Origin of the sequence: Chitinophaga sp. S165 (assembly GCF_003182155.1) — a bacterium.
Taxonomy (GTDB): domain Bacteria; phylum Bacteroidota; class Bacteroidia; order Chitinophagales; family Chitinophagaceae; genus Chitinophaga.
In genome coordinates, this window is the sequence record NZ_QGTG01000002.1 from 1 (window position 1) to 57,671 (window position 57,671).

Consider the following 57,671-nt stretch of genomic DNA (forward strand, 5'->3'; position numbering starts at 1 on the left):
TTTTGGCTTGGCGGTAATAATCTGCATGGTGAGGTTTTGCCCAAAATTCTGATTATTTCAGCGCATTTCTGGAACGCTCAAGACCGAATCATTACTTAGCGGAGAAGAAAAAGACCAATAAAGAATTGGCGGCTTACCTTGGGAAGTCAGAACAGATGATCTCTAAATGGGCGACTAATAGTGCGCAGCCGTCTGTTGAGACATTGTATAGTATTGCGAAATTCCTGAAAGTGGGTGTTTGCGAGCTATTAGTTAGTACAGATATTTATAAGGAAAAAAATAAAGCTGATTATTAAATTTCAGAAGCAGACAGATAGATGCGCGTATATAATTCAAATTAATGTTAAAAATTAACTTTGAATTTCATAAGATCACTAAGAGATAATACTTTAGCGCAAACTCCTCTCGATATTGCTTTTAGCGACTGCTGACCTTCAGTTGATGCTAAACAATTAAAAACCATTTCTCTGTATTTGGGAGCTACTCTTATTCTGTATATGCAATCAGAGAGTAATGCATTTCCGCCCCTCACCATTGATACCTTTCCAATACACCCCTTACCGACCCTAGCCAAAAGAATATCGCCAGGCTCAGCATATAAAGATGATTTTAATATCTTCTGAGGTATTTTTCCTTTTATAACCAACCCGGGGTTTCCATGCTCAAGACTAGTGGTATGGATATAAGGATATGCTTGAGCCTTTAGGTATTTATTCTCAAGACGACCACGTTTGATTTCGCATCCTATACTTTCTAAAGTGGTCGAATTGGTATCGACAGTGCGTCTATTCAGGTGAAAAGAATGAAAATTAAAATCCATTCGGTCAATTAACTTTTCACCACTGACCAAAGTTAAATCGATACATTTTCCGAATCTATCTGCCTTATAAAGCTCCACATTTTGAAAAAGGTCGCCATTTCCCTTTTCTAAGAATAATATGTGAGTTTTTGCCTCTGTCTTAGGAAAGATATTGGTTGGCAGTTCAATAATGCTTTTTATCGTATGGTTCTCTACAAGAGATTCCCTCAAAATTTTAAATTCCTGCCCGGTAATTAAGGTATCAGGAACTATTATCCCCATTTGCCCCCCTTCCTTTAAGAAGGAAAGATTTTGTGCAAGAAATACCGCGTCAGATGTCAAAATCCTAAGTTCTCTACACTTAGACAATTTTGCTTTGGAAAATATTTTGTCGTGATATGCTGTCCGAGTGATATTAAGATATGGAGGATTACATATTGCAACATCAATATTTCCCACGTATAATTTTAAACGCTCTGAAATACTAGAACTCAAAGAATTAACCTGTACTATTTTGACTTCTGGAAATTCATGTTTTATTTTTTCAACGCTCCTCAAATCAATATCCGCAGCAACAAAATTTGCATCTACCCATTTAGATTTAGCAGCTCTCAATAACGAACCTCTTCCAACTCCGAGTTCCAATACCGTATCTGGGTTATTGTAAGTTATTTGACTTATTAATAGGTCCGAAAAAAGTGATTGAGTATAATATCTGCCTAAATGGTCCATTTATGATAGACTTTTATATTTCATTTTGTATTCATCATATGCACTTTTCATAGTAATTACCAAACCTTTAGATTGTGCATTTTGTGAGGCAAAAATATCAAAATATTTCTTAAACCGTTTTCTATCTGAGTTAAAATTCCATTTCCAGGGTATTTCAGTGTCTAATTTTTTCCAAGAATCCCCACTTTGAATTGGATCTGCCAATTGTCTCATCATTATAACGGACCACAAAAAATGATTCAGTTCTTTTACAGTATTTGTACATGCAACACCTATTAACTGTAACGCATTATAATCTAATCTTATGGGTTTGTCAATGTATTTTTTATGGTTGCCCAATCCCAGATGCAACGCATTACTGGCACCAAGCTTTCCGAATCTATGAACAATACAATGTCTAAGATGACATATTTTTTCAAAATCAGTCAAAACGCGATTGACATTATCAGGAAACTTGATCCCTTTTAATCCTAAATAATCTTTTATTACATCCTTAATAGTATCCTTCTTTGTAAAAGATGTGGATTCTAAAAGTGTTTCAGGTAAGACCTCGACATCAGCATGTATTGCAGCTCCGTAGAGAATTTCTTTATGTTCACATGCTTGCATACTCTTCTCATCAAAATGAATAAGCTTACTTATGATTTCTCTTAAATAACTCTCAATTGCCGAAATAAATCCTAGGAGCACTAAGTTTATCATAACTGGGTTCACAGTGCTGACATTATTAATCGTCCCCTTAATTTTTTCTTTTATTTCGACAGAAATAAGTGCCTGCTGCTCCAATGAACTTATCAGCGACAAGACATCCCTCGGATCCAGGATAAGCCTATTTAGCTCAGTAACCTTTGTTAAAAATTTATCGATGGGAGAATTGGAAATCTCCGAATGCGTAATATCAAAAAAATTCTCAGTTTTAAATGGGCTTGTTATTGAGAACTCATTTACCTGAAAACTATATGCAGTTATATTTTTAGGTTTAGCCATTTTATGATAAAAATTCGTCAACAGTTGTTCTTACCGAATCAATAATTTGCTCGGAGCGTTTTGTCCCTATATATTTAACTGATTGCAATTCAGACTTCGGATGTTGTAATGCGATTATATCCTTTAAATAATGAATTGAAAGCTCCTTTTTTAGCCGTTGTTGTATCTTAGGCGAAATTGATAATACGTTAATCGGAAGAACCATACAAGCTTCAAAGGCGGATGGCTTCACGAGCTGTGTTCCACAAACATGACAAAATTTTTGCTCTTCAGTTAATCTAATAGATCGGCAAGACTGACATGGAGGAAGATCAAGACGCAAATTGGTCAACTCATTGTTAGACAGTAGTGTTTGAAGCGTCCGCCTCAATGGATGCTTCTTTTCACGCTGGTTTAATTTGTCTAAAATTTCCTGCGGATTAAACCCTCGAGAGGTACTGAATGCTCGTTCTTTAATAAGGAAAATAATATGAGGAATATATCTCCTGTAGTTACGAGAGTCCCCATCCTCTACATTGCCATGTTTCACTATACCTATAGAATATAGTAATCCTGCTTCAGTAAGAAAGCGAAGCATTCTTTCCGACATCCTGTTTACACTCAAACTCCTATCGTCTATACCGATAACAATGGATTTATGATTCGCCTGCTCTTTATTATCAGCTACTAAATCTGTAATAATTTTTCTAAAAAACAGATATCCAGTTTCAATTATTAATTTAAACTGTGGAATTTTTTGCTCCAACGAATGGTATTCGGAATCAATATATTGTATATGTGCTTCAATAGATTTATTGAACTTTGCCTGTGATGAGGATTCAGTACTATCCTTATATCGTCTTAATAAGGAAATAAATGCGCGTGGAATGCCGAAAGATGCATATTTGTATATTTCCAGGATTGTATTAGGAATTGTTACTTTATATTGATTGAACCTTTTATCAATCAGACTATCCATAAATTCGCCATAAGCACTATCATTTATGCTCAACCAACAATTAACAAGTTCAGCGTCCTGCCCGACATGGAATCTTGGACCGTATTCTGTCGTACCAGGATAAACGGATGCTTTAGGTGAGATTATCTTTGATTTTAAACTCCGATATATATCGAAAAATTCCACCAAATAATCTGGCGTAAAAGTGAGGGCCGCATCATCTAAAAGCAATACGACACGTGTCTTATCCAATCGCATAGCAACGAATTCCAATATTCGCGTTACATAACTTATTGATGTTTTTCTAAGTACTGTATGTGTATTCAATTCGGAATATCTTGCAAGTTCCGCACCGGCAATAAAATCATCCAATTCTTCAGCAGTGACATATTCATTTTGTATCTCCGTTAACAAATCCGATTTGTTAATTGCTGCGAGATACTCATAACACCCTTTCAAAATTTTCGCAAGTACCCAAGCATGAAAAATAGAAAAAGCATTTGAGGCCTTTCCTAACATTGGTTCTAAATAATAATATCGACCAAAGGTTGCAAAAATTGCCACCGGTTTACTACTTTGTTCAAAGTCATTTACACACGTACTGTAGGTCAACCGCATTTGGTGCGTTTTACCTGTACCTCTCGGTCCCGCTAAAAGTTTAGCACCGGCACCCATAAGTTTCCTCTGAATACTCTGAAAATGACCATTTTCAATGTTCCAAATTTCTAAATCATCATCTTTTATATTATCAGACCGCTCTTCAAATTCCTTTTCATTATTACCATCAAGAATATCCTGCATAACTTAGTTTTTTATAGAAAATCCCTGGTTTGTTAATTTAGGGACACGAATACCAATTAACCTACATACGTAATTAAGCTAACTGTCCTTTTCACTACCTTGATAATGCCTGGACCAACGCCACTTCTTAACCTCATGCCTATTATAGTGCCAAAACCGATGTAAAAGTTTATCCTTTATTGCACAACTTGAATGAAAATATCCTATTAGTTCAAAAAAAGCATTGGATGAATAGCCTTTCAGTACATGAAGTATTGAGGATGGGTATTCAGTGATTCCGACCCCAATTATCGTATTTCTCGTATCAAAAATGCCAACAACAACCCCTGCAGGAAAATCACCTATAACATCAATAATACCAACTGGTAGCAAATTCCTTTTTAAACGCTTAATTGCATTAGCTGCGCCAGGATCTATTATTATCTTACCGTAATATTTAAATTCAGAAAACAAGATCTTTTTGTAAAGGATCTGGCCTATTTCTTCTGAACCTGATTTTTCTACATATTTTTGAAGATTATATAATTCAACTTGAATCGCTGCATTGTTCTCAAATAATTTATAATAATAGACTCTGCCAGGCTTTTCAATCCCGAGGAAGATTCTTTTTATTATAGATAAATCGTGCGCAGTTGTGAAAACTTTAATGCTAGTGGGATCAATACGATGGGAGAGTGATAGTATTTGTAGCAATTTATTGGGCTGGAAAACATATCTCGTATTAGAGAGAATTCGATAAAAATCTATTTTGTTGATTGCTGAAGAATCAAATCCCTGTGGAGAGTTATTCATGTATCTAAGTACCAATTCTAACTTATTTATTAAATCTTTCTCCTGATGATCAATAGAATTAATATTATTAATTAAATCACCTAATGGGTAGTACTCAGTTGCCAGGAAAAAGAAATCCGCAATATTAGTTTCATAATAAACAGCTATTAATTTTTTGCTTAATAACACCTTTAAATAGTCATCTTTAATTTGACGATCTTCTTCTAGTAAGTGTCGAAAAAGAGAAAGCGACATCTCGGGATATTTAGCAACCAGCTTATTTAATGTGATGTAAGCGCTTTTAGGGTCAATTACTGAAAATTCTTTAATTATAGCTTTTGATATTAACTCACAGTGTTTATCAGAAGAAAATAAAATAGCTAATGCTTCCTCATAAACTGGGTGTGAAAATCTATAAGCTGTCTTTATTTGACCCAACTGTTCTATTCGATAACCGATCTGAGATCTAATTTCAAGATTTAATGAGAAACTATGGACTGCAAAATTCAATGACACCAGGTGTTTTGACACTCTCTCAAATAACTCTGAAACTAATAACTTCCCTTTTAAACCACAGAAAAATGTCAGGTACAATATGATCTTAGTGGTTAATCCAGTCGCTAATATTTCAAGGGCAAAAACTTTTACAATTTCATTTTCCCGTTTTTCAATTAGTTCATTAAGTTCCTCAATGGTAGTGATCGATCTAGAAACAAAAACCAAGTCTCTTATTGATAAGGGTGTTGTAATTTTTTTCTCTGTTATGGCTAGGTGTACAATATCCCGAAATTCCGAATCATCATACCACGGACACACAAGAGCTGCAAGCTTATTGAAAATAGATATTAGGCCGTCATCATCATAAGATGGATTCCTTACATTCAATTCTCTCTTTAAGAGAATGACGTCTTTTTCTAATAGGCTCTCTTTGCTAAAATCCTCAAAAACTTCCTTTCGAGATGTTATTATTATTTTGCTCTTATATTCCGCTAATTTATCAACAAGTGGGCTAAAAACTTGCAGTAGGGATTCCCGTTTCTCAAATACGGTTCGGCCAAAAGGGTCTTCAAAATACACTACCTGTTTTTCCGTCGGGGTAAAATCCCTCAAGGCTTTACTTTGCATGTCTCGATCTTCTTTTTCCAAGCCGGAAAACCAAATAGGCTCGAATCCTTTATTAAAGTAATCCTTCATGATTCTAACAGCTGTGTAGGTTTTACCTATTCCAGGGTCACCAATAATGATAACCAAATTGCTCTTTTCCAGTGTATGATATATATCCTCATATTCTTTAGGAGGAACATATAGCTCCTCTATTCTCTGGTATCTCTCATCATCATTTGCTATTTTCTGAATAAATAGTAAATCTTTACTTACAGTTGAAGAACTAGCAGATACTAACATCACATTGGGGTTAGTTTCGATACTTCTGTTTATGAACGGCCGTTTTTCCTCTAAACTGAATTCATGAATTACATACTCTGTCTCTTTTCTAAATTCAAATAATTTTGTCTTAGGTTGTAAATCTGTAAAGCCTCTTTCTTTTAACTTATCCGTAAATAATCTATCCATTAATCCAAAAAAAGCAGATCTGCCATCTCCATTCTTGCCATCGTAAAAGTTAGAATAAACAATATATAGCCCTGTTTGAGAATTGCTACACTCAATATCCATCCTTGAGTAATATAAGTCCGATTCTTTTTGAAAAGACGGCACAAATAAACAATCTAGTGAATTCAAATTCAGTCGCTTCTTCAAGTCATCATCAAGATAGTCAGAACAAATCAACACTGAAAAGTTGCCAATGGACGAATTAACAAATTTCAATACTCTCGTGCCCTTAACAATCCCATCACCTTCAATCGGAGACTTTTCAATTGGTGCTGGATTTAGTTTTTCACTAAAATACACAACCCCACTTATTATTATCGGACATCTAGAAATATATCCATTTGCAGTCTTGTAGTAGTGAGAGCCACAAATAACAATTGTACCATGTTGATTAGACCACTCTTGCAAAAGCCCTATAAGACTTTCAGGTACAGATAATTCTGGAAATACCAAAACATCAATAGTATATTGTTTTGCAATTTTTAAGAACTCTCTAATTTTCACCGTGAGCTTTTCGCTCTTCTGTAAAAAATAAAGCCCACTCTCCTTTTGCCATTGAAATTCATTGGCATTTACCTGGCAGTTCATGACCCTGCAACATGATTGTTTGTTCTTCCCTAAGTCGATTATTTCAATAGTATTCATTAATAAATTAAATATTTGGAGTAAACGGACATTTTTAAAGATCTCTTACCTAATTGTCTATCAAGATTTAAGATCATTTTTTAAACTAATCAAAAACAATCACATACACATTTATTGATTATCAATAAATATATTAACTATACCTCAATTAAGTAATTTACAAATATTTATTTGTTCAATATACCTTTTGTAGCGAATAGGTTACAAAAATCGATACCCCAATAGTTCGACACTTGTCCGGCCCGTTGTACCAACGAGGAAAAAGGGAACATCGGATGATGTTCCTTTTTTTGTTTCCATATCTAGTATCTTTCTCTTTAAGAAATATTCGACCTTTGTGACATCTGATCTACCTTAGTATAAAGGCTATTTTTAAAATACTAAAAAAATTAGTATTTTACATTAAATTGATTGACTCGCATTATTAATATGACTCATAATCAAAACAATAGCATACATCAATACACTCCGGACCAAATTGATAAGATCGGTGATACCGTTATTTATCTTTCGGATAAGATTAAGCCATTGTATAAAACTAAACTATTAAAGCTCCTCTATTTTCTGGATGAGTTTTCTGTAAAAAAACATGGAATCCCCTTTCTAAACCTTGATTACGAGGTATGGCAAGCAGGTCCGGTTTGCAGCGACATTTATCAGGAGGTGAATGAAGCACCCAACATGCTGGCAGACTACATAGAACTTACAAATGATAGCAATGGAACGAAAGTTTCAGGTCGCAAACCGTTTTGTGATGATGAGTTTTCGAAGAATGAAATTGAATTAATGGATTACCTCATTAGTACTTTTAAATATTCCGGTGCTCAGGAATTGGTTGACTTTACTCACAGAACAACTTCTCCATGGTATAAAGTCGCACATCAATATGGGCTGATCGAACTTTTTGAGTCAAAAAGAGCCAATACATCAAACTATCGGTTAGATCTTGGTGAGCTTGTGGCTGGAGACCCCATTAAGGAAAAACTTTACAACGATTTTCAGGAATATTATAAAACTGTCAAATCACTCAAATTGTGATGTTCCCACCTGGTACAATTTTGTATTTCACGCCCTTCTACTTCAAGGATAATAAGACTCCTGCAAAAAACAAGTATTTTATAAGCTAAGGTCAGAAGGATAATAATCTATTGCTAGCCACATTGCCGTCAAGTCAGGATTATGTGCCTGCGTACGCGTCAAAACAGCATGGGTGTATAAATATTGCCGATGCAAATTTTAATTGCTATTATTTTGAAGCAGAGAAAATAATAACTACAAATGGATGGGCTTTTCCGAAACCCACTTATTCATATGCAAATTGGATTGATGAATTTAACCAAATATCCTTTGAAGACCAATACGCCTTTGAAGGAATCGACTATGAGCAAATAGGTAGATTGACGGAAATTGAATTTCTCAACTTGGTTAAATGTTTTGTCACTGCACCTAATATAAAAAATAAGTATAAAAGGATTTTGGAAAGAATTACCTACTGATATTCATTTCCAAAGTTTAATAATAAATATCAGGTTCATAAAATCCGACACAAAATAGTTCGACACCTGTCCACCCCGTTGTACCAACACGGACGGAGATAGTACAAAAGTATTATCTCCGTTTTTATGTTGGGGCAGATTCGCCGCCTATTAGGCTATGTCGGGGAAGACTTCATTTACCGGATCAAGTTGAAACCCAGGGGATTCGTGTGATTAAATCACGGCTACGCCTATCCACTTTTAGTGCGGAATATCACATATCAAAATAATCCAAGCCGACTGTCAAATTAATGCGCACTGGGGAATGATCCCCAATCAGAAAGAGGCCATTCGTACAGTGAGGAGGTCTTTATGTAAGCAGCAATTCCTTCACCGTTTGAATCCCTGGTAAACTTTTCGCTATCACAATGACTTTACCGCCCGAAGGCAACGCCGAAGTTTTAAAATGCCAATCTACTCCATTCCGGTCCAAAAATGCACGCCCTCTCTCGGTAATAACCCCGTCGGCGTCTATTACCTTTACCTCCACTTCTGCCACCCGGAACTCATTTTGGGCAGTCACTACCACTTTCTCCTTTTCTAACCTGATATTCTGGACTTCAGGACTGCGGTAAGCATCCTTCACTGCTATATTATAAGCATTTTGACCCGGCCCTGCCAGCGACTGATAATAAGCCTTTATCTGCGGATCTTCCAGCATCAGCTGCGCACGCATCGAAGCAATAGTCATCTTATGCCTTGCCTCCAGCTGCTTTTGTGTAGGCTTTTTCTTTGAAGGGCCGCGTTTCTTCGCCATAATGATCTGCCCATTCCGTTCGTAGATCGTGATTTGCTTGCCGAGAGAGCCCCGTACAAGTTGCATGAGGATATTGTCTTTAACAATGGCCATAAAAAGGTCGTTTTGAGGTTAGTAATACAAGTTTTCTATATCGTTTCTCTAAGGTACGTATAAGTATATTAAATTGTCATTAAAACATCATTTAAAGGTCACTTCAATATCGATTTGATATATAAATGCCCTTTTGATATCCTTTTGGTGACCTTACAGTAACCTTATATGAAGCCGATAGGAGCCCTATCCGAACACTTCAGAAGGATTAACTCTACTAGCGGAGGCTATTATCAAGGAATTTCCAGATTGTCAAAACCATTCGGTTCGACACTGCAAAGCGAGGAGTAACTGATATACAAACATTGTTTGCGGTCTTATAGAAACGATGAACATCGCTTCCCATAATCTACCTTCACCTATTAAAAATAATGGGGTAAGTTAATGATTAATAAGCAGCGGCCTACCATCTTCATCTGCACGCTGTATTCCATATTCCTTTTGTATTCGGGGGGAAATCTTTACTTACTGACACCGGATGCGCTATGCACCCCTTCCTCATAACTAGTTTCGAACTTATATCCTTTGCCGCGTATAACGACAATATTGATATTCGGATCGAATTCCAATTTCTTTCTAAGTTTTGATATGAACATATCCAGACTACGCCCTACAATAACCCCTTCATCCTCCCATATCTCTTTTTGCAGCCGGCTTCTCTCTATCGTCTCGTTAGGGGATTGTGCGAAGATGAGCAGTAAACGGGTTTCAGTCCTGGTCAGGTCCATAGGTTTTTTATCTATTATCAGCTGCCGTTTTTCCGCATCAAACAAGACCGGGCCAAAAGTGAATTTCTGGGTATTTTGACCAACCGGAGCAGGTTCCTCAACATCTATCGGTACAAGTTCATTACCGCTCTGACCAACCGGGGGCATACCAGGGATGTTAGTTGAAAACCTGCGTGACTTAACAAATTCCCAAAAAACAAAGCCGGCAAATGCCAAAAATGATAGGCCACCCAGCAGATATCCTATCATCGCTTTATTCGTCCCCAGGGGTTTAAATTTAATGTTAACCATGTAACATCCTCTAGGCTGCACTCTTTTTGAACATGTCACAATGTTATCTTTTTCATTTCCCGATATCGCGTATCCATAGGCCACACTGCCGTTACCGCAGTTCAGAACGTTAACAACGTAATCACCTGTGAGCGGGTCTTTAGCCAGCAAATGCCGGGTAATCTTCACCAGAGAGTCAGGTTGAAAAGTGAGCGCTTTCTCAAAACTGATCTGATATTCATTTTCCGCGATCTTTTTCACCGGGAGCACCCTTGATGTACTGTCTCCCGCCTGTAAGAGTAGCTCATGTCCGATCTTGCGGAGCAAAACTTCCTTTCTGCTGATATAAAAATCGTCACTGCCTACCATATTGAAAGTCAGGCAGACTGCAAAAATCAACAAGAATAAAATCAGCCCGTATAGGTACTTGCGATTTCCAGAGAAGAGGTTTCGGCCACTATGCATAGTCTTAGGATATTTACAAAGTTTACACTTTTAATTTGAAACCCGGATTTCTCAGATTAAAAGGTATTAAAGAATTTCACTGGGACCAACGTTGATATCATATGAAAAATAAAAGAGATTTTCTCTTAACAACTCTCCTCCTGCATCCTGGGACCTTTGGCCGATGAGATCTCTGTGATCCTAGAGTTGATGTATAATAAGGAATGATAGTAACGTAAAAAAGAAAAATGAAGAAGTACGCACGTATTTCCTTCCGGCCCTCCAAAATAAAATCGTTTATGAGCGACGACACCGATTTTCCACTTTCAAAATGTTAGTGGCGGAAAGACGGACCTGATCCGGAATGATCTTCCGGTAATAACTACAGATGGGGTTAGAAAGAATATTCGCCTGCCGCTACCCTTGTTTGATAAGTGATGATAATTTCTCCCTGTTCTTAATAATGATCGTTTTCCCTGAAAGCTCAAGAATACGATCAGCCGAGAACTCGTTCATTACTTTAAATATTGTTTCATAGGTTGTGCCGGCATAAGATGCAACATCTTGCCTGGTCAGGGTGCCTTTAATGGTCCCGTCTTCATCACAGCCAAACACTTCGGCAATTTTCAGCAGCGTATCTGCAATACGGCTTTTTACATCCATATGAACCATATTCCGCATACCCTTTTCGGCCTCCTGCAGGTCCCTGGCATAATATAGCATGAGCTGATACGTAAGTTCAGGATTGATCCTGAGCGTTGTTTTGAGAAATGCTGTGGTAATAAAGCAAACGGATGCATCTTCTATAGCAGTTGCAGAGACCGGATAATACTGCTCTGCAGCGATCCCCCTATGCCCAAGCACGTCGCCTTCCTTCGCTAATTTGATGATAAGTTCCTTATCGTCACCCCATTTCTTATGTATTTTAACCTTCCCTTCGTGTAAAAAATAAAATCCTGTTACAGGCTCATCTTCCCGGAATATGGCTTGTCCTTTCTTGAAACTCAACAACTTAGAGTTATTATCAATAGCGGCTTCCCATTCAGGTAACGAATACTTCTTCAGGAAGCAATTAGTGTGATGCTGCATAGTCAAAGTTACAAAAACATTGTTTAGGCAATGTTTTATAAGCTAATTTTAATAAATAAATTTAATAAAATGTTGTTTTAGCAATACTTTTGCACAATAAACAACAATTTTATGCGCAATAAAGATATTGACGAATCTATTTCAATAGCGCCGTCCCTAGACCTAAATATCAACAGGGAACAGGAAGAGAACCGGCCTCTGATGTCCAAAAGAGTCCTATACTTAAGCATTCAGGTAATATTTAACGCTATTGTAATAGGTTTTGTCGCTAAGGCACTGGTTGCATTGATCAGCCTTATTACTAATCTTTCATTTTACGGAGAATTCTCAATTGAAGAAAGCAGCCCGGCTGGCAATCATCTCGGCTGGTGGGTAGTTATTATACCGGTGATAGGCGGCCTGCTGGTGGGCATTATGGCACGTATCGGTTCGTCTGCTATACGCGGGCATGGAATACCGGAAGCGATGGAGCAGGTGCTTACAAATAAAAGCCGTATAAAGCCGATCATTACGTTATTAAAACCACTATCCGCCGCAATATCTATAGGTACCGGCGGTCCATTTGGTGCTGAAGGACCTATCATTTCTACCGGTGGTGCATTTGGTTCGCTTGCCGGACAGATCATGCATATTTCGCCCAATGAGCGTAAGATCATGTTGACTGCGGGCGCTACGGCTGGTATGGCTGCCATTTTTGGTACCCCTGTAGCGGCGGTATTACTTGCTATTGAGTTGCTGTTATTTGAATTTTCTCCCCGTTCAATTATACCTGTGGCATTAGCCTGTGCAACCGGCGCCGCTATGCACTATGCTCTTTTCAGCAATGCCCCTGTATTTTCAATGCCTGATATTCCAGCCGCAGGAACTGAAGCAATGATCTGCTATGTTGCTATGGGTGCAGTTATAGGCATGATCGCAGCTGTTGTTACCAAAAGCGTCTATTTCATTGAAGACATGTTTGAAAAACTGCCTATTCACTGGATGTGGTGGCCGGCAATAGGGTCCCTGGCAGTAGGTATAACAGGTTATTTCGCTCCATATACTATGGGTGTTGGATATAGCAATATTTCTCAGCTGCTGAGTGGGAACATCAGCGTTCAACTTATACTGGGATTGTGTTTTCTTAAGTTTATTTCCTGGTCCATTTCTTTAGGAAGCGGCACTTCAGGAGGAACACTTGCACCGTTATTAACGATCGGAGGAGCTACCGGGCTGGGACTTGGTGTTATTATAACAACCTTGTTCCCCCAGATCGGCATCAGTCTGCCTACCTGTGCACTTATAGGCATGGCGGCCATGTTTGCCGGTTCAGCAAGAGCGCTGTTAACTTCGATAGTTTTTGCCTTTGAAACCACCTTACAACCACATGGGTTGTTACCGTTATTAGGCGCATGTACAGCATCCTACTGCGTCTCTTTCTTTATGATGAAAAGTTCTATAATGACGGAAAAGATCAACAGACGAGGTGTACCTACGCCTGATGCTTATGAACCGGACATCTTACGTGAACTTACAGTGGAAGAGGTGATGGATAAAAATATACCGGCTGTGTGGGAAAACGAAAGTATTAAAGAAGTATTGGAATCATCAGGATCAAAAATACAAAATGGATATGGTGCCATCATTTTTAATAGCGAGGACAAGCCATGCGGCGTGATGAATATAAAAGAGTTGTATGAAGGCCTGATAAAAGGGAATACAACTATGTCTGAGTTGAAATATGAACAGGTTTTTGTTTATCCTTCCAGCACTTTACTTACTGCCATTACCTTAATGGAAGAGCATAAACTGGATCTGCTACCTGTAGTTTCCAGGCAAGACAGGGAAAAAGTAACTGGTGTTATCACAAAACATCTGATACTTTCCACTTATCGCAAAAGGCGCGATGGCGACGATGAACACCAAAGAGAGATTTCATTAAGACGAAGCAGTTATCGGTTCCTGGCTAAAACAAAGATGTTGAGGAAGGAACAGCCTAAAAAATTTTCTAAGGGAGAATAATAAAGCTCAATCAAACTTAGAAGAAAAATAATCGCATAAAGACTTTCAAAATAACGGGAAGGTGTTTCAAAAAATTTGAGACACCTTTCTACTTTAAAGCAATCAATCTATTGGGGTAAGATCAATATTCATCATTGGCTAATGTGATATTGCCGTGGATAAAACTTTTTCTATTTCGGATAGTGAAGCGTCTTTCAACAGGATATTACCCTCAGGATCCAATAGGAATTTTACAGGGATAGCGGATACATTCAAGAGAATCGCAGCCTTATTATCATTACCTTTTAGATCGGAAAGATTTGACCAGTCAATTTTATGTTTGGCAATCGCTTCAGTCCACAGCTTTCGATTCGTGTCCATTGAAATACCCAGTATCTGAAACCCTTCCGACTTGTAAGTACTATCAAGTCTTTTCAATTCCGGCAACTCTTTCAGGCAAGGTATACACCAACTTGCCCAAAAATCAACCAATACATATTTCCCCCGGAATTCGGTAATGTTCCTAATTCGGCCTGAGGTATCGGGCATGGAAAAAAAAGGTACCGGCTTTTTCAGGCTAACTAATTCAGGATAGTCGAATAGCATATACCTCAGTTTTTTTCCCAGTGCAGTATTCGCCAACTCATCCGACAATTTCAAATAATACTTTTTAGCGGTGTCAGCTTTTATAAAATCTGCTATCCCGGATAATTCATATAAAGCTCCATAATTAGCCGGAGCTTGTTCAATAAACCTGCCTATGTTAGTTTCATTCTCTCTATTATATTGTGCAAGGTAAGTCTTCTCAAATGTTTTAACCTGTGTCGCATCGCTACGCTTCTTTAGGCTATCAATAACCCTGTAAAGCGCTCGTCTCCTTACAGATAATGGGTAAGAAACATCTTTCCTGTATGCCTCATATACTTCATTTTGTGTAGAGCCTGTTATTTTTGATCTATATAATGAATCCTTAACTCCTTTTATTTCTATTGTGGTGTTTTCAGCAATAAAACTAACCCAGCCATTAGCTATTCCAGGAACTTCAATTGAGTAAAATGTCAGTTCGTCAGCGTGGCCATTGAAAAAGAATTGATCATCCTTACTATAGCAGGAATCAAAATACCGTATTTCAAATCCGGGTCCATAACCATTTTTAGGTTTATTTCCCAAGAGTACTTTCGCATTGCCAATGCCTTTTATTTTTCCTAGAATCCTATACTCTTTTTTATCCTGGGCGATGCCTTTAATACTGAAAACAACAAGAAGCGCAAGTATTAAGTTTCTTAAATTCATAGCTGTTGGAGCTTAGAGAATACAAAAACGGTGTACCACCGGTAGCCATTTAAAATGGCATACCGGTGGTAGATAATCAAATATAGGTAATGAGTACTAACATTGATTCTTATATTCTTCATCTCCGCACTTAATCGAATGATCTTTTGTCTGGCATATTACATTGTAGCCGCAATCCACAGTTTTCTTTTCACCATTGGGACATGTAACACTGCACGATGCTGCACCTTCGGAGCCACCACCGTAAGAGCCGCCAAAAACATTTTTCAATTGAGCTCTGGTAAGAACTTCTTTCGCGCCTAAGTCCAGCACCGCTAATTTTAATTTCTTCATAATTTCTTTTTAAGAGTTAAAAAAGACCTAAAAGCATTTTATGGTTTTGGGTGTTCCATTTCCATTAGAGCATGTTACGGAATGTCCATCCCGACCATAGCAATAATCATATCCGTCACAGGTAATTGAGCGATCGCTGGAACACCAGGCAGTGGCAGAGCATGCTGTACCGGTACCACTACCGCTTCCATAGGGGTCTGATCCACCAAGAATGTTCTTAAGCTGACTTCTGGAAAGTACTTCCTTTGCACCGAGGTCTAGTGCCTTTAGTTTAAGCTTCTTCATTTTATTTCATTTTTCTTGAAAAATAAGCCAAAGCTCATTTGGCCCCTGAAAGACCTTCCGGGGTAGGCGCGCACTACCCTTTGTTCAGCCTTCAAGTAGTTTACGATTACATAGTATTAGATGTATGCATGAGAAAGGATGCTATGCAATCAGAACATCTCCGGCTTGCATAAGCCTATACGTTTAGTATCCTTTAATAAAAGAACAGGAAAATGCAATACAACCGTGCCGCTAATAGCCCTCGGGCTTTGAGTTGAACAAATCTCCAGAACATGGAACTAATAGGGATTTGAGTTAAAAAATATTCAATGGCGCAAGAGCAATATTCAGTTGGTTACAAACGATAGAATATTAGCTGTCACTTTTCTTTTAACGGGAATTCATTCTAGATTTTAAAGAATCTCTGCTCAAGATATGTTATGCGTTATACAAATCCAAACAATATTCACAAAAATTAATCACATCACAGTGCTGGCTTTTCTAGTAGACTCGCGAATAGAAAATCTAAAAAAAATTATACTTGCATTCCGCGAACTTTTATATATTTATCTTAATTCCACAGATATTAAAATTCTATTCTCAATTACCATTGAGTGTCAAAATGACCCAGAATTTGCCAACCCGATTTCTGAAAAAATGACCTCAAGATTAAACCCTGGCCTTTCATGAATATGAAAAATCCGTTGATAGCTGCTCATATATCCCACTACCCGGTGTCATGCTATTATATAACCCATGATCATTGTGAGTGTCATAGCATGTATTGTAAAAATTCCTCCAATTAATTTCAAGTTCTATAATGAGGTCGTTCCCTTTCTACAAACAGCTAAACGCTATGGATTGCGGGCCTACCTGCCTGAAAATGATTGCAAAGTATTATGGCAAACATTACAACACAGACAGTATCCGCCAAAAAGCAGGGCTAAGCAAACAGGGCGTTTCATTGCTTGGCATTAGTGAAACAGCGGAGAAGCTGGGCTTCATAACACGTGGTGTGCACATCGATTATTCGAAACTGCAACAGGCGCCGGTCCCTGCTATCCTTCACTGGAATCAGAATCATTTTGTTATTCTTATTGATATTAATAAGAAGGGCGCTAAAATAGCGGATCCTTCAAAGGGGGTAGTCACCTACACGCGAACCGATTTTCTTAGAAAATGGGGATCGAATAAAAAACAGGACCAGGAGAAAACGGGAACGGCCCTGCTACTTGAACCAACACCTGTTTTTTACGATGCAGCCGATGAAAAAGAACACAAGCTCAACTGGGGCATAATCATGAAATACCTGAAAAGCAGCCATTGGATGCTAACACAGGTATTCATTTCATTGATGGTGGGATTGTTGATACAACTTATTATGCCGTATCTCACACAAAGTATGGTGGATAATGGTATCAATACAGGTAATCTCAATTTTATTACCCTGATATTATGTGCACAGTTGATGCTGTCCGTCAGTACTGCTGTTATTAATTTCATAAGAAGCAGACTTCAGTTGAGAATATCCAGTACAGTCAACATTTCTATTCTTTCTGATTTCTGGATAAAACTTACCCGCCTGCCCTTGTCCTACTATGATGCACGGCATACGGGAGACACACTACAAAGGATTAGTGATAACGGTAAGATACAATCATTTCTTACCAGCCAGACGCTTACTACTATCTTTTCCATTTTCAGTTTTGGCGTTTATGCGGTGATACTTGTATGGTATAGCGTGACATTGTTCCTGATATTTATGGCAGGTAACCTTCTTTACCTCGCATGGATCCAATTGTTTTTCCGTATTCGCCGCCGGATCAATAATGATGTATTTGCATTGTCAGCTAAAGAAAAAGCTGCTACCCTGGAATTGATTCAAGGCATGCAGGATATCAGATTGAATAATGCGGAAAAAAGTAAACGCTGGCGTTGGGAAAATATCCAGGCACAACTGATAACGCTAAATTTTAAATCGCTCGACTACAATCAGTGGCAGTCTGCCGGGGCCTTGCTGATCACACAAGGAAAGGATATTCTGCTCAGTTTTATGGTAGCGAAGCTGGTAGTAGAAGGTCAGCTCACATTTGGTATGATGTTATCTGTTCAATATATCATCGGTTCCTTAAGCGGTCCTGTCCAGCAGTTTATTGGACTGGCACAGAACTTCCAGGATGCAAAGATCAGTATGGAACGGTTAAGCGAGATACATACGCTGACAGATGAAGAGCCTGGGGACAGGACCTTTAATACAAGGTTGCCTGAAAACAGGAGTCTCAGGATAAATCAGCTCAGTTTTTCCTATCCCGGATTAGCCAATAGTCCTGTTTTAAAAAACCTGGATCTTATCATTCCAAGTGGTAAGGTGACTGCAATAGTAGGGGTCAGTGGCAGCGGTAAGACAACGCTGCTAAAATTGCTGCTTAAGGTTTATGATGAATATCAGGGAGAGATCAAAATAGGAGAAAGTGATATGCGCACTATGAGCCATAGCTTCTGGCGGGCTAACTGTGGCGCGGTACTACAAGATGGATATATTTTCAACGATACAATTGCACGGAATATTGCAGTCGGAGATGAATATCTTGATTATGACAAACTTGTACAAAGCTGTCGTATTGCTAATATCCTGGAATTCATTGAAGCGCTTCCAAATGGATTTAATACCAAACTTGGCGCCGATGGATTGGGGATCAGCCAGGGACAACGGCAACGTTTGCTGATATCTCGGGCTGTTTATAAAAATCCGGAGTATTTGTTCTTTGACGAAGCGACCAATGCACTCGACGCTAATAATGAAAAAGCCATTGTAGAAAATATGGCGATTTTTTTTGAGGGAAGAACGGTAGTAATAGTTGCCCACCGCCTGAGTACCGTCAAAAATGCAGATAAGATAATTGTGCTGCATGAGGGACAAATAGCAGAAGAAGGTACTCATGAAGAGTTGACGCTCGCAAAAGGACGTTATTATGAACTGGTAAAAAATCAACTTGAACTCGGCAGGTAATGGATAACATTTCAAACTCAAGGGTAGTATCCCAGAATGGAATAAGCTCTTCATTGGAATTATCTGAAGAACTGATATCAAACCCTGGAATTAAACATGGGACTGAAATCATCGATCGTTCTGAAGTAGTGCAGGAAATCATTTCCAGGAAACCTGCGTTTGCAGAGAGATGGGCCTTATTCGTATTTCTCTCAATACTTTTTACTATCCTCCTGGTTGCATGGATGATAAAGTATCCTGATGTAATCGAGACCAACGGTAACCTAACGTCTACAAACTTCCCAAAAGAAATTATAATTGTCCAGGAGGGCAGATTAAAAAAATTATTTACTGTTAACGGCAGCTTTGTAAAAAAGGGAGAGGTTATAGGTTGGATGGAATCTACTGCAGATTATCAATCAATTGCTAAAATCAGGCAGCAAACAGACCATTGTATTGAAAATCTTCGCAAACTGCATGTACAGGAGGCGCTCCAAAGCTTTGATGACCGGACCCCTAACCTGGGTGAAATACAACGGAACTACCAGGAATTTATCAAAGCATTGCAACTATTTAAAAACTACACGTTTGACGGATACTATATAAGAAGGAAAAATATGCTAAAAGCAGATATTGAACATATCCGGCAAGAAAACGAGAATATACAACGTGAGAAACAACTGGAAGAACAGGATCTAAAAATTGCGGAAGAGACTTACAAGATGAATCGCCAGCTTTTTGAGCAGCATGTTATAGCTGAAGAAGAGTTCAGGAAAGCAAAAAGTGCCTACCTCGGAAAACAATTATCCTTTGAGCATTCCAATTCATCATTGTTATCAAATCAAGCGAAAATGAACGACAAACTAAAAGAAATAGACCAGCTTGCGTACGAGATCTCTCTGCAATCGGACATCTTTGAGCAGTCGCTACAAACCTTTTCAAGTGTTTTAGACGAATGGATGCTAAAATACTTATTGATATCTCCCTTAGACGGTAAGATCACTTTTGTATCTCCGGTGCAGGAGAACCAACAAATGCCACAAGGGAAACTTATCGGTTTTATCGCTCCGCAAGGAGATCCGCAAGTCTATATTGAAGCAAACTTACAACAGGATAACTTCGGCAAAATTGATACAGGGATGAAAGCCATTTTGCGGTTCGACGCTTATCCCTATCAGGAGTTCGGACAGGTAACAGGAACGGTGTCTTACATCTCCGATATACCCTCAGACAGTGGTTTTCTGGCGACAATAAGGCTGAGCCAGGGATTGATCACGAACATGCATACCCGTATACCTTATAAAGACAGGTTAAAGTTGCAGGTCAGGGTAATCACAAAAGATATGCGGTTGTTGGAGAGATTGTACCAGAATGTAGTCAAAACAGAATGACAAAACTATGTAATCACCCATCTCGGATAAATTTGACTTTTAACTAAATCTTCTATTGCTCCATGTTTTGGAAACTCACTGAACCCAAACCCAACGGCCCTTTAGCGGCGCAGCTATTTTTAGACATACTCGGTGTGAAACTGTCTGCCACAACCCTTCAGAACGAGGTGGAAGATCATCCGGACTATCCAAGTTTGCTTAGTATAAGCGATGTATTCAGCAGATATAATATTGAAAACATAACTGCAAGTTTCTCGCCGGACCAAATGGACAATATTCCACCACCTTATATTACTCAATTAAAAAAAGGGAAGGACGAGGTTGAATATTTTACTGTCATTAGTGATATTTCCGGAGAGAAGGCCAGGATGTTTAATCCTGAAGAAAGAAAATGGATATGGATCTCCCTAAAAGATCTTAAAAAAATAAGCACCGGCATCGTGTTACTGGCAGAACCCGCACCCGATGCCGGAGAGCCTGATTACAAACAAAAACATCGTGAAGAAACGATAAAACATATTAGCAGGCCTGCATTGGCCACTTTACTGCTACTCATTTTGGGTATTACGATTGGCAAGGCCTTCATATATGCGGGACCGGCTGCATTGTTGCCTGTGATCTACTTTCTAATCTCTGTAACAGGCGTCGGCCTTGGTATCCTACTGGTATGGTATGAGCTTGACCATTACAGCCCCGTAATCCGGCAAATCTGCAAGGCAACAAAAAAAGTGAATTGCAATGCCATTCTCCAATCAGATGCCGCAAAGATAGGAGGCATAAGCTGGAGCATGATTGGCCTTTCTTATTTTATTGGAACGGTATTGCTTTTCCAGTTAAATGGCCTGACTAATCCAGCTACACTCGCCCTTGCAGGATTATTTAGTATTCTTTCATTCCCTTTTACCATTTATTCTGTCTTTTACCAATGGCGTATTGCCAAACAATGGTGTATTCTTTGCCTGTACGTACAGGGCTTACTGGTATCACAAGCCGCCATTACGCTTGCCGGCGGATGGATGACACAGATTGTTTCCGGTGTTACCGACGCCTCCCTGATCTTTAGTGCAGTAACATCCTACATACTCCCCTTGCTCACTCTTCTGTTGTTTATCCCAGTGCTGAAGAAAGCAAAGAACACCAGGCATAGTAAACATCAGTTAAACCGTTTAAAATATGACCCCATTATATTTGACGCTTTGCTGAAAAAGCAAAAAGCCATCCGGAAAAGCGTTGAGGGTGTCGGTATTGTACTCGGCACGCCTGGCGCCCCTAATAAAATTATTAAGGTATGTAACCCTTATTGTGATCCCTGTGCACAAGCACATGTACCAATAGAAGAACTTATTCAGAACAATCCGGATGTGGAACTTCGGATCATTTTTACGGCGACAACGGAAGACTCAGATGTAAAGCGGCTTCCTGTAGGCCATTTCCTTTCCATAGCCGCACTGAAGGATGATACGCTGATGAAACAAGCCCTTGATGATTGGTATCTGGCAAGTGAAAAGAATTATGAGATTTTCGCAGCTAAATATCCCGTTTACGAGGACCTAACGATACATAACAGTAAAATTTCAGCTATGCGCACATGGTGCGATGTTGAAGAAATATCTGGGACACCCACAATCTTCATTAATGACCATGAACTTCCGCAATTATATAGTGCACACGATCTGAAGAATTTTTTCATTGCGTAATCTTCATAATATTCATTTTACAGTTATGAAAAATATTATCCCCACCCGCATCATAAATTTAAAGCATCGCACAGATCGTCGGGAGCATATCGAAAAGGAATTTGGCGGAAGAGCAGAGTTTTCTATTGAGGTAATAGAAGCCTGCGAACACCATATTGGAGCAATAGGTCTGTGGCAAAGTATCTGCAGGATCATAAGCACCGCAAGTCAGAAAGACTGGCCCTATGTACTGATTTGCGAAGATGATCATCAGTTCACTGAAGAATATTCTCCCGACTATCTAATGGATTGCATTGCAAAATGTGAAGCAGAAGGTGGAGATGTACTACTAGGTGCTGTAAGCTGGTTTGATTCCGCGCTACCTGTCAACGACAAATTACATTGGGTAGCTAAATTCACCGGTACGCAGTTTATGATCATCTACAGGAAATTCTACGAAAAGATCTTATCTGCGGATTTCGGCGTTGGAGATAATGCCGATTATAAGATTGCCTCACTCACTACCGGAAAGTATTTCACTAGTAAACCCGTTTCGACGCAAATATATTTTGGCTATTCAGATGTAACGGCACGAAATGCACAAGAAGGCAGACTTGAAGAACTTTTTGGCGATAGTGTGAATGGCATTGACATGCTCCGTATCGTTTCAAATTATTATCAGAAAGAAATCAATGATGTTCAAAAGAAGATACCAGACTACGACCTATCTCAAATCTGTTTACCCGTTTTTATTATAACACAGCCGGAAACATACCGAGATAGGATAATACAAGAATTCTCCCGAAAACCGGAGTTTGAAGTTTTTTTTATTGAAACCGGAAAAAACGGTGAGTGCACCAACATTGATAGATGGGAAGGGATCAGAGAGGCGGTACGAATGGGCAAAGAACGTGACGAAGATCTTATTATCATTTGCAATGATAACCACATTTTTACCGCAGACTATTCAAAAGAATATCTGTTTGATCACATTATCAAGGCGCATTACCAGGGAATTGATCTTTTATTGACCGGTTGCAGAAGTTTCTATCGTGCAATACCAGTGGCCCCGTCACGCTATTGGGTTGCCGGTGGCACTGCGGCTCCCTTCCTGGTAATATTCAAAAAGTTCTATGACAGGCTGCTGGAAGAATCATTTGACGAGAATGTGAAGCCCTCGGAATTGATCAATGAATTGACCTTTAACAAAATGCTGATCTATCCGTTTATTTCCAGTTCCGTAGATGATCAGCATATATTTGAAGAAACCCGTCTTAATTTTGCTGAGCTAGAAGAGGCTTCTACCAGGTATTTCTGGCCACAATTGCAGCATACAGTTGTTATCTGAATAGAATAAGGTATAGCACATGGCATTAGGAGACATTCCCTACAATCATTTTTTCCTGAGCGATAGCAAGCACATAATCAAAAAAACCGAACAGGAACTTCTGGTTAAATGCTCTTAAACGAAGGTTCTGTTTCATTAGCTTATTTAACAGGTTCAGTCCTTCAGTTAGCTCTTCTTTAGAGGAAAATGCCATTCTTTTCATCAATTGCAAATAAATCCGCTTCTCCTCATTGGACAGCTCGAAATTGTGGAATTTTAATTGGGACAACCTGATACGATCTGCGTATTCCACCTGCATGGCGTGGTGCTTTGACGATATCTGTTGCGAATGATGCCGGTATTGGATAAGCTCATGATCAATATTTTGAACGGGAAATAAAGTACAGCACCGGGAGATGAAATCGAAATCTGACGCATAAAAATAGTTTTCATCATAACGGAGCTGATATTTGCGTACTAATGAGGCACGTATCATGAATGTTGGATGTGCAACAAAATTATTCATTAGAAGTAGTACCTGCAGCTGCCGGAATGGAACGACAGGATTAGTCAGTTTCCCGGTCAGCTCACCATTATTGTTAATAATCTTTCCCTGCCCTCCGATGGCTCCGGTTCTGGGATTACTTTCCAGATAATCATACTGCAATTGAAGACGATTCTCATATGCGATGTCATCAGCATCCATAACGCAAATATATTTTCCTTCTGCGATCGATATACCGGCATTTCTGGCTGGATAATTACCTATATTCTTGCTAAATGGTATGTATTTAATCCTGTTGTCTTTATACCGAAATATCTCCTGATGGCTGTTATCTTTAGAGCCATCATTGATTATAATCAGTTCAAAGTTCTGTAAGGACTGACCAAGTATACTTTCTATCGCGCCGCCTACGTATTTTCCGGCGTTATAACATGGCATTATAACAGATATAAGGGTCTTAGGTTTCATGCAAGATTATAGTATTCGTTGATTTTTTGATAATATTCAGGAACGGGTAACAACTAATTATAACCGGGTAAATATTCAAACAATATAAAGAAAAAAAAGCAGGCTGTGTATGAGCCGGCGATATTTTTTATGCCCCTTCTCTTCGCTCATCAAAAATTCTTTCGTTCCCATTTTTATTTTTTTACATTAGGATGCCTATTCTAAACTACCATTACAAACATTAAAACCGATAAACAGGTCATCGTTATGAAAAGAAGAGATTTTATTAAAACCGGCGGCCTTGCTGGTGTAGGAGCAGGTCTAACTATCCTTAATTTTCCGGTTTTCGGGAAAAACGCTCCCAGTAACAAGCTGGTATTGGGCGTAATGGGCGTCAATTCCAGAGGTAACTGGCTGGCACAGTGCGCCGCGAAACTTCCAGGGGCTGAGATCGGGTATGTATGTGATGTTGAAGACGGCGCCATTGCGAAGGGCCTTAAGGCTATTGCCGGTGCACAGGATCGCAAGCCGACCGTTATAAAAGACATCCGTCAGTTACTGGAGCGCAAAGACTTTGACGCACTTTTTGTTGCTGCTCCTGACCACTGGCATGCTCCAGCGGCCATTATGGCTACAGCCGCCGGCAAACATGTATACGTAGAAAAGCCCTGCGCTCAAAATCCGGCGGAAGGCGAACTACTGATCGCTGCTGCAAAGAAGTATAACCGTCTTGTACAAATGGGCAGTCAGCGCCGTTCCTGGCCTAATCTGCAACAGGCTATAAAAGAGGTGAAGGAACAACATGTATTAGGTAAAATATACTATGGGAAAAGCTGGTATACCAATAACCGTCAGCCAATAGGCATCGGCAAGAAGATACCTGTACCAAGTACCCTGGACTGGAATTTATGGCAAGGTCCGGCGCCACGCCGCGATTACCTGGATAACATCGTTCACTACAACTGGCACTGGCGCTGGCATTGGGGTACTTCTGAAACCTGCAATAACGCCACGCATGAACTGGACTGCCTTCGCTGGTTTATGGACCTGGATTTCCCTACCAAAGTGACCTCCGCTGGTGGACGTTATGCTTATCCACAAGATACCGACTGGGAAACACCAGATACCCAAACCCTCAACTTTGAGTTTGAAGGCGGCAAAGCTATTTCCTGGGAAGGCCGTAGCTGCAGTGCATACAACCTGGAAGGCAGCGATCGCGGATTCGCCATTTTCGGAGATAATGGCACCTTATACAATACCGGCGGTGATAGTTACAAGATAACAGATATCAAGGGGAAGGTTGTGAAAGATGTTAAACAATCGACCAATACAAATCAAAGTGCTGTCAACACTGTTAGTCCTGCCGGCGAATTCTATGATGCAATACATATCAATAACTTCCTGGAAAGCATCCGCGGCAATGCCAGGCTGAATGCCGAAATAAACGTCGCATACCGCAGTACCCTGCTTCCATTACTGGGTAACATTGCACAACGTACAGGCAAGGTATTACATACGGATCCTTCCAATGGCCACATCCTTAACGATGCCGATGCTATGAAGTTGTGGAAGAGGGAGTATGAAAAAGGATGGGCGCCGAAAGTCTGATTGCTACAGAGACAGTATTAAAAATATTTTCTCACCTCGCATAAGGGTATCTTCTGCCCTTTGTGTTATACTATTGGATTATTGCGCCAACAAGCATCAGGGTAACTAACGGAATTGAAGAAACAAGATAAATCTGAACTGTTCCTACAACTTTTTCATACCTGTTATGAAAGGTTGCATCGGTATGCGTATACCTTATTACGGGACAGTGAGGAGGCCAATGACATCATTCAAACCGTATTTGCCAGGCTGTGGGAAAAACGTGAAACCGTCATCTTTGAAGACGATATAAAGGGATATCTATACAGGTCCGTACACAACCTGAGTATGAACGTTATTCGTAAGGAAGGCGCCCGGAACAGGTATATGTCCTATAAAAACGGAGATAAGGACAGCCTTATGCAGGGGGGTACGGAACAGCAAACGTTGACCAGGGAGCTTGAACAACACATCTCCCGGGCCACCGGTGCCCTGCCTGAACAATGCAGGATCATATTCCTGAAAAGCCGTGAGGAAGGTAAAAAGTATGCAGAGATAGCAACAGAGTTGAACATTTCTGTAAAAACAGTCGAAGCACAAATGAGTAAAGCATTACGACTGATGCGTGAAAAGCTGGCGGATTACCTCCTGACGGTAATTATACTGTGGTATATCAATCATCTTTTATAAATATCTGCATGAAATAATATTTACCCAGTGAGCCATCAACAAAACACATCGATATCTGAAGTACTGCTGATAAAATATCTTGCAGGAGAAGCCAGCCCGGAGGAAGCACTTGCCATTGACGAATGGATAGAGCGGGCTCCGGACAACGATCGCTTGCTGCAACAATATCTGCAGTTATGGTCGCACGCCGGTAAAGAAGGTACTTATATCGCCCCTGATCTCCAACGGGAACTGGGCAGGCTAAATATCGATACACATTCATCAAAAGGACCCGGTAAAAAAATACTGCTTAAACCTACATCTTTCTTCCGCATCGCCATTGCTGCTACACTCCTGTTAGCATTGGGAACCGGCCTCCTGTTTTTCCTGCGTCCGGGGGAAACTGCAACAGTCAGGTCAATGGCGATATCCCGGCCGGACGGTATCCTGTATGATACCCTGGCAGATCAGTCCAGTATAGTATTAACACCAGGCAGCAGGCTGGAATATCCTGCTTCATTTACCGGCGCTCACAGGACTGTACGACTACAAGGCGAAGGCTACTTCTCCGTTACTCCTGATGCTAACAAGCCGTTTATTGTGCATACAGGGATGCTGGGCATCAAAGTGATCGGCACAGCATTTAATGTACACACAACAACAGATAGTGTTACAGTAGAAGTTGATAATGGAGCTGTACTTTTCTTTGACAGCAGCGACAGTGTGATTGTCAAGGGAGGTATGCGGGGAGTATACTATGTGGATGCACATCGCTTTCTTGTAACAAAAATGGAAAGCGGTAATGACTATGCTTATGCCACTAAAGTATTTCGTTTCCAGGCTGCAAGATTGGAAACCGTTGTACGTGCCCTGGAGAAAGCCTATGATGTAAAGATCATCCTGGAAAATAAAAAACTGGCTGATTGTACGATCACTACTGCATTTAATAACATGCCGATCGAATATATAATGGAGGTCATAGCAGCCTCATTGTCTATACAGTACCGCATGGATGGGCCTACTATTTATCTGAAAGGGAATGAATGTAATTGAGTTACTAAGAAAAACATCCCTGAGTGTAGTGTGGATGATCATATTTACCGGCATTAAAGCGCAAACAGTTCCGCCTTCACTGGATACAAAGGTGCGTGTGCCGGAGAAGAAGATGAATATTATTATGCTGGGAGATATTATAACAGCACAGACAGGCCTGATATTATCCTTCAATGCCCAAAAAATAATAGCTCAGAAACAACTATGGTTGCCGCATACTTCCTATTCCATCCACCAACTGCTGGCAATGATAAAAGAGGCTACTGGCGCAGAGTATACTATCTATCGGGAGCACATTATTTTTCACCAGTCAGCAAACCTCAATAATGTTAACCAGGCAACTGCAAGAGGACAAACAAAGCAACAAATTACCCTGCCGGGCGCAAATCAGGAACAACACACTTACGCGGTGGCTAAACAATCTAAACCACCGTTAAACAAACCAGCAGGTAGTGCGGCACAACATCATAATCCGGCAAAACCTGCACAGCATGTCACTAAGAAGTCAATTCTATCAGGTAACGATACGGGTAATGAGAAAGCCGTACAAACGGCCAGATCATCCAACGATAGTAATAGCATACACCGGGATACCGTTACTGCAAATTATCCAGATGCAGGAAAAGGCATAACAAATAATATAAGTTCCGGAAGTACGGATAACACATTTGCAGACATAGCCAACGATAGTCTATCAGCTGGCAAACAACAACCATACACGTTAAACTACCTGACTTCCACAGCTATAATGATGACGCCAGTAAAGCCGTCAAGTCCTACTTTATTGATAATTCGGCCAACGATACCACAACAGCGGCAGCGGCGCATATATAAAAAACCGGGGCTCTTTAAACCCTTTATTGCTACAGGTTTTGCGGCAGATGAAGTGCTCTATGCCAATTTCCAGGTGAGAGCAGGGATTACATTATTATATGGCATTGCTGGCTGGAGTACTAATTTTTCTGCGTCAGGCTTTCGTTATGGAGCAGGCAGCAGCTATCCGCTGAAGAACGGCTGGCTGATACAGCTCGAAGCGACTACAGGTAAACTGTCAAAAGCAGCTAACGTACGCCCGGTGTTTGATACCAGCGTCACACAATTTACCATCAATACACATAGCCGCTTACAAAGAATCAGTCTCTTTGCACAAAAGAATATTGCTGCACGTTGGTCAGTATATGCTGGTCCCGTATTTAACCATCTCAAAAGTGTTTATTACAGGAATGATTGGCAGATAAATCCGGCTTTCATTAATAACTTTTTGATCGCCAGGGATAGAGACTATATGATCCTTCGGCCTCCTTACACTACCAGTAGCACACCTCCCGAGAAGCCAGAAAATGTAAAAACCTGGATCGGTTTACAGGCAGGCATTAACTATCGCTTCTGACCAATAATCTGTTTTATTTCGTCCAGCAAACGGAATGTATCTATGAATGTTGCAGGCGCCGCTCGTTCCAGTCTTTTACCTTGTTTTACCTGTGTTACGAAATACGTGATCTCATCCCTATAACCATATTGTACTACGGGATTATTAGCAGCTACCGGCGTTGTCATTGTGTAGTTACTCTCACTCAACTGCCGTTCACTGTTGAAGATCTTGTTGACAGGTACTCCTGCCAGCTGCCTGTCTAAAGGCATTATACGGAAACTACCAGGATATGATATATCAATTACGTTACGTGGAGTAAGACAATTCAGCGTATCGCTGAACATTGCCCAGGAATAACAGGTGGATAGCTCCAGGACACCGGTTGCCTGCTGATGTCTTAGTACCAGTTGAAGATGTATACCACCTTTTATCGCTGCATGATGCAACAGCGAATAGTGTGCTACAGGCCCGAAGATCTGCAGCATGTTATCTATGGGATGACAGAATAACTCCATGATGGCGTCCCCTTCCGGATATGCGCCTGTAATATACCGGCCCTGATAGCTGTAAGTACCGGCAACACTCTTCTTCAGTTGCCTGTTCAAAGGACTGAAACGTTTATTGAACGCTATCATACATTTATCTGCATGAGGATGAGCGATCAATTCCTGTAACGTTGCATAACTGTTGACAGCGGGTTTCTCAACGAACACATATTTACCGGCATCCAGGCAAGCCTTCACGAGCGGATACTGATGTTCATTCTTCATACAGATAAAAACACCTTCCACTCCTGCATCATTTAATATAAAGGATAGATCAGAAACGCCGGTACAGCCGCGAAAAAGATACGCAGCTTCGCTGGCAACACGTAAGTCCCGTGAATAAAGGTATTTAATCCGGACGCCCATATTTAATATTACCGGATACAAATTATCCATGCTGTGTTGCCCTACTCCTATAAAAGCGAAGGACGGACCATCGCTAAATAGTCCGTCTAACCGCTTTGTTCTTCTCCATTTTTTATATGCTTCTATAGCCGAATCCAACATGGTCTACACTTTTGCCATTACCTTTTTAAAACTATCTTTTTGTTTGTTCCACTGATAATCTCCAAACAGTTTTTCTGTGATCATATTACCCAATAAGCGCTCTGATTGCCTGAGCAATGTGATGTCATATTTGCGGTGAAAGTTGATCCAGCAACCATTACAGTTGTGACAGTGATGCTTCTGTACTTCGTGCGTAGCAGCATCATTGAAGATATGATCAAGCGTATTTGCATAGACATTTCCCAGCTTCAGGTCCAGATTCTGGCAGATGGGTACATCGCCGTTAGGTAACACTACCAGACTATCGAAAATTGAATAGCAAGGCATCTTCAATTCTCCCTGTTGCCAGTATTTATACAGTTGAAGGAAATCAAGGTTTTCATCAAACGACTGCAGGTCCTGAATAATATCCGCTGGTATCTCCAGACGGGCAGCAGTTACGGCAGGCACTTCGCTAGCAATCACATTATCAGTATGTGCCGTTTCTACTGTATCGAAATAGGAGATATTATTATAGATACCGATCCGCAAGTCTGTCCCATATTCAGCACACACCTGCATAACATGACGAAGGTCATCAAAGCTGTTATACGGCGATAATGTGAACATAACAGATATGTTACTCTCTTTGTGTAGTTCTTTAATAACACGGAGTACCTTGTTGTATCCATCTTTTCCCCGCATAAACTGATACGTTTCCTTTGTTCCATCCAATGAAATGAACAAACGTTTCGGCGCATACTCCTTTACAGCCCTGATGGTCTTCTCAGCGTCCAGGCAATTAGATAAAAGGTCATATGCCGGATGAAACCTGCTGAACCATTGCAGGATCTCAAAAGCCTGTGGATGCAGCAGGAACTCCCCCCCTTCCAGACCAATATTGGTCGACTTGCTAATACAGTCGCTCTGCATGATCTCAACGATCTTCTCCATTGGGAGATGTACTACAGGTCTTTTTGCCCATATCAGGCAATGCTTGCAACGGGACTGACACAGGTCAGTGGCATAAAGCATCAGTGTAGATAGCTTCTTTGACGTCGGTTGCAGCTGGTTATGCACAAACCTCGCGGCCCGTGAAACATAGTCGGCAGTTGTATACATGAATATTATTTAACAGAACAAATAAATGAGGACTACTACTATCACGATAAACATAGCACTTACAAGAGGCAGTACCAGATAGGCCAGCATCTTTGCAATCATCTCATGTTTCTGATGTTCTTCATATTCCATAGGTCAGGCATTACACTTAGTTAGCAATTGGTCTATGCTATTAACAACACAACAACTGACATATACCCTTACGCTGAAGAAAAAACTTTTGTCTGTTATGCTAAATGGGTTACACTGTTATACTATATACATTTAAATCACACTGTTATTCCTACTTGATTTTTGTCAACGGAACTTCATGTATTGCATCAAGTTTCGTTCAGGTACGACATTGTAACTTTGATATTTTATAAAATAGTAATCGCTATTGATCATCTATAAAAATCCTTCATGAAAAAGGTCATTGAAACGATATATGGTGGTGTAAATTCCAGCGTTGGCGATATGCTGGTGAACCGGCTCCTCCCCGGACAAAGCTTCAAGGCAGTAGGCCCTATTGTATTCCTGGACCACGTATATCCTGTAACCATTAAAGACGGTACGACCAGCATCCCTACAGGAGAATTTGCCCACCCTCACAGGGGCATTGCTACTTTTAGTTATGTACTTAACGGACAGCTGTCGCACTATGACAGCAAAGGCAATCATGATGTAATAAGTGCCGGTGGCGCACAGTGGATGAAAGCCGGCAGCGGTATCATGCATGACGAGAAACCCTTTAGCCAGCTTAATGGCGACATTTTTCATTCGCTCCAGTTCTGGATCAATCTTCCGGCCAAGAACAAGTCAGAGCAACCGGAATATATGGCAGTAAAGCCTGATGCCATACCGGAATTGCAGCTGCCGGAACGGGCAGGTACATTACGTGTTCTGCTGGGTAGTTTTGGAACAACTGTATCTCCGGTAAAAACATACAGTGAGCAGTTCATTTACCATATTAAGTTGTGTCCTAAAGCGTCGTTCACATTACAGGCAAAAGCGAATCTGGAATGCGCCGCCTTCGTACCAGCCTGCGAGGTAATGATCAATGGTACTCCGGCAGGAAATAGCAAGATCATTATCTTCGGACAGCATGGTGATGATCTCGTGCTTGAAAACCCGCATATAAAATCGGTAGATATTTTGTTATTCGGCGGGGAACCGTATACGGAAGAAATAGTTAGTCAGGGTCCTTTTGTAATGAACAGTCATGCGGAAATAGCGACTGCTTACCGGGAATTTTTTGAAGGTAAATATGGCACAATAGCATATAGGTAAGTAATGTAAGGAGGCCGTTGCATCCGGCCAATAATTGCAGGTACAGAATCTGGTGACTGCTATGGTTTCTTCAAAAAGTACATATGTGCTTTCTGGATACCCAGCTTCCTGATACGGTGATTCAATGTTGAAACATGCAGTCCCAGGATCTCTGCTGCGCCACCTGGCCCGAACACCTTTCCCCCACATTTATTCAGCACACCGAGGATGTATTCCCGTTCTACTTCTGCAAGTGTTCTGCTATAGTCTTCGTCTGCCCTGAACTTTTTCTCCATTACAGGTTGAACTGAAGATAAATGAATGTCCTGGATAACATTGCCCTGCATCAGTAGTATGCTTCTTTCCAGCGCATGTTCCAGTTCACGAACATTACCGGGCCAGTTATAAGCCATCAGCTGTTTCATGGCGGCGCCTGATAACCGGACATTTTTCTTACCTGCGCTCCGGGAAAAACGGGCAATAAAATGGGCTGCCAGCAGGGGTATATCTTCTATTCTATCTCGCAAGGGAGGTAATACGATAGGAAATACGTTCAAACGATAGAACAGGTCATTTCTAAATTGGCCTTCTGCTACTTCTTTCTGAAGATTACGGCTTGTTGCAGCGATGATCCTCACATCTGTTTTAATCGTCTTTTTACCTCCTATCCTTTCGATCTCTTTTTCCTGTATGGCACGTAAGAGCTTCACCTGGAGACCTGGCTGCATTTCACCTATCTCGTCCAGGAAAAGGGTGCCATGGTTCGCCAGCTCGAACTTCCCTATTCTTCTTTCAGTAGCACCGGTAAAACTGCCTTTCTCATGACCGAACAGCTCACTCTCGATAAGATTAGCCGGTAATGTAGCACAGTTAACTTTTACCATTTGCCTGTTCCAGCGGGGGGACGCGCTATGAATAGCTCTTGCGATCAGCTCCTTTCCTGTACCTGTTTCTCCGAGGATCAACACGGTACTCTGTGCGGCAGCTACCTGGGACAACAAATGGAATATGTGCTGCATTTCCGGACCGGCGCCTATAATATCTTTATAGGTATCCTCACTGCAGGCGTCTTCCCTTCCGAGAATGTTGGCAATGATCTGATGGGGCATATCGATGTCCGGTAACTCTTGTGGCATATAAGATTTTGATGATCGCATGTTTGCACCTGGTTTCACAGGGATTAATACAGTATTATAAAATAACTTGTACTACCCCGGCATATCCAATGTTCATAAGCTATTCACATCCTTGATCAACAATATTACTATACAATTGTTCATATATGAATAACGACTTAAAAAGATAGCGATATACAAGAAAGAGGTCTTAGGAAACGACAGCTGTAATATCGCAATCAGCAGTTCCTGAAATAGCAATAATATATTGGTCAATTGTTCATATATGAATAATGAACACAAGTACAATTCCTGCAAAAATATAATAATCAACATATTACAGTATGGCACCAGATTAGTATTATTTAAAAAACTGAAACCATTACTATGAACAGCAAAGTCCCATATGGCGCCACCACATTTGCGTTACCCAATGTTCCTGGTGCTTCCGGAGACTTCAGGCCCGACAGGAACAATCACTTTGAGCTCCATATACTGGAAGAAAGGGGATATGATCAGTTGGTATTGAACGAACGTCAGGAAAGGTTGCAATATTTTGAGATCCTCTGGTTCAAAACCGGGAAAGGACAGATCTTTATTGATACGGTTCAGCATCCTGTTAGCAACAATATGATCTACTGTCTAACTCCCGGTCAGGTGAGAACCTGCAGGCTACAGGGGGAAGTGCGGGGTTATCATATTTCCTTCTCCCGGGACTTCCTCTATCGCTGGGCTACCTATACCGTGGGCATTACCTGGCTTGATACCAACATTTATGGCATGAGCATGTCTGTCATTACAGTAGATGCAGAAATGCACGAAGAAATAGAAGATCTGGTGAGAAGAATTGCGAAAGAGTATGATCATCATTATCTTTTAAGGTCGGAAATACTGGCCGGATTGCTGAATATACTGGTGATCCACTTCTCACGTAAGTTACAACCCAGAATGAAAGAACTGGCACAGTCTAAAGAAATTGAACTTGTACAGAAATTCATCTCTCTTGTGAAGGTCCATTACAGGACTAAGAAGTTTGTGGCTGATTACGCCGGAGAACTTTTTGTGACTGCCAATCATCTCAATCGTATTGTAAAAAAGATAACAGGCACCCCGGCCAGCTCACATATACAGCATCATATTATCACGGAGGCAAAAAGACAGGCATTGGATTCTAATGTGAGTATGAAAGAAATTGCCTACCATCTTGGATTCGAAGACCATTCTCATTTTAGTAAGTATTTCAAGAACAACTCTGGGATGAATTTCAGCAGTTTCAAAAAAGGGCTTGTAACTGATCCTGCATCACTGTAACTCTCCCTCATCTTTTGATTGTTATTCCCGGAATTATACAACTGACACCATTATTCTGCCATTGCTCCGGCAGTGTCTATATGATAGCTTTGTAAACGCCCACATTTATTAACACCCATAAAAAGATAATAATATGACTGAACAAACAATCAGGAACACCATTGAAGACATCGAAGTACTGGACCCGGCTACCGACCCGGCAATTGACACTCATGTTAAAGCCTTTTTAAATGTATTGAACAGCGGCGGCGGAGACCCGATGGAAACGATGGCGCCGGCAGATGCGCGTAAAGTGCTGGAAGGAGCACAGACATCTGTGAAGGTTGATCTTTCCGGAGTTACTGTTACCGAAAAGACGATCAGTGAAGACGGACTGAGTGTAAAACTCTTCATTGTACGTCCGGAAGGTCAGACCGGAGTGCTGCCTGCGTTCATGTTCATTCACGGTGGAGGCTGGGTACTGGGAGATTATCCGACACATCAGCGCTTTGTCAGAGACCTGGTAGTTTATTCCGGCCTTGTGGCCGTATTTGTGGAATATACCCGCTCACCGGAAGCGAAATATCCGGTAGCGATTAACGAAGCATATGCCGCCACCAAATGGATCGCTGCTAATGGTGCTGAACTGAACATCGATGGTAAACGTCTCGCCGTGGTAGGTAACAGCGTTGGAGGTAATATGACCGCTGCTACTGTTTTAATGGCGAAGCACAAAAAAGGACCTGAGATCAAATTACAGGTGCTTCTCTGGCCGGTGACTGACGCAAGTTTCGATACCGTTTCCTATCATCAGTATGCCGAGTCCCGTTTCCTGACCAGGAATATGATGATCTGGTTCTGGGATAATTATATGCCGAAGGGGCCTCAACGGCAGGAGATCTATGCATCGCCTTTACAGGCCACCCTGGAAGACCTGAAGGGATTACCACCTACCCTTGTTCAGGTAGCGGAGAATGATGTACTCAGGGACGAGGGAGAGGCGTATGCCCGTAAAATGGATGAAGCAGGCGTACCGGTTACACTTATGCGTGTTCAGGGAATGATCCATGATTATGGTTTATTGAATCCACTCGCAGACGTACCGGCAGTTCAATCTGCATTACGCCATGTAGCGAGCGAGTTGAAAAATGCGCTGAAATAAGTAGAACATCACTTGTCAAAGGCTGTTGGCATCTGCTGCGTGTAACGTATGCAGCACGCAGCAGGTGTTTATAGCCTATTTCATACTTGAGAGTTTATGGCCCGCCCTGGCGGGCTATATGTTTTGGAACCATGATAATTTAAACCAGTCAAGCCGTAAATCCGACAACGATGACTGTGGGAACCTAGCTGAATTATGAGTATCTTTCTGCCCATAATAACCCTTACATGACGAATATCACTGTTGAATGGATGCACACTATTGATACGCTCCAGGGCGTTCCCGATAACCAGCTGCAATGGTTTATAGACAATAGTGAACGTAAAGAATATCCTGCCGGCACTTATATGTTCAAGGTTGATGATATGATGCGCGGCACTCAGCTGATCGTGTCAGGCCTCGTGAGAATATGCCAGATACAGAATAATGAGCTGCGGGAACTGCTGATAGTGGAACCTGGCAAAATAGTTGGCTATCTTCCTTTTTCAAGGGGCACGAATTACCAGGTGGCTGGAGAAGTGATAGAGGATACTGTCGTACTCAATCTACCTATAGAAAAGATACAGGAACTGATCCGCACCCATTTTGAACTCACACAGGCACTCGTGCACATCATGACGAACCGTGTGCGGGACTATACTTCCTTCCTGCGCCAAAGTGAAAAAATGATGGCATTGGGTAAACTGTCTGCAGGACTGGCCCATGAACTGAACAATCCGGCAGCGGCGGTGGTAAGAGGTGCTTACTCCATGAAAAAACACCTCCAGTTACAGCCGGAGTTCTTTAAAAGGATCATGGAGATCCGTATGGACGCTGCTGCCATAGATCTTGTCAAGGAAACGATGTTCGAAGTGCTTTCACAGCATAAATCGCAACAATCGTCCATGACACTGGTACAACGCTCACAGAAAGAAGATGAGCTGACCGAATGGCTGGATGACCTGAATGTTGAGAACAGTGTGGAGCTGGCAGAAAACTTCGTCGAATTTGGTTTTACGCTGGAACATCTCGATGATTTCAGGCAAAGGCTAGGTGCAAGTGACATCTCTCCGGTGTTTAACTGGATCAATAATAACCTGATCACAGAAAAGATCGTATCAGATATTGAAGAGGCCTCTAAACGGATCGCAGACCTTGTGGGCTCTGTAAAATCATTTACCCATATGGATAAGGGTTATGATAAACAGCTCACGAATATTCATGATGGCATCCGCAATACGATCTCTATTCTCCAGTATAAATTACGCAAAGGGAACATTGAGCTGGAAGAGCAATATGATATCAATTTACCTCCTCTTCGTGCGCTGATAGGAGAATTGAACCAAGTGTGGACCAATCTGATCGACAACGCCCTGGACGCAATGGAGGTAAATAAAAGAGGGAAACTTTCCATCAAAACCGAGCGGGACAAAGACTGTTTGAAGGTCATCATTACGGATGATGGTCCCGGCATACCGGCAGACATCATCGCAAAAATATACGACCCGTTCTTTACAACAAAGGAACCTGGTAAAGGAACAGGACTGGGGCTGGATATAGTATCACAGATTGTCCGTCAGCATAAAGGTTATCTGAATGTGGAATCGAAACCGGGAGAGACCCGTTTTATCGTGTCGCTTCCTATTCACGGATAATTGTATTTATAAGTTAATTTTGAGTTGACTTATGCCATTCTAAGAACTGAACATATGAATCACAATCAACCTTTTATTCTCTGTATTGACGACGATGCACAGGTTTTACGTGCCATTGTGAGAGATCTCAAAGGTAAATACCGCGATAGTTATAAAATAATAAGCACAACCGTAGTAAGTGAAGCACTGGAATCTTTACTTGAATTAAAGAATAAAGGAGAAACAGTGGCGATGTTCATTTCAGATCAGCGGATGCCTGAAATGGAGGGTGTGGAATTCCTGGAAAAAGCGATGGAGTTTTATCCGGATGCCAGGCGTGTGCTATTAACTGCTTACTCGGATACAGATGCTGCAATCAGGGCGATCAATTCTGTACAACTGGACTACTACCTGGTGAAACCATGGAGTCCTCCAGAGGAAAAATTATATCCCATCATTGACGAGTTGCTTGATGACTGGCAAACGATATACCGTCCCGATTTCAAGGGTATCAAGGTTGTGGGATATCAGTTCTCCCAAAAATCACATTCCATCAAGGAATTCCTTGCCGGAAATCTTATTCCTTATCAATGGCTGGATGTACAGGCCTCTGAAGACGCTACCCGTTTGCTGAGTCTTAACAACCTTACCATTAAGGACCTCCCAATGGTTTTCTTCGAGGATGGCAGTTACCTGTCCAATCCATCGATCATTGATATAGCCCGTAAGGCAGGACTGAACCCGCAGGTAAAACTGGATGTGTACGACGTAGTCATCATCGGTGCAGGACCTGCTGGTCTGGCAGCCGGTGTGTATGGCGCTTCCGAGGGACTAAAAACATTGTTGATAGAAAGAAGGGCGCCCGGCGGACAGGCAGGGACGAGTTCGCGCATTGAGAACTACCTCGGTTTCCCCAGCGGATTAAGCGGTGCAGAACTGACCCGTAGAGCAATTGCACAGGCAACAAGACTGGGAACGGAATTCATTACGCCACAATCTGTAAAAGATATCAAGCAGAAAGATGGTTATAAAAAGATAGTGCTGGAAGATGATACGGAGATCAATACACGCAGCGTGATCATTACAACCGGTGTGGATTATCGTCAGCTGGAAACCAAAGGTATATCAGACTTCACAGGCGCCGGTATTTACTATGGCGCGGCGACTACCGAGGCATCTGCCTGTACAGATAAAGAAGTCTTCATTGTAGGCGGAGGTAACTCTGCCGGTCAGGCAGCCATGTATCTGTCCAAGTTTGCGAAGAACATTTATATCATCATCCGTAAAGAAGATCTGAGCAGCACCATGTCTGCCTACCTCATAGAGCAGATTGCCGGTACATCTAATATCACCCTGATGCCTAAGACAGAAATTGCCGAGGCAATGGGAACAGACAAACTGCAACAGCTCTGCCTCTGCAATATAGATACGAAGAACAAGCAGCTTGTTACCGCCGACGCCCTTTATATCTTTATTGGCGCCAAACCGTTCACTGATTGGATAGCGCTGGATATTATCAGAGACGAAAAAGGGTTTATTGAAACGGGCAGGGACCTGCAGGGCTACGATTCGTTTAATAAGATATGGAAGCAGAACCGTGATCCTTATCTGCTGGAAACCAGCTGTCCAGGTATCTTCGCCGCCGGAGACGTGCGTGCTCACGCCATGAACAGGGTGGCCGCTGCCGTAGGTGAAGGCTCTATGGCGATCAGTTTTGTGCATAAATACCTTGCAGAAGTTAAGTAGCTTTCTGTCTATTTATACGACATTTGCATCCCTGTATATATTGAATATGAAGGTTTGCATTGCTGAAAAACCAAGCGTAGCGAGAGATATCGCAGAGATTATCGGCGCTAAACAACGTAAGGACGGATACTACGAAGGCAATGGGTACCAGGTGACCTGGACCTTTGGGCATTTCTGTACCCTGAAAGAACCACATGATTATACAGAACAATGGAAATACTGGCGGCTGGAAGACCTCCCAATGATCCCATCCAGCTTCGGTATCAAACTAATAGAAAATAACGGTGTAGAGAAGCAGTTCAAAATCATAGAACAACTGGTACAGCAATGTGAGGAAGTGATCAACTGTGGGGATGCCGGGCAGGAAGGAGAATTGATCCAGCGTTGGGTACTACTTAAAGCACAATGCACAGCCCCCGTTAAAAGGCTGTGGATCTCCTCGCTGACTGAAGAAGCTATCCGTGAGGGCTTCCAGAAGCTGAAAGATGCCGCCCAATATAACAACCTCTATGCTGCCGGTAGCGCAAGGGCCATCGGGGATTGGCTGCTGGGTATGAATGCTACCCGCTTATTTACTAAGAAATTCGCTGTTGGCGGCAAAACCGTACTTTCCATCGGAAGAGTGCAGACCCCTACCCTGGCTATGATCGTAGCCAGGCAGAAAGAGATCAATGCGTTTGTGTCGGAAGAATACTGGGAGTTAAAAACGATCTACCGGGAAACAGAGTTCACCGCTACTATTGACCGTATAAAGGTATTGGACAGGGCGCAGAAAGGATTGGAGTATCTGAAGGAACATCCTTTTGAAATCACTTCCTTCGAGAAAAAAGAAGGAAAAGAGGGTAATCCCCGTCTCTTTGACCTGACTGCCCTACAGGTGGAAGCCAATAAGAAATATGCCTATTCTGCGGATGATACGCTGAAATATATCCAGAGCCTCTATGAGAAAAAGCTGGTCACCTATCCCAGGGTCGATACTACCTATCTCTCAGAAGACCTTCATCCGAAAATTGCAGGCATCATGCAGGACCTCACGCCGTATGCAGCGTTAACAGCTCCCCTGCTTGCCAAACCTATTCCCAAGTTAAAGACCGTGTTCGATGATAAGAAGGTGACAGATCACCATGCCATCATCCCTACAGGGGTTTATCCGTCTAACCTGGGACTGGAAGAAAAACGTATTTATGACCTCGTAGCAAGGCGTTTCATTGCAGCTTTCTATCCGGAGTGTAAGATCTCCAATACGACCGTACTCGGTAAAGTCGGACAGGTAGAATTTAAAGTGACAGGTAAGCAGATACTGGAACCTGGATGGAAAGAAGTATACGCCAATGATGTGGCTCCTAAGAAAGAGGGTGAGGAAGAAGAAAAGATCCTGCCAGTATTCGTAGTTGGAGAAAGCGGTCCGCATACGCCGAGGATCCATCAGGGAAAGACCTCCCCTCCAAAAGCTTTTACAGAAGCAACATTGTTACGGGCAATGGAAACAGCGGGCAAGCAGGTAGATGACGAGGAAATGCGTGAGCTTCTGAAGGATAATGGCATTGGCCGTCCTTCCACCCGTGCGAATATTATCGAAACGCTCTTCCGCAGGAAGTATATAGAGAAGCGTAAAAAGAATATCTATGCCACACAAACCGGCATAGACCTGATAGATACTATTCAGACTGAATTACTGAAAAGCCCCGAGCTGACAGGTATCTGGGAGCGTAAGTTACGCCTCATTGAAAAGGGAGAATACGCAATGGAGACATTCAAACAGGAACTGATCCAGATGGTTATTGATCTCACCATTGAAGTAAAAACCTCCAATTATAAGGTGATCACTATCGCGCCTGATCAACCCGCAGAGAAAGAAAAAGAGAAAGAAGAAAAGCCTAAAAAAGAGGCCAAGCCCAAAGAACCCAAAAAGGCGGTAGTGGTAGAGGAGCAGCAATGCCCTAAATGTAAGGCGTACCCGTTGAAGAAGGGCAATACAGCCTATGGTTGTGCCAATTTCAAGGTATGCGGCTTTAAAGTCCCGTTTGAAGTGTTTGGTAAAAAGCTGACAGATAAGCAGATTGCCGATCTGTTAACCAAAGGAAAAACAGGGAAAATGAAAGGCTGGAAGCTTGCAGGTGCGGAAGGTGATACGGAGGGCAAGCTGATACTGAATGCAGCCTTTGAACTGGAGGTAGAGCGGTAAGCTGTTATTTTCCTGTCATAAGGGGAACACTGTCAAAATTGCCATAACTTACATACACAATTTATACCCTATATGATGAAAAGTTTTAAAGCCCGCATCTGGGGACTGGTGCGTTGGGCGACCCTTGCTTTCCTTGTGTTATTTATTTTCAGATTCATTTATGGTTATGTGGCCAATGACGGCCGTCAGACCGGTGATTATAGCAATGACTTCTTCGAGAGTATCAGCAATCTCCGGAAAAACTATGCTTCGGAAAAGGTGCAGTACAAAGGAGCTCCCAGCCAGCAACAACCAGATATGGCAGTTTCTCCCAGCCAGAAATATGAAAAAACAGCGTCCGTTAAAACAAAGTCCTCACACTTTGAACAGGACAGTAAACAGATAGCTGTACAGACAGAAGCATTTAAAGCCATTGTACAGTATGAACAGGCCCTCGGATTAAAAGGCGGGCGGGAATTGCATCTGATGATCGGCGTAAACCCGGAAGCATTTGATTCCTTTTATCTGGCTATTCAGAAAATAGGCGTGATCAGAGCTACGGAGATCACCAAAGTGGATAAAACCAATGAATATCGGCAACTGAATGCACAAAAAGCATCGTTGCTCAAAACCCTGGAATCTCTCAATGAATTAAAATCTAAGCCAGGCCCTATTACAGACCTCGTAGCGCTGCATGACAAGATATTGGAGACGGAAGGCAAGCTGCAGGATTTGGGCGTAGAATTGGGCAATTTCGATACGGAGAATGAATTCTGTACTGTTAAGCTGTCATTGTATGAAGGAGCAACAGAAAAAAAGATCAGTCTTATACACAGGGTGAGGGTAGCATTGGAATGGACAATACATTTCTTTACATATCTGGTATTTGCAGCGCTGGGTACATTATGTGCGGCATTTGTATTGCTGGTGATCATTGACAGGCTAAAGGTGATCAATAAGATTACAAAAAAGCTGGAGGAATAATGGTTGATGCGGCTTCTGTCACCTCAACAACATTTTTCCGTTTTCGATTCCCTATCCTCGGCATAACTTCTTAATTTCATACTGTCACCTTAAAACGAGAGTCTATGTCAATAAATGAAGCACAGGATAAACTAATTGAGGATGTTCTCCTGTTAGAAGATGAAGAAAGCCGCCAGCAGTATATAGATAATATCGCGAAATCACTTCCTCTGATAGAGGATAAATATAAGCACGATCACTACCGCGTACAGGGATGGATCTCAGATATGTGGGTGCGTGCAGTCTATATCAAAGAAAAGGTATGGTTTACTGCAGGGTCCAGCGACAAAGCAAGCAATAGTCTGCTGGCTATGTTTAGCCGGATATTATCCGGTAATCATCCCAAGGATATTGCTGACGCTGATATTTACTTTATGAACGAGATATCCGGTCTGTTCCAGCCGTTCTTCTCTGTACAGTGGCCATTGATACTTCGTAAGATGAAGTCACAGGCCGTTGCCTACCAGATACAGTTATTACAAGCTATGTAAAATAGAAGGTCCCGCAATATGCGGGACCTTTGAAACAATATGATAAGATTACTCACGGATTGGTAGACCATAGACCGGCCTCCTTAACAAATGTTCGCCTATTCAGTTTCAACTGCATAACGATCAGCTCCGCGAAATCTTCAGCCTGCATCACCTTTTCAGGATTACCATCTGTTAATTTCAATTCTATCGCCATATCGGTTGCAATTGTACTGGGCGTTAATGTCGTTACTCTGATATTGGATTTACGTACTTCCTGCATTAATGATTCAGACATACCTATCAGTCCGAATTTAGATGCGCTGTAAGCGCTGGTTACTGCTGCGCCTTTCTGTCCGGCAGTAGAAGATATATTGACAATGTCACCACTTTGGCGGGATAGCATACCTGGCAACACTGCACGTACCACATAATAAGCACCGAACAGGTTAACCTTTACTATCTGTTCCCATTCTTCCGGCTCCAGCTCCAGGAATTTAGCAAACTTACCGATACCTGCATTGTTGATCAGGATGTCAATGCTGCCAAGTGCTACGCTCATTTTTTCAATAGCAGCTTCGACGGCTTTTCTATCTGCTACGTCAGCTGTAGCATATACCACCTTCACACCGGTTCCTTTCAATTCATCTGCCACTATCTGCAAGTCCTTTTCGGTACGCGCCAGCAAGGCCAGGTTCACACCTTCAGCAGCCAGCTGTTTAGCCACGGCTCTGCCTATTCCCTTGCCTGCACCGGTTACAAGCGCATTTTTTCCTTTTATTGATTCCATTGTTTACGTTTTTGATTCCGTCGCAAAGGTAAGGTTCTGTTATAATTTGACCCTTCCCATCAATGGATCAGAGAACCCCGTCTTCCCATTCTCCACATGCCCTGCATATCTTCTTTCGAATGTTTTATTACCAGTGATACGCACGCTGAAATCATACCAACCATAACTTTTACTGAGATCGAGTATTATGGATGATTTTGCGCCTGCATTCAGAACTTTCTTATGATTGCCGCTCTTATACGCATGATCTATGATCTCTACTGTATATACATGTGTATTATCGGGATTGTTTAGCAATAAGGAAACATTCCCCGTAAATGCTTTTCCTTTCCGCTCATATCCACATTCTACGTTTACCAGTGGATCATTATCATCTCCGATGAATTCCCTGTAAAACCCGTTGGGGCCATATACCCGCAAATGATACATGCCTTTTTCAAATGATGACAGCGGCCAGGAGTCAGTCAGACTGTCACCGGCCTTCACAGCATAAGCCCATGTTCTTACTGCTTCAAAAGATGTATTATCTGCAGACAGATATTTACCTGGCGCATATACATTAAATGGCACACCGGCACTACGTTTTCCAGCGAGTTCTGTACCAGCTGTGAATTTTATTTCGAAGGATTTGCCTTCTTTGCTACGTACTCCGTCTACATACAATTCATATGGCAATGCACAGGCCGGACGAATCCCCTCTTCCTGCCTTGCCATATGAGGAGCAGTCGTGTCCTGGTTAATAGCTGCAATCTCTGCCGCCGTCAGTTTCTTAAATCCGGACGGTACTTTCTTGAACTGTGCTTTGTGTATACTTTCAATGAAAGCATCCTTATCACCGAATACGGGCAATGGTATTTTTTCTCCGTTATAGGGGCGGAATACAGAAGTCAGATCTCCGCAAACAGTACGGCGCCATTCGCTAATATTTGTCTCGACGATAGACTTCCCTGTTTTATGACTTAAGAAATGTTCCAGGAATTGTAATACCGATGTATGATCAAACACCTCAGAACATGCCATACCTCCGCGACTCCATGGAGAGGCGATGATCAGTGGTACACGGTATCCAAGACCAATAGGACTCTCTCTCACATTCTTTTCATGCATATCTTTTTTACGGAGCTCCTGTTCACGGGTTACATATTCCACACTTGTATCTATACCTTCAGAAGCAAGGCCTGTGCCTGGACCATGCGGTGGCACAAAAGGAGGAACGTGATCAAAGTCTCCGTCGTTCTCATCATATGCGAGTATAAAGATCGTCTTCTTCCACACCTCAGGGTTCTGTGTCAGGATATCCATCACTTCTGCGAGGTACCACGCACCATACCAGGGAGCTCCGGGATGATCTGAGAAGTTCTCAGGAGCTACGATCCAGGAAACAGTAGGCAGTTGTCCGCTTTTCACATCTTCTCTGAACTGGTAAAGAACGTCTCCTTTAGGCACCTTCATGGAACGTTCAGTGTTACCATCATGATATTGCAATGTGGTCAGTTCATGATAATGCGGATCTTTTTCATTGGTAGTAAATGCCTTTCTATGTATGTTTTTTTCCTTCTGGGAAAGCTGCTCAAATTTTTCCGGACGCCATTTTGCTTCATATTCTTTTAAACTGCTGAGTTGCGCTTGTTTCTCCTGCAATTCTTTTTTTATAGCTGTAGTATCCTCATTGCTGGCAGCTCCGGTCTTCTCTTCCAGCGCTTTTATATCGGTCGTCAGTTTTGTGATGCTCCGCTGTATATGTTTATAATGTGCTATTGACAACTGAGGTCTGTATTGAGCAAAGAATTCCAGTGGATTGTCCGTGAAATTAGCGAGCCAGGCATCTTCGTCGCCATTGAAGCCAACTCCTACACTCAGTTCATTCTGATACACTTTCCAGCTGATACCTGCATCTTCCAGTCGTTCGGGAAAGGTTGTCCAGCTGGCAGGAACAGGATAATCCACTTCTGAGTTACGTACGTTAGGAGCTGCGTCCGTGCTTTGTTTTTCACGGATAGTGCCAGTCCAGAAATAAAGCCTGTTAGGTGTTGTGCCGGTCAGCGAAGAACAAAAGTTCTGGTCGCATACGGTGAATGCATCTGACAATGCATAATAAAATGGAATATCTTCTCTTGTAAAATATCCCATTGTCAGCGGCAGATCTTTATATGCTTTATTACCGGATTGTTTTACGTCCAGCCATTTATCATACTTACCATCATTACGCGCGTCTACCTGGTTTTCCCATGAGTGAGGAAGAGAACTCATCCAGGTAACTTTAGAGTCTTTAATATCGAGACGGAAAGGTGCATACGTTTCGCCTGCAGCATTTGACTGTAGCCATACAAGGTTTTTGTTAGGCAGTGTAATGGCTCGGGGGTCATTAAAACCACGTATACCTCTTAATGTACCGAGCGCATGATCAAAAGATCTGTTCTCCTGCATAAGCAACACGACATGTTCGGCGTCAAGAAAGGTACTTCCTGCTGCGGGATCAATTGCTAGCGCTCGTTGGATAGAAGCGGGCAACACGCCGGCCAATCCTGTGCCGCCAGATAATAAGGCGGCTTTTTTAATAAAGTCTCTCCTGGTATCCATAAGTGACAACAATATACATAACCTCCGTTAAGCTGAAGCTATGTTGGCCTAACATTCAAAGTAATTTAATACACCGTTAGAATAATGCTTCCCTGGAATATTATTATCTTTCGCAAAACCAACCGGTATAACTATGAATAAGAGATCGCTGCTTTATCCGCTTATTATCGGCTTTTTTGGGTGCCTGATCTGGTTTATTATCAGACAAGGTAATCACCTGGTACCGGATACTGTCACGAATAAAAGCATCTCCTCCACGGTGGCGCCTGCTGCAATACCTGCGGTTGCCAGTTCGGTAGAGAATGTATGGACATCACTGGTACATAATGTACAGCATCCTTTGGCATTACTGCTTTTGCAGATCATATTAATATTACTTACTGCCAGATTGTTTGGATGGTTGGCCAATCTGATCGGTCAACCAGGTGTTGTAGGAGAGATTGTGGCAGGGATCTGTCTTGGACCTTCCCTGTTTGGTATGTTGTGGCCTGGAGGTAGTGCTTTTGTTTTCCCTGCTGATAGTTTTAAGAACCTTCAATTCCTCAGTCAGATAGGTCTGGCATTCTTCATGTTTGTAGTGGGGATGGAACTGGACACACATAAAATGAAAAACAAGGCTCATGACGCGGTAATGATCAGCCATGCCAGCATTATATTCCCATTCTTTCTGGGCGTGTTACTTGCTTATTATATTTACCCGCAATTTTCTCCCGTCAATGTAAGCTTCCTTTCTTTTGCATTATTTATGGGCATAGCGATGAGTGTAACCGCATTTCCTGTGCTGGCGCGTATTGTACAGGAAAGAAAGTTAAGTGGTACTCCGCTGGGCTTATTGGCCATCACCTGTGCTGCTGCAGATGATGTTACAGCCTGGTGCATCCTTGCCGTAGTAATTGCAATCGTAAAAGCAGCAAGCTTATGGAGTGCTGTCCTCACTATGGTTATGGCAGTTGCATTCCTGGGCCTTATGTTATATATACTGAAGCCACGGCTGCATAAACAGATACTTAAATTACAAACAGCTAATAAACAAAAATCAGTTGTGGCATTGTCGTTTATGACCTTGCTGTTTTCTGCATGGGCGGCAGAGGTCATTGGTATCCACGCCCTATTCGGCGCCTTTCTTGCCGGGGTAATCATGCCCACAGAGGTCTCTATTCAGAAACTACTGACAGATAAACTGGAAGATGTAAGTGTACTGCTGCTCTTGCCTATTTTCTTTGTTTTTACCGGACTACGAACCCAGATCGGGCTGTTAGGGCAGGGACATCTCTGGGCTGTTTTTGGTTTGATCATGCTGGCCGCTGTAGGTGGAAAGCTGGGCGGTAGTGCAATAACAGCTAAACTCATGGGGCAATCATGGACCGATGCACTCGGTATAGGAGCACTAATGAACACCCGCGGACTAATGGAACTGGTAGTGCTGAATATCGGTTACGATCTTGGTATTCTCTCTCCGGAAATCTTCGCTATGCTGGTATTAATGGCGCTGGCCACAACATTTATGACCGGACCATTACTGGATATTGTGAAGAAAATGGAGGAAAGACGCTCACACGCCAGTCAAATTGGATAATTTATTCCATTGATAAAAAGAAGGCCGTCAGTTATTCCTGGCGGCCTTCTTTTTTATCAATGTGTAACGATCTTCCGGTATACCCAATAGGAATAGCCAATACAAACAGCGCTGATACCTATCGCTACTGTAGGCAATACTACAGGCAGCAGATCCGCAGGCGCAAATATACAAATGACAAATCCGGTTAAACCCGCAATGAAACACCATATTCCTCCTACATGATGTGTTCTTCTCCACACTTCTTCATTCCGCAATGTCCAGGGTGTTCTGATTCCCAGATATCTGTTTGGGCGTGCATTGTACAACAGATTTCCGCAAATGGCAATGAAGAGCATTACCACCTCGGGGACCAGTCTTTCCGCCCGGACACCCTGGGAAGAGAGAATGACCATCAGTGGTCCTGCGCTGGTTACAATATGCGTCCCTATCCAGATGATCTTATAGTATTTTTCTGCTACAGGTTTGGGAGTATTTCTGTTTACTCTTGAAAAAAAGATATAAAGGAAAGCATTGAGGATGATCAATAGCAGGATCATCGTAGCGTTGGCAATATGTGCGTCAGAAAGATCTGGCAGTTTGTTTCCAGCCGCCAGCAATGTATATGCGGGCAACAGGAGCATAAAGGAAACTATCACCAGCTTGAAATAATACAACCAGCGCTTCATGCCAATACTCATTTCCGTATAGGTCCCTTTTAATATGGCAGGAAAAGACATTGAGAAATAAACGACAATTGCAGCGATAGACATTCCCATAAGCAATCCTAACGGGGAAGAATAATTATTCGCAACCCATTTTCCGTTCTCTACAGTATAGTGAGAAGCTACCTGTTCCGGCAATTGACCTTGAAGGATAATAAATACTATCCAGGGTATAGAAAACAGCAGTACAAAAGGGATTTCCTTTTTGATGTTATTTACCTTCATAATCCAGGGTTTTATTTTTGGGTTCTCTATTGACATTTGAAGAAAACTGCAACACCCATTTCAATAATTCATCCACCACTGTGGTGTTAAGAGAGTAAGATATAAACTGTCCCTGTTTGACACTCATGATCAACTCTGCCTGTCGGAGCAGGTCCAGGTGGTGCGAGATAGTTGGTTTTGAAAAGTTAAAATGGTCAGCTATTTCCCCAGCAGTTTTCTCTCCTTCTTTTAATAATTCCAGAATATCCCGCCGGGTTTTATCATTGAGTGCTTTAAAAACAATATTCATAGTTATATATTTAGACAACCATCTAAATTCAAAGGTAATAAAAAGCCTGATCGAATGATCAGGCTTTTTATTTTTATCTAAATATATTTAGCGAAGTGTTGTCTTCTTCAAAGTCGTCTTTTTAGTTACGGGCTTCTTAGCGGTTGTTTTCTTCGCAACTGTTTTCTTTTTGGCGGTAGCTGCCTTTGTCTTAGCTTTTGTCGTTGCTTTAGCTTTAACGGATTTGGATTTGGAAGCAGTTACGGTCTTTTTAGTTTTAGCTTCAGCAGGAGCAGCTATTTTAGCTGGTGCCGGGAAGCGTGATTTATCAAGTGTAGTTGCTTTATCATCCAGCATCATCTGTAAGGACTCTTTCAGGATCTCTTCTTTCTCTATCTGGAATTCCTTCATTTTGTCCTTAGGGATCCTTAAATCATAGCTATTTTCCGGGCTAGCCATCATTTTGGCGAAATCCGGGTTCAGGTGTTCCAGCTCGCTCTGCTCCATATTCAGTTTCTTAGCAATAGCATCCAGGCGGTATTTGCCGGAGATATTGAATTCCACTGTATTGAACATTTCTTCTTCTGTCAGCTCAGTCGATGTAAAGGAAGCAGCAGGTGTTGCGACTGCTTTTACAGTTGTGTTATCCATGTCATCACCCACACCGAAGAAGTTATTGAACCTATCGAGGATATAACCGGTAGCAATGAATTTATAAACATGATTACGGGATTCCGCAGGCAAGAAGTATTGCATTCCCCAGAAATCACTGCGACCGCTTGCATTCATAGCGCGTTGTACGCCGCCGGGACCACAGTTATAAGCGGCTACTACCAGTAACCAGTCACCAAACTGATCGTACAGTTCGTTCAGGAACTTAGCAGCTGCCACGGTAGACTTATAGAAGTCTTTTCTTTCGTCCACTTTTTTACCCACACTGAGACCGAAAATGCGCGCAGTACCGGACATAAACTGCCAGGCTCCTACGGCCCCTACACGGGAACGAGCGTTGGTATTAAAGCTGGATTCGATTACGGCGAGATACTTCATTTCTTCAGGAATACCATGCTCCCTGAAGATTTTCTCCACCATTACAAAGTAAGGCTGGCCTCTTGACACCATTACCTGCAGATGTTGACTATATCTGCTGGCAAAGTTATTGATGTATCCAGCTACAATGTTGTTGTTGATCTGTTCATAGACCTTTGGGCTGCTGATGCTGGACGGTAGACTCTGGGCATTTCTGCGCACAGTCTGAGACGTTGCTGAAGGCACAATCGCTGTGTCCTTAGGCAAACGTACTTTGTGGTTCAGTACCGTAGTATCCGGTCCTCCATAGGGAGTAACCATCTCTTTAGGTACACTATTGCCACCAATCGCCTCCAAATGCCCCGCACCCAAAGATGGCAACAGCAGTAGTAAAAAGATTTTCCTCATACACATATTTATTTTAAACAGGAGTAACCTTCCGTAGTTGCATTACGTGATCCGCAATGCTTAACAGGTTTGCTTCGCTAAATTGCTTTGTGATGATCTGTACACCATATGGCATTCCGTTTGAATGCCGCTGCAAAGGTACGGAAATTGCCGGTACCCCTGCCAGATTTGCCAGTACCGTGTAAATATCTGCCAGGTACATGGCTATTGGATCGTCCGCTTTTTCACCTATTTTAAATGCCGTTGATGGCACTGTTGGCATTATTATAGCATCATACTGGGATAATATCTCTGACAATTTATCTACCACCAGTCTTCTAACTTGTTGGGCTTTAGTAAAGTATGCATCATAATAGCCTGCACTAAGTACAAAAGTCCCGAGTAATATACGCCGTTTTACTTCTTTTCCAAAACCCTCGGACCTGCTTTTCTTATAAAAATCGGCCAGTTCAAGATTTTTCAGAGGAGTTCTATGTCCGTATTTAACTCCATCAAACCGGGATAGGTTGGATGAAGCTTCTGCTGTGGTCAACACATAATATGCTGGCACTACATAATCAAGGTAAGCGAAATCCGCCGCTGTAACTGAGTCACCTGCAGCTTCCAATTCTTCAAAAAAGCTAACATACCCTTCTTTCATTTCCTCATCGAGGCCGGGGTGAAACAACGCGTCTTTTAAATACGCGATTTTCCACGATTTATTGTGCCTTTCCTGATAATCAGGCACTTCTTCCTTCGAAGCCGTACTATCATATCCATCAGGCCCTGCTATTGTCTGTAGCACCCTTGCCACATCTGCAATATTCCTGCCAAAAATGCCTATCTGATCAAAAGAAGAGGCATAAGCGATCAATCCATAGCGGGAAATACGGCCATAAGTCGGCTTCAATCCTACAATGCCACAGAAATCAGCAGGTTGTCTTACAGACCCTCCGGTGTCACTTCCCAGACTCACCATACAAAGATCTGCCTGCACAGCTACTGCGGAACCTCCCGATGACCCACCAGGTACACGACTATTGTCCAGTGCGTTCAACACCGGACCATATGCCGAGTTCTCGTTAGTGGATCCCATTGCAAACTCGTCACAATTGAGATTACCTATAATAACAGCATCTTCTGCCAACAGCCTTTCTACAGCAGTAGCAGAATACAGGGAAGTAAATCCCTCCAGTATGCGAGAAGCAGCGCTTACTTTATGTCCTTTATAACAGATAACATCCTTAATGCCTATCACAACGCCCGCAAGCGCTCCCACAGGCTCCCCGTTTTTTATACGGGTGTCCAGTGCATGCGCTTTCACAAGGGCTTCCTCTTCAAAAACTTCCAGAAAAGCATTTAGGTGTTTTGTCTGTTCAATCTGGTACAGGTAATACCGTACCATCTCCGTACAGGTTGTTCTGCCGGCGTATAATGCTTCTTGAAAAGCCGATATACTGCTGAATTCAGACAAAGCCAAACCAGTTAATTACTTATTAAATAATACTAAAGTCAAACTTGAAAGCCGGGAACCGGGTATGATTCAGTTGGCATACTGGTATATAGCAGCTAATACAGTGATTGATGCAATCCCTCTCACAGGCACACTACTCCACTATTCACGTTTGAATCAAGAAACGAGAAACTCTTTCCCTGCTAACAGGGAATTAATTAGGCATTTTTGTGATCAGTCGTAGCTGGCTGATCTTTCATACCATCTTCGATTTCTTTACGCACGTTGTTCTTGGCGTCATTGAACTCACGGATACCTTTACCAAGGCCACGCATCAGTTCTGGAATCTTTTTACCACCAAACAGCAACAATACAACCAAAGCTATCAAGAGTAATTCTGTCATACCTAATTCCTGGAATAATAAGAGTGGTGATTTAACTAAAACAGCAGTCATTTTCTCAGTTTTAAACGTTAAGCAAACAAAGATAGGTAAATATATTCGGGATTTAGGTATGCCTGGATCGACCTGCAAAGTTTTAATTCTATTTTAAGAGTTTCCCCTAACATGGCATCCGGTTTTCATAGATATGAAAAAAACGGGGACCGGAAAGGTCCCCGTTATCACTAATTTCCCTGTATTTATACTAAACCCTTTTCTCTTTGATACGGGCAGCTTTACCAGCACGTTCGCGCAGGTAGAACAATTTAGCCCTTCTTACTTTACCAACCTTATTCAGGATGATACCATCGATGTGCGGAGAGAACAGAGGGAATACCCTTTCTACACCAACACCATCAGAAATCTTTCTAACTGTAAAAGATACAGTAGCGCCAGTACCCTGGACTTTCAATACATCACCTTTGAAGGACTGGATTCTTTCCTTGTTACCTTCAACAATTTTATAGTTTACAGTGACGTTATCACCGGCCTTAAACTTCGGGTATGATTTCTTACCTGTCAGTTGCTCGTGAACAAAAGAAATAGCGTTCATCTTTCAAATATTTATCGGAGTGCAAAGGTAACTGAGAAATACACAACTTCCAAATAACACTCCTTTTATTAAACAATATTTTTTCAATCAGTTGAAAATCAACCAAATTTTATAACAAGTCCGGGCGCCTCTCTTTTGTACGCTCCAGCGCCTGGTCATGTCTCCAGTTGTCAATTTTCTTATGGTCTCCGCTTAACAACACATCAGGCACCTTCCACCCCCTGAACTCTTCAGGCCGGGTATAAACAGGCGGTGCCAGCAGATTGTCCTGGAATGAATCCAGCAAAGCGGACGTCTCATCATTCAACACACCTGGTAGCAGTCTGCCGATAGCGTCTACCAGTACAGCCGCCGCCAATTCGCCACCTGATAACACATAATCGCCTATGGAGATCTCCTTCGTAACGAAATGTGTGCGGATACGCTCGTCAATGCCTTTATAGTGGCCACACAACAACAGCAGATTACCCTTAAGGGACAGCTGGTTAGCGATTCGTTGGTTGAGCGTTTCCCCATCAGGTGTCAGATAGATCACCTCGTCGTACTGCACCTTAGCCTGCAGGCTCTCAATAGCATTCACCACCGGCTCAAGCATCATTACCATACCTGCCCCCCCGCCAAACTGGTAGTCATCTACCTGCTGGTGCTTGAGCGTAGAATAATCCCGCAGATTATGTGTGTGTACTTCCAGGAGGCCCTTAGTCTGCGCCCGCTTCAGTATGGAATGTGAAAAGGGACTTTCCAGCAATCCGGGTTGTACCGTAATGATATCAATTCTCATATTTAATGACTCAACCGGCCGCTTTCGGGCCTTAAGTGAACAATAAATGCTGCTCTATTCCAGATAAATATCCAGCAGGCCATCCGGAAGGTCTACGTGTACGATCTGCTGCTTCTTATCCACTTTTAAGAGCGACTGCTCATTCAATGGTAAAAGCATCTCTTTCGCCCTGAAAGTAACCTTTACCAGTACCTGCATCGGCATTTCTATAACTTCTTCGATAACGCCGAGCTCTCCCTGTTGCTTATCATGTACGGTAAACCCTAGCATAGACAACGGCGCAGAAGCGGCAGCCTGCTTCTTAAAATCGTCTTCTGCCAGATACACAGGGACTTGTACTAATTTGCGGGCGGCTTCCTTGGTGTCTATGCCCTCCAGCTTGACAAACACATGCTCGTGGTCCTTCACACTGGTCTTCTGAACAAAGTAGGGTATAAAGCTATTCTTCCGTTCTTCCAGGAACAATGCCTCCACTCCAGGCAGGGAAGTCTTTTTCCCCAAGCTATGCTTGAGTATGAATTCCCCCTGTAGTCCAAATACAGATACCAGTTTCCCTATGCTGAAGTAATTATTCATATATGATACGTCCTTCCGGCTATGAAAAAGGGAAATATTTGCGTACAAATATTTCCCTTTCAATATGATTTAGAAGCTTAGATTATGCTTCACCACCTTCTGGCTGAGCAGGAGTATCTTCTACTCTTCTCACGATCGGGGTTGCAACTCTAGCTTTTTTGTGACTGTCACGACGGGCAGCAACTTTCTGCTCGTGTTCAGCCTGCCATTGTTCGAATTTCTGGAATGCAGTAGGCTCATCGAACAGACCCAGTTTCACACCTCTCAACAGGTGTTTCAGGTAAAGAACACCTTTGAATGACAGGATTCTTCTTACAGTGTCTGTAGGTTGTGCACCTTTCTGTAACCAACGCAGTGCTTTTTCTGTATCTATGTTGATAGATGCAGGAACAGTCAGCGGATTGTAAGTACCGATTTTCTGGATGAATTTACCATCTCTTGGCGCGCGAGCATCGGCTACTACGATAAAATAAAAAGGTCTCTTCTTAGCGCCATGACGTTGCAGTCTGATTTTTACTGGCATAAATAATTCGAGTTATTTTTTTGCGAGTTATGAAAAAATATTTAATTGGGGCAGCAAAGGTATCTTTTAAACCCGACAGTTCAAAATATTTTCTGTTAAAAGTCTACAAACTGTGGAGTTTTAACAGAACTTAAGCTATCTGCCAAATGCTTTCATTCCTTTACCACCTGCTCCAAACTTGTTCATCATCTTCATCATCTGACGCATCTGGTCAAATTGCTTCATGAACTGGTTCACATCCTGGATATCTTTTCCGGAGCCTTTTGCAATACGCTTACGGCGGCTTCCGTCGATGATATCCGGGTTATTCCGCTCATGCGGCGTCATGGAGCCGATCATTGCTTCAATGCCCTTAAAGGCGTCATCACTGATGTCGATGTCTTTAATAGCCTTTCCAACTCCGGGGATCATTCCCATCAAATCTTTCAGGTTACCCATTTTCTTGATCTGCTGCAACTGTTCGCGGAAGTCTTCAAAGTCAAACTGGTTCTGACGGATCTTCTTCTCCAGTTTCTTTGCCTGCTCTTCGTTAAACTGTTCCTGCGCACGTTCTACCAGGGTGGTGATGTCCCCCATCCCCAGAATACGCTGGGCCATACGTTCCGGATAGAATACATCAAGCGTATCCAGCTTCTCTCCCATGCTCACGAACTTGATGGGCTTCTCCACCGTATACTTAATGGTTAGCGCAGCACCGCCACGTGTATCACCGTCTAGTTTGGTCAGTACCACCCCACTGAAGTCCAGACGTTCATTGAACGCTTTTGCAGTATTTACGGCATCCTGACCAGTCATGGAGTCAACTACGAACAGGATCTCATTCGGCTTTACGGCAGCTTTTACATTAGCCACCTCGGTCATCATCACCTCATCTACCGCCAAACGACCGGCAGTATCTATGATGATAACGTTGTTCCCTTGCTGTTTCGCATGCTGAACCGCGTTCTGTGCGATCTTCACCGCGTCTTTGTTCTCAGGTTCGTTATATACTTCCACCCCGATCTGTTCTCCCAGCACTTTCAGCTGATCGATTGCCGCCGGACGGTAAATGTCCGCCGCTACCAGGAGGGGTTTCTTACCTTTCTTTGTTTTGAGGAAATTTGCCAGTTTACCGGAAAAGGTAGTTTTACCTGAACCTTGTAACCCTGCTATCAATATGACAGTCGGATTTGCCTTTATATCCAGTTCAGACTCGATACCACCCATCAACTCAGCCAGTTCGTCCTTTACGATCTTCACCATCAGCTGCCCCGGAGAAATGGCAGTAATTACCTTTTCACCCAGTGCTTTTTCTCTCACACGGTCCGTAAAATCCTTGGCGATTTTATAGTTAACGTCAGCATCTACCAGCGCACGGCGTATTTCTTTCACTGTAGAGGCTACATTGATCTCACTGATACGGCCTTCACCTTTCAGTTGTTTAAACGCCGAGTCGAGCCGCTCTGATAATGATTCAAACATCTTTGATCTTGTTTAATTTTTTGCTGTCCTGCCATCCGTCCGATATGGACTTGCAGCTTCAGGGGTTGCAAAAATAATATAAAGTACCATGCAAACCAGTAGAAGACCGCAAATAACGAAAAAAGGTGAATATCTACCCGATATCCACCTTTTTTCTTATGTAAAGTTAGTTTATTTCTCTATGGCATTACAGCATCGAACACAATAATAATCAGCTTCCCAGGTAATTTCTCAGCAGTTTACTGCGGGAAGTGGTACGTAATTTTGTGATCGCTTTGTCTTTGATCTGACGTACCCTCTCACGGGTCAGACCAAATTTTTCACCGATATCTTCCAGTGACATAGGATGTTCAACTGCTATACCGAAGTACAGGATGATCACATCTTTCTGCCTGTCTGTAAGGGTGGATAAAGAACGTTCTATTTCGCGGCGCAGTGAATCGTGGTGGTCCAGTTCCTCGTCTGCGTTTACAGCGTTCGGATTAGCGAGTACATCTAACAGGGAGTTGTCTTCGCCATCAATAAACGGCGCATCCATGGATACGTGACGGGCAGCAACGCCTAAAGTGGCCTCTACTTCTTCCGTATTGATCTCAAGGATGGTAGCCAGTTCGTCAGGAGACGGCTCTCTTTCAAATTCCTGTTCCAACTGAGAGTATGCTTTGCTGATCTTATTGCTCAAACCAACTTTATTCAGCGGAAGACGTACGATACGGCTCTGTTCAGCTAATGCCTGAAGGATCGATTGACGGATCCACCATACTGCATAGGAGATGAACTTGAAACCGCGTGTTTCGTCAAAACGCTGCGCTGCTTTGATCAGCCCCAGATTACCTTCATTGATCAGATCACTGAGAGACAAGCCCTGGTTCTGATACTGTTTTGCAACAGATACCACAAAACGGAGGTTGGCTTTGGTGAGCTTCTCAAGAGCTCTCTGATCCCCTTGCTTAATGCGGATAGCCAGGTTCACTTCTTCCTCCGGTGTAATTAGATCCACCTTCCCAATTTCCTGCAAATATTTTTCCAGGGACTGGGATTCCCTATTCGTGATGGATTTCGTGATTTTGAGTTGGCGCATTGACATAAAGAATCGGAACAGTTACAGGTTAATAAAATGTTACCCTATTTGATGAATGCCAGACAAAAATAAGTTTTTTTAGATAGCTCCCAAAAAAAATAATTGGTTGTTAAACCTTTTTCAAGCAAAAACGTTTCACCATTCATAACTTAACATTGGAACCTTGAAATATGGG

Annotated in this window: 47 protein-coding genes; 20 read left to right on the forward strand and 27 right to left on the reverse strand. The window is 42.0% G+C overall.

Annotated features, from left to right (window positions below; all coding sequences use genetic code 11):
- Positions 1–68 precede the first annotated feature (68 nt).
- Positions 69–296 carry a helix-turn-helix transcriptional regulator gene (locus tag C7475_RS08025; protein WP_110052860.1) on the forward strand — a complete coding sequence of 76 codons (228 nt, stop codon included), beginning with the start codon at positions 69–71 and terminating at the stop codon, positions 294–296.
- Positions 297–343: 47 nt separating this feature from the next.
- On the opposite strand, the gene C7475_RS08030 is transcribed toward C7475_RS08025, so the two are convergent.
- From C7475_RS08030 to C7475_RS08045, 4 genes are all read right to left on the reverse strand, one after another.
- Complete coding sequence (locus C7475_RS08030; protein ID WP_110052861.1) at positions 344–1,531, reverse strand: N-6 DNA methylase; 1,188 nt, start codon at positions 1,529–1,531, stop codon at positions 344–346.
- Entirely contained in the window at positions 1,532–2,518 is a 987-nt protein-coding gene (locus tag C7475_RS08035; RefSeq protein ID WP_110052862.1) for a hypothetical protein, read from the reverse strand.
- A gap of 1 nt (position 2,519) precedes the next feature.
- On the reverse strand, positions 2,520–4,256 hold the full coding sequence (locus tag C7475_RS08040; protein ID WP_110052863.1) for a hypothetical protein: 1,737 nt from the start codon (positions 4,254–4,256) through the stop codon (positions 2,520–2,522).
- A 78-nt stretch (positions 4,257–4,334) separates the two neighbouring features.
- Positions 4,335–7,283, reverse strand: coding sequence for a PUA domain-containing protein (locus tag C7475_RS08045; RefSeq protein WP_110052864.1), 2,949 nt, complete (start codon positions 7,281–7,283; stop codon positions 4,335–4,337).
- Between the two features lie 429 nt (positions 7,284–7,712).
- On the opposite strand from C7475_RS08045, the gene C7475_RS08050 reads away from it, so the two are divergent.
- Complete coding sequence (locus C7475_RS08050) at positions 7,713–8,321, forward strand: type II toxin-antitoxin system antitoxin SocA domain-containing protein (protein WP_110052865.1); 609 nt, start codon at positions 7,713–7,715, stop codon at positions 8,319–8,321.
- An 807-nt stretch (positions 8,322–9,128) separates the two neighbouring features.
- Here C7475_RS08050 and C7475_RS08060 read toward each other — a convergent pair.
- The 3 genes from C7475_RS08060 to C7475_RS08070 all read right to left on the reverse strand — a co-directional run bounded on the left by C7475_RS08060 (position 9,129) and on the right by C7475_RS08070 (position 12,199).
- On the reverse strand, positions 9,129–9,668 hold the full coding sequence (locus tag C7475_RS08060) for a hypothetical protein (protein WP_110052867.1): 540 nt from the start codon (positions 9,666–9,668) through the stop codon (positions 9,129–9,131).
- 461 nt (positions 9,669–10,129) lie between these two features.
- On the reverse strand, positions 10,130–11,035 hold the full coding sequence (locus tag C7475_RS08065; protein WP_233259792.1) for a winged helix-turn-helix domain-containing protein: 906 nt from the start codon (positions 11,033–11,035) through the stop codon (positions 10,130–10,132).
- A gap of 492 nt (positions 11,036–11,527) precedes the next feature.
- Positions 11,528–12,199 carry a Crp/Fnr family transcriptional regulator gene (locus C7475_RS08070; RefSeq protein ID WP_110052869.1) on the reverse strand — a complete coding sequence of 224 codons (672 nt, stop codon included), beginning with the start codon at positions 12,197–12,199 and terminating at the stop codon, positions 11,528–11,530.
- A gap of 111 nt (positions 12,200–12,310) precedes the next feature.
- Between C7475_RS08070 and C7475_RS08075 the strand changes: the two genes are divergently transcribed.
- Positions 12,311–14,200 carry a chloride channel protein gene (locus C7475_RS08075; protein WP_110052870.1) on the forward strand — a complete coding sequence of 630 codons (1,890 nt, stop codon included), beginning with the start codon at positions 12,311–12,313 and terminating at the stop codon, positions 14,198–14,200.
- Between the two features lie 138 nt (positions 14,201–14,338).
- Here the strand turns inward: C7475_RS08075 and C7475_RS08080 are convergent, their stop codons facing one another.
- From C7475_RS08080 to C7475_RS33405, 3 genes are all read right to left on the reverse strand, one after another.
- A complete protein-coding gene (locus C7475_RS08080) occupies positions 14,339–15,472 on the reverse strand; it encodes a TlpA disulfide reductase family protein (protein WP_110052871.1) in 1,134 nt (377 codons plus the stop codon).
- Between the two features lie 96 nt (positions 15,473–15,568).
- Positions 15,569–15,805: a hypothetical protein gene (locus C7475_RS08085; RefSeq protein WP_110052872.1), complete on the reverse strand. Its 237-nt coding sequence runs from the start codon at positions 15,803–15,805 to the stop codon at positions 15,569–15,571.
- A gap of 74 nt (positions 15,806–15,879) precedes the next feature.
- Positions 15,880–16,011, reverse strand: coding sequence for a hypothetical protein (locus C7475_RS33405; RefSeq protein ID WP_255412644.1), 132 nt, complete (start codon positions 16,009–16,011; stop codon positions 15,880–15,882).
- Positions 16,012–16,889: 878 nt separating this feature from the next.
- Here C7475_RS33405 and C7475_RS08095 point away from each other — a divergent pair.
- The 4 genes from C7475_RS08095 to C7475_RS08110 all read left to right on the forward strand — a co-directional run bounded on the left by C7475_RS08095 (position 16,890) and on the right by C7475_RS08110 (position 23,473).
- The gene (locus C7475_RS08095) at positions 16,890–19,079 is read left to right on the forward strand and encodes a peptidase domain-containing ABC transporter (RefSeq protein WP_110052874.1); all 2,190 of its coding nucleotides are present in this window, start codon (positions 16,890–16,892) and stop codon (positions 19,077–19,079) included.
- Complete coding sequence (locus tag C7475_RS08100) at positions 19,079–20,449, forward strand: HlyD family secretion protein (protein WP_110052875.1); 1,371 nt, start codon at positions 19,079–19,081, stop codon at positions 20,447–20,449. The genes C7475_RS08095 and C7475_RS08100 overlap by 1 nt, the downstream gene beginning before the upstream one ends.
- Positions 20,450–20,511: 62 nt before the next feature.
- Positions 20,512–22,146, forward strand: coding sequence for a vitamin K epoxide reductase family protein (locus C7475_RS08105; protein WP_110052876.1), 1,635 nt, complete (start codon positions 20,512–20,514; stop codon positions 22,144–22,146).
- 25 nt (positions 22,147–22,171) lie between these two features.
- Positions 22,172–23,473, forward strand: coding sequence for a hypothetical protein (locus tag C7475_RS08110; RefSeq protein WP_110052877.1), 1,302 nt, complete (start codon positions 22,172–22,174; stop codon positions 23,471–23,473).
- 25 nt (positions 23,474–23,498) lie between these two features.
- Here C7475_RS08110 and C7475_RS08115 read toward each other — a convergent pair whose 3' ends face one another.
- On the reverse strand, positions 23,499–24,395 hold the full coding sequence (locus C7475_RS08115; protein ID WP_158286449.1) for a glycosyltransferase family 2 protein: 897 nt from the start codon (positions 24,393–24,395) through the stop codon (positions 23,499–23,501).
- A 276-nt stretch (positions 24,396–24,671) separates the two neighbouring features.
- On the opposite strand from C7475_RS08115, the gene C7475_RS08120 reads away from it, so the two are divergent.
- The 4 genes from C7475_RS08120 to C7475_RS08135 all read left to right on the forward strand — a co-directional run bounded on the left by C7475_RS08120 (position 24,672) and on the right by C7475_RS08135 (position 29,103).
- Positions 24,672–26,012 carry a Gfo/Idh/MocA family protein gene (locus C7475_RS08120; RefSeq protein WP_110052879.1) on the forward strand — a complete coding sequence of 447 codons (1,341 nt, stop codon included), beginning with the start codon at positions 24,672–24,674 and terminating at the stop codon, positions 26,010–26,012.
- Between the two features lie 114 nt (positions 26,013–26,126).
- Positions 26,127–26,681, forward strand: a complete 555-nt coding sequence (locus C7475_RS08125) for an RNA polymerase sigma-70 factor (protein WP_110052880.1) — start codon at positions 26,127–26,129, stop codon at positions 26,679–26,681.
- Positions 26,682–26,708: 27 nt separating this feature from the next.
- A complete protein-coding gene (locus tag C7475_RS08130) occupies positions 26,709–27,713 on the forward strand; it encodes a FecR family protein (protein ID WP_110052881.1) in 1,005 nt (334 codons plus the stop codon).
- Positions 27,700–29,103 carry a hypothetical protein gene (locus tag C7475_RS08135; RefSeq protein WP_110052882.1) on the forward strand — a complete coding sequence of 468 codons (1,404 nt, stop codon included), beginning with the start codon at positions 27,700–27,702 and terminating at the stop codon, positions 29,101–29,103. The genes C7475_RS08130 and C7475_RS08135 overlap by 14 nt, the downstream gene beginning before the upstream one ends.
- On the opposite strand, the gene C7475_RS08140 is transcribed toward C7475_RS08135, so the two are convergent.
- Positions 29,091–30,137, reverse strand: coding sequence for a Gfo/Idh/MocA family protein (locus C7475_RS08140; RefSeq protein WP_110052883.1), 1,047 nt, complete (start codon positions 30,135–30,137; stop codon positions 29,091–29,093). The two genes, C7475_RS08135 and C7475_RS08140, sit on opposite strands and share 13 nt — an antisense overlap.
- Positions 30,138–30,140: 3 nt before the next feature.
- Positions 30,141–31,238 (reverse strand): radical SAM protein, encoded by a 1,098-nt coding sequence (locus C7475_RS08145; protein WP_110052884.1) that lies wholly within the window; start codon positions 31,236–31,238, stop codon positions 30,141–30,143.
- A gap of 402 nt (positions 31,239–31,640) precedes the next feature.
- Here C7475_RS08145 and C7475_RS08150 point away from each other — a divergent pair, with 402 nt between their 5' ends.
- Positions 31,641–32,507, forward strand: coding sequence for a pirin family protein (locus C7475_RS08150; RefSeq protein ID WP_110052885.1), 867 nt, complete (start codon positions 31,641–31,643; stop codon positions 32,505–32,507).
- Positions 32,508–32,566: 59 nt separating this feature from the next.
- Here C7475_RS08150 and C7475_RS08155 read toward each other — a convergent pair whose 3' ends face one another.
- Entirely contained in the window at positions 32,567–33,643 is a 1,077-nt protein-coding gene (locus tag C7475_RS08155; RefSeq protein WP_110052886.1) for a sigma-54-dependent Fis family transcriptional regulator, read from the reverse strand.
- 345 nt (positions 33,644–33,988) lie between these two features.
- Between C7475_RS08155 and C7475_RS08160 the strand changes: the two genes are divergently transcribed.
- From C7475_RS08160 to C7475_RS08190, 7 genes are all read left to right on the forward strand, one after another.
- A complete protein-coding gene (locus tag C7475_RS08160; protein WP_110052887.1) occupies positions 33,989–34,912 on the forward strand; it encodes an AraC family transcriptional regulator in 924 nt (307 codons plus the stop codon).
- 133 nt (positions 34,913–35,045) lie between these two features.
- Positions 35,046–36,053: an alpha/beta hydrolase gene (locus tag C7475_RS08165; protein WP_110052888.1), complete on the forward strand. Its 1,008-nt coding sequence runs from the start codon at positions 35,046–35,048 to the stop codon at positions 36,051–36,053.
- A 227-nt stretch (positions 36,054–36,280) separates the two neighbouring features.
- On the forward strand, positions 36,281–37,687 hold the full coding sequence (locus tag C7475_RS08170) for an ATP-binding protein (RefSeq protein WP_110052889.1): 1,407 nt from the start codon (positions 36,281–36,283) through the stop codon (positions 37,685–37,687).
- Positions 37,688–37,741: 54 nt separating this feature from the next.
- Complete coding sequence (locus C7475_RS08175) at positions 37,742–39,412, forward strand: FAD-dependent oxidoreductase (protein ID WP_110052890.1); 1,671 nt, start codon at positions 37,742–37,744, stop codon at positions 39,410–39,412.
- A gap of 46 nt (positions 39,413–39,458) precedes the next feature.
- Complete coding sequence (locus C7475_RS08180) at positions 39,459–41,597, forward strand: type IA DNA topoisomerase (RefSeq protein ID WP_110054007.1); 2,139 nt, start codon at positions 39,459–39,461, stop codon at positions 41,595–41,597.
- 75 nt (positions 41,598–41,672) lie between these two features.
- Entirely contained in the window at positions 41,673–42,560 is an 888-nt protein-coding gene (locus tag C7475_RS08185) for a DUF4349 domain-containing protein (RefSeq protein ID WP_110054008.1), read from the forward strand.
- 104 nt (positions 42,561–42,664) lie between these two features.
- On the forward strand, positions 42,665–43,090 hold the full coding sequence (locus tag C7475_RS08190; RefSeq protein WP_110052891.1) for a SufE family protein: 426 nt from the start codon (positions 42,665–42,667) through the stop codon (positions 43,088–43,090).
- A 52-nt stretch (positions 43,091–43,142) separates the two neighbouring features.
- Here the strand turns inward: C7475_RS08190 and C7475_RS08195 are convergent, their stop codons facing one another.
- Together C7475_RS08195 and C7475_RS08200 are read right to left on the reverse strand one after the other, a co-directional pair.
- The gene (locus C7475_RS08195; protein WP_110052892.1) at positions 43,143–43,859 is read right to left on the reverse strand and encodes a 3-ketoacyl-ACP reductase; all 717 of its coding nucleotides are present in this window, start codon (positions 43,857–43,859) and stop codon (positions 43,143–43,145) included.
- Between the two features lie 39 nt (positions 43,860–43,898).
- A complete protein-coding gene (locus tag C7475_RS08200) occupies positions 43,899–46,439 on the reverse strand; it encodes a phosphocholine-specific phospholipase C (RefSeq protein ID WP_110052893.1) in 2,541 nt (846 codons plus the stop codon).
- 133 nt (positions 46,440–46,572) lie between these two features.
- Here C7475_RS08200 and C7475_RS08205 point away from each other — a divergent pair, with 133 nt between their 5' ends.
- Positions 46,573–48,015, forward strand: a complete 1,443-nt coding sequence (locus C7475_RS08205) for a cation:proton antiporter (protein WP_110052894.1) — start codon at positions 46,573–46,575, stop codon at positions 48,013–48,015.
- Positions 48,016–48,071: 56 nt separating this feature from the next.
- On the opposite strand, the gene C7475_RS08210 is transcribed toward C7475_RS08205, so the two are convergent.
- From C7475_RS08210 to C7475_RS08260, 11 genes are all read right to left on the reverse strand, one after another.
- Positions 48,072–48,944, reverse strand: a complete 873-nt coding sequence (locus C7475_RS08210; protein WP_158286450.1) for an SdpI family protein — start codon at positions 48,942–48,944, stop codon at positions 48,072–48,074.
- Entirely contained in the window at positions 48,931–49,233 is a 303-nt protein-coding gene (locus C7475_RS08215; protein ID WP_110052896.1) for an autorepressor SdpR family transcription factor, read from the reverse strand. The genes C7475_RS08210 and C7475_RS08215 overlap by 14 nt, the downstream gene beginning before the upstream one ends.
- 87 nt (positions 49,234–49,320) lie before the next feature.
- Complete coding sequence (locus C7475_RS08220) at positions 49,321–50,649, reverse strand: lytic transglycosylase domain-containing protein (RefSeq protein WP_158286451.1); 1,329 nt, start codon at positions 50,647–50,649, stop codon at positions 49,321–49,323.
- A 13-nt stretch (positions 50,650–50,662) separates the two neighbouring features.
- The gene (gene gatA / locus C7475_RS08225) at positions 50,663–52,108 is read right to left on the reverse strand and encodes an Asp-tRNA(Asn)/Glu-tRNA(Gln) amidotransferase subunit GatA (RefSeq protein ID WP_370445414.1); all 1,446 of its coding nucleotides are present in this window, start codon (positions 52,106–52,108) and stop codon (positions 50,663–50,665) included.
- A gap of 191 nt (positions 52,109–52,299) precedes the next feature.
- Complete coding sequence (locus C7475_RS08230; RefSeq protein ID WP_110052899.1) at positions 52,300–52,536, reverse strand: twin-arginine translocase TatA/TatE family subunit; 237 nt, start codon at positions 52,534–52,536, stop codon at positions 52,300–52,302.
- A gap of 190 nt (positions 52,537–52,726) precedes the next feature.
- A complete protein-coding gene (rplS, locus tag C7475_RS08235; protein ID WP_089834278.1) occupies positions 52,727–53,074 on the reverse strand; it encodes a 50S ribosomal protein L19 in 348 nt (115 codons plus the stop codon).
- A 109-nt stretch (positions 53,075–53,183) separates the two neighbouring features.
- Positions 53,184–53,855 (reverse strand): tRNA (guanosine(37)-N1)-methyltransferase TrmD, encoded by a 672-nt coding sequence (gene trmD, locus C7475_RS08240; protein WP_110052900.1) that lies wholly within the window; start codon positions 53,853–53,855, stop codon positions 53,184–53,186.
- A gap of 54 nt (positions 53,856–53,909) precedes the next feature.
- A complete protein-coding gene (gene rimM, locus C7475_RS08245; RefSeq protein WP_110052901.1) occupies positions 53,910–54,431 on the reverse strand; it encodes a ribosome maturation factor RimM in 522 nt (173 codons plus the stop codon).
- Positions 54,432–54,513: 82 nt separating this feature from the next.
- Positions 54,514–54,954, reverse strand: coding sequence for a 30S ribosomal protein S16 (gene rpsP, locus C7475_RS33475; RefSeq protein WP_110052902.1), 441 nt, complete (start codon positions 54,952–54,954; stop codon positions 54,514–54,516).
- Between the two features lie 135 nt (positions 54,955–55,089).
- Positions 55,090–56,415 carry a signal recognition particle protein gene (gene ffh, locus C7475_RS08255; RefSeq protein ID WP_110052903.1) on the reverse strand — a complete coding sequence of 442 codons (1,326 nt, stop codon included), beginning with the start codon at positions 56,413–56,415 and terminating at the stop codon, positions 55,090–55,092.
- Between the two features lie 211 nt (positions 56,416–56,626).
- Positions 56,627–57,496 carry an RNA polymerase sigma factor RpoD/SigA gene (locus tag C7475_RS08260; RefSeq protein WP_044218015.1) on the reverse strand — a complete coding sequence of 290 codons (870 nt, stop codon included), beginning with the start codon at positions 57,494–57,496 and terminating at the stop codon, positions 56,627–56,629.
- Positions 57,497–57,671: the final 175 nt, after the last annotated feature.

Coding starts and splice junctions, on each gene's coding strand:
- C7475_RS08030 (WP_110052861.1), bottom strand. CDS start 1,531: ATGGACCATTTAGGCAGATATTATACTCAATCACTTTTTTCGGACCTA.
- C7475_RS08035 (WP_110052862.1), bottom strand. CDS start 2,518: ATGGCTAAACCTAAAAATATAACTGCATATAGTTTTCAGGTAAATGAG.
- C7475_RS08040 (WP_110052863.1), bottom strand. CDS start 4,256: ATGCAGGATATTCTTGATGGTAATAATGAAAAGGAATTTGAAGAGCGG.
- C7475_RS08045 (WP_110052864.1), bottom strand. CDS start 7,283: ATGAATACTATTGAAATAATCGACTTAGGGAAGAACAAACAATCATGT.
- C7475_RS08050 (WP_110052865.1), top strand. CDS start 7,713: ATGACTCATAATCAAAACAATAGCATACATCAATACACTCCGGACCAA.
- C7475_RS08060 (WP_110052867.1), bottom strand. CDS start 9,668: ATGGCCATTGTTAAAGACAATATCCTCATGCAACTTGTACGGGGCTCT.
- C7475_RS08065 (WP_233259792.1), bottom strand. CDS start 11,035: ATGGTAGGCAGTGACGATTTTTATATCAGCAGAAAGGAAGTTTTGCTC.
- C7475_RS08070 (WP_110052869.1), bottom strand. CDS start 12,199: ATGCAGCATCACACTAATTGCTTCCTGAAGAAGTATTCGTTACCTGAA.
- C7475_RS08075 (WP_110052870.1), top strand. CDS start 12,311: ATGCGCAATAAAGATATTGACGAATCTATTTCAATAGCGCCGTCCCTA.
- C7475_RS08080 (WP_110052871.1), bottom strand. CDS start 15,472: ATGAATTTAAGAAACTTAATACTTGCGCTTCTTGTTGTTTTCAGTATT.
- C7475_RS08085 (WP_110052872.1), bottom strand. CDS start 15,805: ATGAAGAAATTAAAATTAGCGGTGCTGGACTTAGGCGCGAAAGAAGTT.
- C7475_RS08095 (WP_110052874.1), top strand. CDS start 16,890: ATGAGGTCGTTCCCTTTCTACAAACAGCTAAACGCTATGGATTGCGGG.
- C7475_RS08100 (WP_110052875.1), top strand. CDS start 19,079: ATGGATAACATTTCAAACTCAAGGGTAGTATCCCAGAATGGAATAAGC.
- C7475_RS08105 (WP_110052876.1), top strand. CDS start 20,512: ATGTTTTGGAAACTCACTGAACCCAAACCCAACGGCCCTTTAGCGGCG.
- C7475_RS08110 (WP_110052877.1), top strand. CDS start 22,172: ATGAAAAATATTATCCCCACCCGCATCATAAATTTAAAGCATCGCACA.
- C7475_RS08115 (WP_158286449.1), bottom strand. CDS start 24,395: ATGCCATGTTATAACGCCGGAAAATACGTAGGCGGCGCGATAGAAAGT.
- C7475_RS08120 (WP_110052879.1), top strand. CDS start 24,672: ATGAAAAGAAGAGATTTTATTAAAACCGGCGGCCTTGCTGGTGTAGGA.
- C7475_RS08135 (WP_110052882.1), top strand. CDS start 27,700: ATGAATGTAATTGAGTTACTAAGAAAAACATCCCTGAGTGTAGTGTGG.
- C7475_RS08140 (WP_110052883.1), bottom strand. CDS start 30,137: ATGTTGGATTCGGCTATAGAAGCATATAAAAAATGGAGAAGAACAAAG.
- C7475_RS08145 (WP_110052884.1), bottom strand. CDS start 31,238: ATGTATACAACTGCCGACTATGTTTCACGGGCCGCGAGGTTTGTGCAT.
- C7475_RS08150 (WP_110052885.1), top strand. CDS start 31,641: ATGAAAAAGGTCATTGAAACGATATATGGTGGTGTAAATTCCAGCGTT.
- C7475_RS08155 (WP_110052886.1), bottom strand. CDS start 33,643: ATGCGATCATCAAAATCTTATATGCCACAAGAGTTACCGGACATCGAT.
- C7475_RS08160 (WP_110052887.1), top strand. CDS start 33,989: ATGAACAGCAAAGTCCCATATGGCGCCACCACATTTGCGTTACCCAAT.
- C7475_RS08165 (WP_110052888.1), top strand. CDS start 35,046: ATGACTGAACAAACAATCAGGAACACCATTGAAGACATCGAAGTACTG.
- C7475_RS08170 (WP_110052889.1), top strand. CDS start 36,281: ATGACGAATATCACTGTTGAATGGATGCACACTATTGATACGCTCCAG.
- C7475_RS08175 (WP_110052890.1), top strand. CDS start 37,742: ATGAATCACAATCAACCTTTTATTCTCTGTATTGACGACGATGCACAG.
- C7475_RS08180 (WP_110054007.1), top strand. CDS start 39,459: ATGAAGGTTTGCATTGCTGAAAAACCAAGCGTAGCGAGAGATATCGCA.
- C7475_RS08185 (WP_110054008.1), top strand. CDS start 41,673: ATGAAAAGTTTTAAAGCCCGCATCTGGGGACTGGTGCGTTGGGCGACC.
- C7475_RS08190 (WP_110052891.1), top strand. CDS start 42,665: ATGTCAATAAATGAAGCACAGGATAAACTAATTGAGGATGTTCTCCTG.
- C7475_RS08195 (WP_110052892.1), bottom strand. CDS start 43,859: ATGGAATCAATAAAAGGAAAAAATGCGCTTGTAACCGGTGCAGGCAAG.
- C7475_RS08200 (WP_110052893.1), bottom strand. CDS start 46,439: ATGGATACCAGGAGAGACTTTATTAAAAAAGCCGCCTTATTATCTGGC.
- C7475_RS08205 (WP_110052894.1), top strand. CDS start 46,573: ATGAATAAGAGATCGCTGCTTTATCCGCTTATTATCGGCTTTTTTGGG.
- C7475_RS08210 (WP_158286450.1), bottom strand. CDS start 48,944: ATGAAGGTAAATAACATCAAAAAGGAAATCCCTTTTGTACTGCTGTTT.
- C7475_RS08215 (WP_110052896.1), bottom strand. CDS start 49,233: ATGAATATTGTTTTTAAAGCACTCAATGATAAAACCCGGCGGGATATT.
- C7475_RS08220 (WP_158286451.1), bottom strand. CDS start 50,649: ATGAGGAAAATCTTTTTACTACTGCTGTTGCCATCTTTGGGTGCGGGG.
- C7475_RS08230 (WP_110052899.1), bottom strand. CDS start 52,536: ATGACTGCTGTTTTAGTTAAATCACCACTCTTATTATTCCAGGAATTA.
- rplS (WP_089834278.1), bottom strand. CDS start 53,074: ATGAACGCTATTTCTTTTGTTCACGAGCAACTGACAGGTAAGAAATCA.
- trmD (WP_110052900.1), bottom strand. CDS start 53,855: ATGAGAATTGATATCATTACGGTACAACCCGGATTGCTGGAAAGTCCC.
- rimM (WP_110052901.1), bottom strand. CDS start 54,431: ATGAATAATTACTTCAGCATAGGGAAACTGGTATCTGTATTTGGACTA.
- rpsP (WP_110052902.1), bottom strand. CDS start 54,954: ATGCCAGTAAAAATCAGACTGCAACGTCATGGCGCTAAGAAGAGACCT.
- ffh (WP_110052903.1), bottom strand. CDS start 56,415: ATGTTTGAATCATTATCAGAGCGGCTCGACTCGGCGTTTAAACAACTG.
- C7475_RS08260 (WP_044218015.1), bottom strand. CDS start 57,496: ATGCGCCAACTCAAAATCACGAAATCCATCACGAATAGGGAATCCCAG.